Source organism: Pseudonocardia sp. DxW, assembly GCF_058448985.1.
Genome location: NZ_JBZFLK010000036.1, coordinates 1 through 44,515, shown reverse-complemented (window position 1 = coordinate 44,515; position 44,515 = coordinate 1). Strand labels below are relative to the sequence as shown.

General features: G+C 72.6%; 42 protein-coding genes and 1 pseudogene. 29 read left to right on the top strand and 14 right to left on the bottom strand.

Annotated features, from left to right (window positions below; translation table 11 throughout):
* The 6 genes from ACVJO7_RS31950 to ACVJO7_RS31925 all read right to left on the bottom strand — a co-directional run.
* The coding region (locus ACVJO7_RS31950) for an adenosylhomocysteinase (protein WP_491676042.1) at positions 1-170 on the bottom strand (170 nt) is incomplete at its 3' end.
* Positions 167-1,417 (bottom strand): methionine adenosyltransferase, encoded by a 1,251-nt coding sequence (gene metK / locus ACVJO7_RS31945; RefSeq protein ID WP_491676041.1) that lies wholly within the window; start codon positions 1,415-1,417, stop codon positions 167-169. The genes ACVJO7_RS31950 and metK, both read right to left, overlap by 4 nt.
* Positions 1,414-2,583, bottom strand: a complete 1,170-nt coding sequence (locus tag ACVJO7_RS31940) for a uroporphyrinogen decarboxylase/cobalamine-independent methonine synthase family protein (RefSeq protein ID WP_491676040.1) — start codon at positions 2,581-2,583, stop codon at positions 1,414-1,416. The genes metK and ACVJO7_RS31940 overlap by 4 nt, the downstream gene beginning before the upstream one ends.
* Entirely contained in the window at positions 2,583-4,094 is a 1,512-nt protein-coding gene (locus ACVJO7_RS31935) for a hypothetical protein (RefSeq protein WP_491676039.1), read from the bottom strand. Before ACVJO7_RS31935 ends, ACVJO7_RS31940 begins: the two co-directional genes overlap by 1 nt.
* Positions 4,091-5,038, bottom strand: coding sequence for a methylenetetrahydrofolate reductase (locus ACVJO7_RS31930; protein ID WP_491676038.1), 948 nt, complete (start codon positions 5,036-5,038; stop codon positions 4,091-4,093). Before ACVJO7_RS31930 ends, ACVJO7_RS31935 begins: the two co-directional genes overlap by 4 nt.
* Positions 5,035-5,553 carry a methylenetetrahydrofolate reductase C-terminal domain-containing protein gene (locus ACVJO7_RS31925; RefSeq protein WP_085915959.1) on the bottom strand — a complete coding sequence of 173 codons (519 nt, stop codon included), beginning with the start codon at positions 5,551-5,553 and terminating at the stop codon, positions 5,035-5,037. Before ACVJO7_RS31925 ends, ACVJO7_RS31930 begins: the two co-directional genes overlap by 4 nt.
* A 311-nt stretch (positions 5,554-5,864) precedes the next feature.
* On the opposite strand from ACVJO7_RS31925, the gene ACVJO7_RS31920 reads away from it, so the two are divergent.
* Positions 5,865-7,271 carry a PucR family transcriptional regulator gene (locus ACVJO7_RS31920; RefSeq protein WP_491676037.1) on the top strand — a complete coding sequence of 469 codons (1,407 nt, stop codon included), beginning with the start codon at positions 5,865-5,867 and terminating at the stop codon, positions 7,269-7,271.
* Positions 7,268-9,076 (top strand): bifunctional homocysteine S-methyltransferase/methylenetetrahydrofolate reductase, encoded by a 1,809-nt coding sequence (locus tag ACVJO7_RS31915; protein ID WP_491676036.1) that lies wholly within the window; start codon positions 7,268-7,270, stop codon positions 9,074-9,076. Before ACVJO7_RS31920 ends, ACVJO7_RS31915 begins: the two co-directional genes overlap by 4 nt.
* 40 nt (positions 9,077-9,116) lie before the next feature.
* On the opposite strand, the gene ACVJO7_RS31910 is transcribed toward ACVJO7_RS31915, so the two are convergent.
* The 6 genes from ACVJO7_RS31910 to ACVJO7_RS31885 are packed head-to-tail and all read right to left on the bottom strand — an operon-like array spanning position 9,117 to position 13,815.
* Positions 9,117-9,923 (bottom strand): amidohydrolase family protein, encoded by an 807-nt coding sequence (locus ACVJO7_RS31910; RefSeq protein ID WP_491676035.1) that lies wholly within the window; start codon positions 9,921-9,923, stop codon positions 9,117-9,119.
* Complete coding sequence (locus tag ACVJO7_RS31905; RefSeq protein ID WP_491676034.1) at positions 9,920-10,756, bottom strand: amidohydrolase family protein; 837 nt, start codon at positions 10,754-10,756, stop codon at positions 9,920-9,922. The genes ACVJO7_RS31910 and ACVJO7_RS31905 overlap by 4 nt, the downstream gene beginning before the upstream one ends.
* Before the next feature lie 24 nt (positions 10,757-10,780).
* Positions 10,781-11,200 carry a lipocalin-like domain-containing protein gene (locus tag ACVJO7_RS31900; protein WP_491676033.1) on the bottom strand — a complete coding sequence of 140 codons (420 nt, stop codon included), beginning with the start codon at positions 11,198-11,200 and terminating at the stop codon, positions 10,781-10,783.
* On the bottom strand, positions 11,197-11,976 hold the full coding sequence (locus ACVJO7_RS31895; RefSeq protein WP_491676032.1) for an HpcH/HpaI aldolase family protein: 780 nt from the start codon (positions 11,974-11,976) through the stop codon (positions 11,197-11,199). Before ACVJO7_RS31895 ends, ACVJO7_RS31900 begins: the two co-directional genes overlap by 4 nt.
* Positions 11,969-12,898, bottom strand: coding sequence for a cupin domain-containing protein (locus ACVJO7_RS31890; protein ID WP_491676031.1), 930 nt, complete (start codon positions 12,896-12,898; stop codon positions 11,969-11,971). Before ACVJO7_RS31890 ends, ACVJO7_RS31895 begins: the two co-directional genes overlap by 8 nt.
* Before the next feature lie 23 nt (positions 12,899-12,921).
* Positions 12,922-13,815, bottom strand: a complete 894-nt coding sequence (locus ACVJO7_RS31885) for a DUF6282 family protein (protein ID WP_491676030.1) — start codon at positions 13,813-13,815, stop codon at positions 12,922-12,924.
* 108 nt (positions 13,816-13,923) lie between these two features.
* On the opposite strand from ACVJO7_RS31885, the gene ACVJO7_RS31880 reads away from it, so the two are divergent.
* From ACVJO7_RS31880 to ACVJO7_RS31860, 5 genes are read left to right on the top strand one after another with little or no spacing between them, the layout of a single operon-like run.
* Positions 13,924-14,724 (top strand): CoA-transferase subunit beta, encoded by an 801-nt coding sequence (locus tag ACVJO7_RS31880; RefSeq protein WP_085915953.1) that lies wholly within the window; start codon positions 13,924-13,926, stop codon positions 14,722-14,724.
* Positions 14,721-15,560 carry an alpha/beta fold hydrolase gene (locus tag ACVJO7_RS31875; RefSeq protein WP_491676029.1) on the top strand — a complete coding sequence of 280 codons (840 nt, stop codon included), beginning with the start codon at positions 14,721-14,723 and terminating at the stop codon, positions 15,558-15,560. Before ACVJO7_RS31880 ends, ACVJO7_RS31875 begins: the two co-directional genes overlap by 4 nt.
* Positions 15,557-16,330, top strand: a complete 774-nt coding sequence (locus tag ACVJO7_RS31870) for an alpha/beta fold hydrolase (protein WP_491676028.1) — start codon at positions 15,557-15,559, stop codon at positions 16,328-16,330. The genes ACVJO7_RS31875 and ACVJO7_RS31870 overlap by 4 nt, the downstream gene beginning before the upstream one ends.
* A gap of 28 nt (positions 16,331-16,358) precedes the next feature.
* Positions 16,359-17,954, top strand: a complete 1,596-nt coding sequence (locus ACVJO7_RS31865) for a class I adenylate-forming enzyme family protein (RefSeq protein ID WP_491676027.1) — start codon at positions 16,359-16,361, stop codon at positions 17,952-17,954.
* A complete protein-coding gene (locus ACVJO7_RS31860) occupies positions 17,951-18,844 on the top strand; it encodes a CoA transferase subunit A (protein WP_085915950.1) in 894 nt (297 codons plus the stop codon). Before ACVJO7_RS31865 ends, ACVJO7_RS31860 begins: the two co-directional genes overlap by 4 nt.
* A gap of 47 nt (positions 18,845-18,891) precedes the next feature.
* Here the strand turns inward: ACVJO7_RS31860 and ACVJO7_RS31855 are convergent, their stop codons facing one another.
* Positions 18,892-19,893, bottom strand: a complete 1,002-nt coding sequence (locus tag ACVJO7_RS31855; RefSeq protein ID WP_491676026.1) for an aldo/keto reductase — start codon at positions 19,891-19,893, stop codon at positions 18,892-18,894.
* A 193-nt stretch (positions 19,894-20,086) separates the two neighbouring features.
* Between ACVJO7_RS31855 and ACVJO7_RS31850 the strand changes: the two genes are divergently transcribed.
* The 22 genes and pseudogenes from ACVJO7_RS31850 to ACVJO7_RS31745 all read left to right on the top strand — a co-directional run bounded on the left by ACVJO7_RS31850 (position 20,087) and on the right by ACVJO7_RS31745 (position 43,906).
* Positions 20,087-21,616 carry an aldehyde dehydrogenase family protein gene (locus ACVJO7_RS31850; RefSeq protein WP_491676025.1) on the top strand — a complete coding sequence of 510 codons (1,530 nt, stop codon included), beginning with the start codon at positions 20,087-20,089 and terminating at the stop codon, positions 21,614-21,616.
* Positions 21,613-22,713, top strand: coding sequence for a zinc-binding dehydrogenase (locus tag ACVJO7_RS31845; protein ID WP_491676024.1), 1,101 nt, complete (start codon positions 21,613-21,615; stop codon positions 22,711-22,713). The genes ACVJO7_RS31850 and ACVJO7_RS31845 overlap by 4 nt, the downstream gene beginning before the upstream one ends.
* A 196-nt stretch (positions 22,714-22,909) precedes the next feature.
* On the top strand, positions 22,910-23,419 hold the full coding sequence (locus tag ACVJO7_RS31840; protein ID WP_491676023.1) for a VOC family protein: 510 nt from the start codon (positions 22,910-22,912) through the stop codon (positions 23,417-23,419).
* Between the two features lie 10 nt (positions 23,420-23,429).
* Positions 23,430-24,557: an alpha/beta fold hydrolase gene (locus tag ACVJO7_RS31835; protein WP_491676022.1), complete on the top strand. Its 1,128-nt coding sequence runs from the start codon at positions 23,430-23,432 to the stop codon at positions 24,555-24,557.
* Entirely contained in the window at positions 24,557-25,831 is a 1,275-nt protein-coding gene (locus ACVJO7_RS31830) for an FAD-dependent oxidoreductase (protein WP_491676021.1), read from the top strand. Before ACVJO7_RS31835 ends, ACVJO7_RS31830 begins: the two co-directional genes overlap by 1 nt.
* Positions 25,832-25,838: 7 nt before the next feature.
* A complete protein-coding gene (locus ACVJO7_RS31825; RefSeq protein WP_491676020.1) occupies positions 25,839-26,999 on the top strand; it encodes an acyl-CoA dehydrogenase family protein in 1,161 nt (386 codons plus the stop codon).
* A 7-nt stretch (positions 27,000-27,006) separates the two neighbouring features.
* A complete protein-coding gene (locus ACVJO7_RS31820) occupies positions 27,007-28,620 on the top strand; it encodes an AMP-binding protein (protein ID WP_491676019.1) in 1,614 nt (537 codons plus the stop codon).
* On the top strand, positions 28,617-29,042 hold the full coding sequence (locus ACVJO7_RS31815) for an FAS1-like dehydratase domain-containing protein (protein ID WP_491676018.1): 426 nt from the start codon (positions 28,617-28,619) through the stop codon (positions 29,040-29,042). Before ACVJO7_RS31820 ends, ACVJO7_RS31815 begins: the two co-directional genes overlap by 4 nt.
* Complete coding sequence (locus ACVJO7_RS31810) at positions 29,039-29,470, top strand: MaoC/PaaZ C-terminal domain-containing protein (RefSeq protein ID WP_491676017.1); 432 nt, start codon at positions 29,039-29,041, stop codon at positions 29,468-29,470. Before ACVJO7_RS31815 ends, ACVJO7_RS31810 begins: the two co-directional genes overlap by 4 nt.
* Positions 29,467-30,363 carry an amidohydrolase family protein gene (locus ACVJO7_RS31805; RefSeq protein ID WP_491676016.1) on the top strand — a complete coding sequence of 299 codons (897 nt, stop codon included), beginning with the start codon at positions 29,467-29,469 and terminating at the stop codon, positions 30,361-30,363. The genes ACVJO7_RS31810 and ACVJO7_RS31805 overlap by 4 nt, the downstream gene beginning before the upstream one ends.
* A gap of 10 nt (positions 30,364-30,373) precedes the next feature.
* A pseudogene (locus ACVJO7_RS31800) lies at positions 30,374-31,018 on the top strand (FAD-binding protein); the annotation flags it as partial.
* Positions 31,019-31,079: 61 nt separating this feature from the next.
* Entirely contained in the window at positions 31,080-31,886 is an 807-nt protein-coding gene (locus ACVJO7_RS31795; protein ID WP_491676015.1) for an FAD-binding protein, read from the top strand.
* Positions 31,887-31,980: 94 nt separating this feature from the next.
* Positions 31,981-32,685, top strand: coding sequence for an IclR family transcriptional regulator (locus tag ACVJO7_RS31790; protein WP_125911641.1), 705 nt, complete (start codon positions 31,981-31,983; stop codon positions 32,683-32,685).
* A gap of 365 nt (positions 32,686-33,050) precedes the next feature.
* Positions 33,051-33,998, top strand: coding sequence for an ABC transporter permease (locus ACVJO7_RS31785; RefSeq protein ID WP_491676014.1), 948 nt, complete (start codon positions 33,051-33,053; stop codon positions 33,996-33,998).
* Positions 33,995-34,924, top strand: coding sequence for an ABC transporter permease (locus tag ACVJO7_RS31780; protein WP_491676013.1), 930 nt, complete (start codon positions 33,995-33,997; stop codon positions 34,922-34,924). Before ACVJO7_RS31785 ends, ACVJO7_RS31780 begins: the two co-directional genes overlap by 4 nt.
* Complete coding sequence (locus ACVJO7_RS31775) at positions 34,921-35,943, top strand: ABC transporter ATP-binding protein (protein WP_085915934.1); 1,023 nt, start codon at positions 34,921-34,923, stop codon at positions 35,941-35,943. The genes ACVJO7_RS31780 and ACVJO7_RS31775 overlap by 4 nt, the downstream gene beginning before the upstream one ends.
* Positions 35,936-36,988, top strand: coding sequence for an ABC transporter ATP-binding protein (locus ACVJO7_RS31770; RefSeq protein ID WP_491676012.1), 1,053 nt, complete (start codon positions 35,936-35,938; stop codon positions 36,986-36,988). Before ACVJO7_RS31775 ends, ACVJO7_RS31770 begins: the two co-directional genes overlap by 8 nt.
* A complete protein-coding gene (locus ACVJO7_RS31765; RefSeq protein ID WP_491676011.1) occupies positions 36,985-39,255 on the top strand; it encodes a CaiB/BaiF CoA-transferase family protein in 2,271 nt (756 codons plus the stop codon). The genes ACVJO7_RS31770 and ACVJO7_RS31765 overlap by 4 nt, the downstream gene beginning before the upstream one ends.
* Positions 39,256-39,277: 22 nt before the next feature.
* Positions 39,278-40,504: an amidohydrolase family protein gene (locus ACVJO7_RS31760; protein ID WP_491676010.1), complete on the top strand. Its 1,227-nt coding sequence runs from the start codon at positions 39,278-39,280 to the stop codon at positions 40,502-40,504.
* Positions 40,501-41,487 (top strand): peptidyl-alpha-hydroxyglycine alpha-amidating lyase family protein, encoded by a 987-nt coding sequence (locus ACVJO7_RS31755; RefSeq protein WP_491676009.1) that lies wholly within the window; start codon positions 40,501-40,503, stop codon positions 41,485-41,487. Before ACVJO7_RS31760 ends, ACVJO7_RS31755 begins: the two co-directional genes overlap by 4 nt.
* A complete protein-coding gene (locus ACVJO7_RS31750; RefSeq protein WP_491676008.1) occupies positions 41,484-42,689 on the top strand; it encodes a cobalamin-independent methionine synthase II family protein in 1,206 nt (401 codons plus the stop codon). The genes ACVJO7_RS31755 and ACVJO7_RS31750 overlap by 4 nt, the downstream gene beginning before the upstream one ends.
* 83 nt (positions 42,690-42,772) lie before the next feature.
* On the top strand, positions 42,773-43,906 hold the full coding sequence (locus tag ACVJO7_RS31745) for an ABC transporter substrate-binding protein (RefSeq protein WP_491676007.1): 1,134 nt from the start codon (positions 42,773-42,775) through the stop codon (positions 43,904-43,906).
* A gap of 27 nt (positions 43,907-43,933) precedes the next feature.
* On the opposite strand, the gene ACVJO7_RS31740 is transcribed toward ACVJO7_RS31745, so the two are convergent.
* Positions 43,934-44,515 (bottom strand): transposase (locus ACVJO7_RS31740; RefSeq protein WP_491676006.1); only part of this gene is annotated, 582 nt, incomplete at its 5' end.

Sequence of the window (44,515 nt, the reverse complement as noted above, 5' to 3'; positions counted from 1 at the left end):
ATCCGGGCGCCGTGCAGCGGCTTGGCCTCGGCGTACTCGCGGCGCAGGTCCATCAGGCCCGGCATCTCGTTCTCGGCCAGCCGGATGTCCTTGCGCCCGGCCTCGTGACCGCCGATGTCGGCGATCGCGAAGTCGAGGCCGTTCACGGTCTGCAGCTTCGAGTGGCTCATCGGACACCTCCGGCGAGCGCGGGGGTGGCGTCCGTGGCGCGGCCGGCGGCGGCGCGCAGCGACTCGGCCCGATCGGTGCGCTCCCACGGCAGGTCCACATCGGTCCGGCCGAAGTGGCCGTACGCCGAGGTCGCCGCATAGATCGGCCGGCGCAGGTCGAGGTAGTCGCGGAACGCCGCCGGGCGCAGGTCGAAGTGTTCGGCCACCAGCTCCTCGATCAGCTTCCGGTCGACCGTCTCCGAGCCGAAGGTCTCGACCAGCACCGACACCGGCCGGGCCACCCCGATCGCGTAGGCGACCTGGACCTCGGCTCGGCCCGCCAGGCCGGCCGCGACCAGGTTCTTCGCCACGTAGCGGGCCGCGTACGCCGCCGACCGGTCCACCTTGGACGGGTCCTTGCCGGAGAAGGCCCCGCCGCCGTGCCGGGCGAAGCCGCCGTAGGTGTCGACGATGATCTTGCGTCCGGTCAGTCCGGCGTCGCCGACCGGACCGCCGATCACGAACCGGCCGGTCGGGTTCACCAGCATCTCGGCGCGCAGCGTCGCGGCGTCGTAGAGCTCGGCGGGCAGCACCGGGACCACCACGTGCTCCCAGATGTCGGTGCGGATCTGCTCGGTCGTGACGTCCTCGGCGTGCTGGGTGGAGACCAGCACCCGCTCCACCGCGACCGGGCGACCGTCCCGGTAGCGGACCGACACCTGGGTCTTCCCGTCCGGCCGCAGATAGGGCAGCGTGCCGTCCTTGCGAACCTCGGAGAGCCTGCGCGACAAGCGATGTGCCAGGGCGATTGGGGTCGGCATGAGCTCCGGGGTCTCGTCGCAGGCGTAACCGAACATCATCCCCTGGTCGCCGGCGCCGGCCTGGTCCAGCTCGTCGTCGGAGGTCCGCCCACGGTGCTCGTGCGCCTCGTCGACCCCCTGGGCGATGTCCGGGGACTGCTTGTCCAGCGCGACCAGCACCGCACAGTTGTGCCCGTCGAAACCGAAGTCACCGCGGTCGTAGCCGATCCGGTTCACCGTGTCCCGGACGATGCCGGTGTAGTCCACGGTCGCCGTGGTCGTGATCTCCCCGGCCAGCACCACCATCCCGGTGGTGATCAGGGTTTCGCAGGCCACCCGGGCGTCCGGATTCTCGGCGAGGATCGCGTCCAGCACGGCGTCGGAGATCGCGTCGGCCATCTTGTCGGGATGGCCCTCGGTCACCGACTCGGAGGTGAACAGGAAGTCGTGGTCGTCGGACGAGGTCATCGTCTCAGGTCTCCTCGGTGCTCGGAGGGGGTGTCGTCGGAGGTCACGGCCGGTACCGGCACCGGCGGACCGTGATCGGGTTCGGGTTCGGGTTCGGGGTCGGGGCGCGTCGCCGGGAGGCCGGCGTCGTCGGGCGGGAGCGCCCGGGCGGGACCGGCGGTGCCGGTGAGCTCGTCGCGTACCAGCCGGGTCCCGGCGACCATCGCGTGCAGCTTCGCCCTGGCGATCGGGCCGGGAAGGTGCCGCAGCCCGCAGTCCGGATTGATCACCAGGCGCTCCGCGGGGAACAGCTCCAGCGCCCGGCGGATGCGGCCGGCGACGAGCTCGGGGCTCTCCACCCGCCGGCTCTTCACGTCGATCACGCCCAGACCGACGCCGCGGTCCCAGCCCTGCTCGGCGACGATCGGCAGGTCACCGAGGCCCTTGCGGCCGAACTCCAGCACCAGGTGGTCCACCGAGGCGTCCAGCACCGCGGGGAACAGGAAGTCGTAGTGCCCCTCCCAGGAGGGCCGGGCGTAGCGGTTGCCGTAACAGACGTGCAGCCCCCACTCGGCGGGCACACCCGCGGTGACGACGTTGATCGCCTCCACCGCGAGCCCCACCTCGTCCGGGTAGCCGGCCAGGAACGGCTCGTCGATCTGCAGGTGGGTGGCGCCCCGCGCGAGGAGCGCGTGCGCCTCGGCACCGAGCAGCCGGGCGATCGCCAGCACCAGCTCGCGGCGGTCCGGGTAGGCGTCGTTGCGGACGTGGCGGGCCAGCGAGAACGGGCCGGTGAAGGAGAACTTCACCGGGCGCTCGGTCTGCGCCGCGGTGAACCCGAAGTCGTCGGCCAGGCCGAGCGAGGTCGCCTCGGACGGAGCCGGCAGCGGCGTGCCGACGCGCACGTCGTAGTAGTCGAAGTAGAAGTCCTTCGTGGTCCGCGGGATCTCCATCCCGGAGATCCGGGCGAGCAGGTAGTCCAGGTCGTTGTCCCGGCGCAGCTCGCCGTCGGAGACGATGTCGATCCCGGCGAGCTCCTGGTCGCGCAGTGCGGCCTTGATCGCCGTCTCGTGCACGTCGAGCAGCTGGGCCCGGCTCATCCGGCCCCGGCAGTACTCGGTCTTCAGCCGCTCCATCCAGTCCGGGACCGGATAGGAGCCCACCACCGACGTCCGCAGCACGGCCATCAGTCCCTGGCCTGCGCGGTCATCGTCACGATGTTGCCGCCGCCCGCACGGTGCCGGAACCGTTCGTAGCGGACGTCGAACCCGCGTCGCCGGCCCACGTGCGCGAGCAACGGGCCGTTCACCCAGTTGACGACCGAACCGTCGTACTTCCCCGGGCCCCGGAAGTGCGTGCGGTACCCCTCGATCTCGGTGACGAACAGGTCGTGGCAGACCAGCCGCCCGTAGGGGTGCAGCAGCCGCAGGCTGTCCACGAAGCTCTGCAGCGCACCGTTGTTCACGTGCATCCGGACGTCGGCGCCGGACTCCAGCAGCGGCCGCAGCAGCTCACCACCCAGGTCGGTCCCGCCGCCCAGGTCGTAGGTGTCCAGCCCGGCCAGCGGGACGTAGCGCTCGTCCAGCCGCACCGCGGCCCAGGCCCGTCGCCAGAAGTCGACCGCTGCGCCGGTGTCCGGGAACCGGTCCGGCATCGCGTCGGCGAGCAGCGACGGCCCGAGCCGGAGCAGCCGGTGCACGACGTCGGGCAGCCGGTCGATCCCGATCCCGATCGACCCGGCCAGCTCGGCCGCGTCGGCGGCGCAGAGCTGCGCCCTGATCTCGACCTGGTAGGTACGCCCGCCCAGCTGAGCCACCTCGTCGGTGGGCAGGTTGTCGTAGACGTTCGACACGTAGACGAGGAAGATCTTGTACTTGAGGAAGCCGAGCGCGGTGCACGGCCGGGTCGCGTCCAGGGTGAACGAGCTGACCTGCTCGGCGTGCTCGGCCACCGCCTGCCTGGCCAGTTCCAGCACGTGCGCCGAGTAGTCGCACATCAGGTAGTGGAGCCGGCGGTAGTAGTCGCTCCCCCGTTCCTGGTCGAGCCGGGCGAACTCGTCCAGGAACACCTTCGCCTGACCGCCGTTGCCGACCCCGATCTCCAGCACGTACAGCTCGTCGGGCAGCGCCTGAGCGGTGGCGAGACGGTCCCACACCCCGAACAGCTCCAGGATGAGCTCGCGGGCGGCCTCGGTGTTGCGGGCGTCGCTCTCCCCGCCGGGCAGCGCCTGCTCGTACCCGCGGCCGGTGGACTTCTCCCAGAGCTCGAGGGCCGACCAGTAGAGCGCGTTGAAGTCCCACACGCAGCTGCGGCTGCCCGGCCCCCAGTCCTCCAGCGGCAGATCGTCGCCGGTGGCCGAGAGCGCCGCCGCGGTCAGCTCGTGCAGCTCCTCGGGGCGGACCGAGCCCGAGCGGCGCAGGTCCACGGCGATCTCCAGGTCGTCGTCGCGGACACCGAGCGGTTCCGGCGGCGGCAGGCCGCCGGTGTCCGGCGTGGCGTGACCGATCCGCCGGGACTGCACGACGCCGCGGAAGTTGTCCCGGTACTGCACCCAGTCGGCGACCACCCGTACCCGGCTGAGGTCGACGTCGCTGGCGGTCACCGCGTCGAGAACGGGGAGCACCGCGTCGTTCAGGTTCACCGCGCGGGCCCCGCGGAGCCTGCTGTGTGGTCGGACGTCCAGTAGCACGGCGCTCACCTTCCGGATACGACGACGGGTCGGTCGGGCTCGCACGGCACGGGCCCGAGCCCGGCGCGCTCGAGGATCTCCGGCACACCGCGTTCGAAGCCGAACGCCATCACGTGTGCTCCGGACACCCCCGGGATGTCGGGTAGCTGCTGCAGCGTCTCCACGCACAGCCGGATGCCCTCCTCGGCGACCCGGCCCGGCAGCACCCCGCGCAGGCGCTTCTCCACCGCGGGGGGCACCGAGATGCCGGGGACCCCGGTACGCAGGAACTCCAGCATCCGCAGCGACCGGATCGGGCCCACCCCGGGCAGCACCGCACACCGCGGCGGCACCCCGAGATCGACCAGCTCGGCCATCCACCGCCGCAGCGGCTCGACGTCGAACACGTACTGCGTCTGGACGAACTCGGCCCCCGCCGCGACCTTCTTCGCCAGCCGCCGGGCCCGGAATCCGGCCGGCGGCGCGAACGGGTTCTCCACCGCCCCGATCAGCCAGCCCGGGTTCGCCGAGAGCGGCTCCCCGGAGAGCAGCACGCCGTCGTCCCGCATCGCGCGGGCGATCCCGATCGCCTGCACCGCGTCGACGTCGAACACCGGCCTGCTCTCCGGGTGGTCGCCGAACCGGGGGTGGTCGCCGGTCAGCAGCAGTACCTGCGGCACGCCCAGCGCACCGGCGGCGAGCAGGTCGGACTGCAGGGCCATCCGGTTCCGGTCCCGGCAGGTCAGCTGCATGACGGGCGACAGGCCGGCCCGTCCGGCGATGACCGCGCCACCGAGGCTGGACATCCGGACCCGCGCGCCCTGGTTGTCGGTGATGTTGACGGCGTCCACCCAGCCGGACAGCAACCGGGCCCGGTGCAGGAAGTCCTCGGTGTCCGCGCCGCGGGGCGGTCCGAGCTCGGCCGTCAGGGCGAACCGCCCCGCGGCCAGCGCCGCACGCAGTCCGCCGCTCATCGCGGGGTCACACCGAGCTGACGGTGCAGCAGCGGACCCGGGTCCGCCGGGGGCGTCTCGTGCCCCTGCCAGTGGTTCACCCATGCGCTGCGGCCCCATTCCCGGTGGTCCGCCGGGTGGTGCAGCAGATCCAGGTCGCCGGTGTGCCCGTTGGCCTCCGCACGCTCGTAGGCCTGCACCCAGACGCACCGCAGGCTCGGATGCACCTCGCACATCCCGGTCGGTGACACCCCGCCGCACGGGCCGTTGCGCAGCTCCTTCGGGCAGGTCATCGGGCAGGTGTAGCCGGTCGTCGGCAGGGCGCACTGGCCACACATCCGGCAGCCGAACAGCTGCTCCTTCGTCACCCGCTCGGTCGCGGTGAACAGCCGGTACCCCCACGGCGTGCGTTCCAGGAGTGCGCCCAGCCGGGCCCATACGGCGTTGCGCCGCAGCAGCCGATTCGATCGGTAGCCACCCGAGCCGGGGATCCGCGGCCGGAAGGGCCTCGGCCAGGAAAACCGTTCGGTCTCCATATCGCACTCCCTTCGGACACCGTTGCTCGACGAGAACGCATCCGGTCTTCCACAGGAATTGCCGGAATGCGATGTGAAGTAGCCTGACACGTCATCCGGTCGTCGGTCATCGGGTCGATCGCCAGAACATCCGGGCCCGGGACTGTCGTCCTACACAACGTGCTCCGACCCCCTGGATCGAGGCAAGATCCGGCCGACATGTGGCACCGCACTACTCGACATCGGTACTTTTTGTGTCATATCACAGTCGATTTCAATGGACGGCGAAACGGTCGTTGCCTCCCGCCTCGGGATGGCCCTACTGTGCTGACATGGCAGCAGCGGACTCGACACCGAGCCGCACCGAGCACCCGTCTCCCGATGCCGCCGGTCGACCGGAAATCGCGGAGAAGCTGCTCCGGCTGCGCCGGTTCGTCGCGATGTGCAGCCACCTGTCGGCGGCCGCCGCCCAGCAGAACGATCTCGATGCGATCGTCGGCCTGCTCGCCTCGGCCACCGGCTCATCGGTCGCGGTGCTCGATCGCGGGCTGGAGGTACTCGCCGAGGCGGGCCCCTGCACCGCCACCGAGATCCTGGCGATCGCGCGGGACCACGCGGGAACGGCCGGGTTCAGCCGGATCCTCTCGGCGGCCGCGCGCAACCGGCGCGCGCTGCAGGTTCCGGGGCACCGGCAGGAGACACCGGTGGGCGTCGCACCCGTCTCGGTCGGCAAGGATCTGGCCGGTTACCTGCTGTCCACCGCGGAGCGGGACGGGCCGAACGACACCGGGCTCGGCGAGGACCTGATGCTGCTGGCCGGCGAGCACGCCGCGATGGTCTGCGGGGTGCTGCTGGGCCGGGACCTGGTGGTCACGGCCGCAGCCGGGCGGGCCCGCCGCGAACTGGTCGAGGGCCTGCTGCTGGCCCGCGACATCGACCGCGGCGAAGCGACGCAGTGGGCCCAGCACCTGGGTTACGACGAGGCGCTGCCGCATGCGGTCACCGTGGTACCGCTGCCCCGCGACTCCGATGCCCCGGCCACCGCGGCGATCGTCGAGCAGGTGCTCGGCGCGCTCGCCCCGGAGGCCATCCTCGCGGTCCGGGCCGACGAGGTGGTCGCGGTCCTGCCCGGTCCCGGCGCGAGCGCCACCGCCCGGCCCCCCGGCGCACCACCTCCGAGCGGCACGAAGCCGGACGGCGCGACCTCCGGGACCGCACTCCCGGCCGCGGTCGCCCGGGCACTGGAGCTGACCGAGGGGCTCGTCGAGGAACTCCACCGGCGCGGCGTGGTGGTTCCCGCGATCGGGATCGGCAACGAGTGCCGGGCGGCCGCGCAGGTCGCCCGCTCGTACTCGGAGGCCCGCCGGGCACTCACCGCGGGCCTGCGATCACCCGTCCCGGGCGCGGTGGTGCCGTTCGCCGAGCTGGGGGTGCACCGGCTGCTGTTGCAGTTCCCGGACCCGGCCGAGCTGCGCCGATTCGGCGACGAGGTGCTCGGGCAGCTCTTCGCGGACGGCTCCTCGACCGGCGCGGACCTGCTGACGACGCTGTCGGTGTACTTCGAGGAGAACAGCAGCCCGAGCCGCACCGCGCGCCGGCTGCACGTCCATCCGAACACCGTCGCCTACCGGCTGCGCCGGGTCGAGGAGATCACCGGTCTGCGCCTCGACCTGCACCGGGACCGGTTGATGGCCGAGATCGCGGTCGAGATCATCGAAGGGTCGAGGTACGGATCATGAGCCTGACGGTCTCCGAGTTCCGGGCGATGGTGAGCGACCGCGTGCTGGTCTGCGACGGCGCGATGGGCACCATGCTGCACGCCGCGGGCAACGCCCTCGACCAGTCACTGCCCGCACTGTCCTGCTCGGACCCGGATCTGGTCCGGGCGGTGCACGCCCGCTACGTCGACGCCGGGGTGGACATCGTCCAGTCCAACACCTTCGGTGCCAACCGGCTGCGGCTGCACGAGTTCGGCCTCGCCGACCGGCTCGGCGAGATCAACCGCGACGCGGTGCGGATCGCCAGGGAGGCCGCCGGCGCCCGGCCCGGGGTACTGGTGGCGGGATCGGTGTCCCCCGCGGTGAGCGTCCAGCAGCGCAGACGGGTCTCCGCGTCGGCCCGCACCGACGCGGTGACCGAGCAGCTGGGGCTGCTCGACGGGGCCGGAGTCGACCTGATCGTCCTGGAGACCTTCGGACACCTGGACGAGCTGCTCGAGGCCGCCCGGATCGCGGTCGAGGAGACCGACCTACCGGTGATCGCCCAGGCCACGTTCGGCCCGGACGGTCGCACGCTGAGCGGCCACCCGGCCCGCGACGTGGCGCACGCGCTCGGTGAGATCGAGGTCGCGGCGATCGGGACGAACTGCACGCTCGGCCCGCGGCACATGCTCGACGTGGTGCGGGAACTGTGCGAGCACACCGACCTGCCGGTGACCGGCCAGCCCAATGCCGGGTTGCCGCGCCGGACCGGCCCGGCCCGGTTCGAGTACGACATCGACGCCGAGTACCTCGTGCGCTACGTCGGGCAGCTGGTCGAGGTGGGGGCCCGGGTCGTCGGCGGATGCTGCGGGACCACACCGACCCAGCTCGCCGGTGTCGTCGAGCTCGTCCGGGAACGCCAGGCACGACGGCGGACGACGGTGACCGGCACCGTCCCCGCCGCACCGGCGCCGGCGCCCGCCGTCCGGGACCCGGGCCACACCGACCTGCTGGCGGTCGAGCTGACCCCGGACGACCGGGGAGGCACCGAACAGGCCGTCGACGCCGCGCGCCGGCTGCACGAGCACGGGGTGAACCTGATCTCGGTCGGCGCGGGAGGCGGGGTGCGCGCCCGGCTCAGCCCGGTCGACCTCGCGCTGCACCTGCACCAGCGGCTCGGGGTGGACACCGTGGCCACGGTGTCCACCTGGGACCGCACGATCATGGCCCTGCAGGCCGACCTGCTCGGGGCGCACGCGCTCGGCATGCACCGGATCGTCTGCGAGACCGGCAATCCACCGCTGGTCGGTGACTACCCGCACGTGGACGGCATCTGGGACGTCGACTCGATCGGCCTGATCGAACTGCTCACCGGGCTCAACGACGGCACCGACTTCTACGGGCTCCCGCTGCCGACCCGCACCACCTTCGAGATCGGCGCGCGGATCAACCCGGGCGGCCGGGACCTGGCCGCCGCGGCCGCCCGGGCCCGGGACAAGATCGCGGCCGGCGCCCAGTTCCTGATCACCCGGCCGGTCTACGCGGTGGAGGACCTGGAGCGGCTGCTGGAACAGATCGGTGAGCCGCTCCCCCCGGTGCTGGTCTCGATCCGCCCGCTGAGCGGGTTCGCCGAGGCCGAGTACCTGACCCACGAGGTACCCGACGTGCACGTCCCGCCCCGGGTGCTGGATCTGTTGGACCGGGCCGGGAGCGGTGGGCAGCGGGTCGGCCTGGAGCTGGCCACCGAGCTGGCGCAGCAGGTCCGTCCGCTGGCCGGCGGCCTGGTCGTGGTGCCCAACGGGGATCCGGTGGACACCGTCCTGGCGGTGGCCGGAGAGCGCTGATCCCGGCCCCCTCGAGCGGCCCGTCACGTCGAGCGGCCCGTCATCGGGCGGGGCCGAAGTAGTAGTCGTGCGCCGCGTGGTGGATCCGCTCGCGGACCGCCGGATCGGGCACGATCCGGGTGAACGACGCCAGCTCGGCCGCGTAGCCGGTGGGTTCGCGGGCCCCGACGAACGGGGCGTCGCTTCCCCAGAACACCCGGTCCGGCCCGGCCCGGGAGATCAGCTCCGCAGCAGTACCGACGAGCCGCTCAGCGGCCGGCCGGAAGCGGTACCCGGCGGACAGCTTGACCCGCACCCGTCCGGTGTCCAGCGCGCGCAGCAGTGCCTCGCCGCCCGGCGTCCGGTAGCCGAGTTCGGGATGCGGGTCGCCGAAGTGGTCCACGACGACCGGCACCCCGTGCCCGCACAGCCCGGCCAGCACCGGAGCCAGACGATCGCGTTCCACGTTCAGCTCGACGTGCATGCCCAAATCGGCGACCGTGTCCAGCACCCGCCGGTAGCCCGGATCGGCCGGGTCCGGGAGCTCGGCGCGCCTGCGCCACTGGAACCGGATCCCGGCGACGCCGGCGGCGGTGCACCGGGCACGCAGCTCCGCCGGATCCGTGCCGGGACCGGCCGTCACCGTGCCCCGCAGCCTCGGGTTCCGGCGGAGTGCGGCCACCGTGTAGGCGTCGTCGTCGAGCAGACTCATCGCGGAGACGACCCCGTGGGTCACCCCGTGCCGCTGCATCAGCGTCTCGAACTCCTCGACCGGCAGGGCGCGCTCGGGCACCGTCCACGCGTCCGCGGCCATCGGCAGCGCCCCGGTGAACAGGTGCACGTGCGTGTCGACGAGCACCGGGCTCATCCCGCCGTCGCCGGCCGGAGGCCGTAGAGCCGGGCCGCGGTGCCGCCGAGGACCGCGGTGGCGTCGGCCGCGGAGAGCCCGGCGACCGCGCGCCGCGCGGTCGCGACCATGCCGGCGTACTCGCCGCGGGTCTGGGTGACGTCCGAGCCCCACAGCACCCGGCTCGCACCGAACCCCGCGACCGACCAGTCCACCGGGCGGGCCGGGTCGTCGAACCGGGCCAGGTTCAACGTGGTGATCTTGACGTGCACCTGCTCGTGATCGGTCAGCGCGAGCAACGGTTCGGCCCCGGCCGGCGGCCCGGTCACGTCCACCGCGGCGATGTGGTCCAGCACGACCGGGACGCCGGGCACCGCGTCGAGCACGGCGGGCAGCCCGCGCAGCACCTCCGCGGAGTTCCACCGGTAGATGTGCAGGCACATCGACAATCCGGTGTCCGCCGCGGCGGCCCAGACCGCGCGGGCCTCGGGTCCCGCGAACCAGCCGGTCCCGGCCGGGCCGCCGTGCCGATCGCCGCCGGGGGCGGTGAGCCGGATCGCGACCGCACCGCGCTCGGCCAGCCGGTGCACGGTGCCTGCCGCGTCCGGGGCCTGCCCGTCGATCACGCACATCGCCCGCACCCGGTCCGGGTGCCGGGCGGCGGCATCGAGCACGTAGCTGTTGTCGAAGCCGTACACATGTGCCCGCTGTACCGCGATCGCGGCATCGGCTCCGTTGTCCCGCAACACTTCCAGTAGCCGTTCGACGGGCATCAGGGCGTTCGGCGACGCGCCGGGAAGGTGCGGGTAGCCCGGCTCGTCGGTGACCAGGTGGGCATGCGCATCGATGAGCACCTCGTCGATCCCCTCTCTCACGGGTCAGCTGCGGCGACGCCAGCGCAGCACCGGCGTCGGTGCCGGGCCGGGCTCCGCGGCCCGCAGCACCAGGTCGGTGCCGGTCAGCTCGACCCGCCGGACGAGCGTGGTGCCGATCCAGTTGGGGTGGATGCAGGCCTCGACGTGGTGGGATACCCGGTCGCCGTGCCAGGTGTAGCGGCCGGAGTAGCCGCCGTAGGCGCGAACCGCGGCGAGCTTCTCGGCATCGGTGGTGAACCGCCAGTTCGCGGTCGCGGGCGCGGGCCGGTCCCCGGCCATGTAGTGCACGGCCAGGTCACCGGCCGCGGTGTAGATCAGCCGCCCGAGCGGCTCCCGGCCGAGCGGGAAGCGCTCGCCCGGTTCGGCGTCCGGTACCTCGTAGCCGACCAGCTCCCAGGCTCCGACGAGCGGACAGCCGGTCACCGGGTCCCCCGCAATCCGGCACGCACTCCACCGACCAGCGCGTCGGCGGCCCTGGCGAGCAGGGTCGCGTCGTTGCCGATCACCACGAAGCCGTGTCCCAGCTCGGCGGCCCGCAGCGCACCGTCCACACCGGCGCTCGCCGCCCCGCACGGTTTCCCGGCGGCCGCGGCGGCGGCCCGGCCGGTGTCCAGCAGCGCGCGCACGGCAGGTTCGCCGGCGCCGAGCCCGAGCGACAACGCCAGGTCCCCAGCGCCGAGGAAGACCGCGTCCACCCCGTCCACCGCCAGGATCTCCGGCGCCGCCTCGATCGCCTCCGCGCTCTCCAGCTGCGGGATGCACAGCACCTGCTCGTTGCCGAACCGGGTGTACTCCGCCCGGGACAGCAGGCCCCAGCGCCCGGCCCGGCTGGTCCCGCCGGCGCCCCGCGCACCGTGCGGCGGGAACCGCATCGCGGACACCACCGCGCGGGCCTGCTCGGCGTCGTCCACGTGCGGGACCAGGATCCCGCAGGCACCGGAGTCGAGCACCCGGCCGATCGTGGCGGGTTCGTGGCCGGGCACCCGGACCAGCGGGGTCATCCCGTACGCGCGGGTCAGCACGATCATCCCGGCGGCGGTCTGCAGGTCGAGCGGGGCGTGTTCGAGGTCGATGACCACGAAGTCGATCCCGACCGCGGCCATGATCTCCACGCTCTCGGTGGTGGCCAGCTTGATCCAGGCCCCGAGCGCGGGGGCGCCCGGTTCCCGGCCGGTGAGCGCGCCGGGCGGGTCAGCCACCGGACACCCACTCCGGGGCCGGGTACTCGTCGGCGTTGCGGACCCATCCGGGCTTGGCCGAGAAGTCGGCCCGCGGCGGGCTGAAGATGTCGATCAGCTGGTGCTCTCCGTCGCCGATCGCCCGGCTGGTGTGCTCGGTCGGCGGCGGGATGATCGCCACGCCGGGGCTGCCGATCTCGGCGTGCACGTCCGGCCGCCACTGGGAGAGCTTCGCCGTCCACGGGGTCCGGACGTGATGCACGTAGTCCCCGGCCACGGTCAGCGAGCACTGCTCGAAGTCGTCGTGGTGGTGCGGGGAGAGCCGGTCCGGGTCGCGGGGCCCGTGCTTCGGGTCGCCGAAGTTCACCATGAACGCGCTGGACCGGAAGATCCGCCCGAACAGGTCCGGCGAGACCGGGTGGTCGGCGTTGCGGTACACCCGGATCCGTGGCCCACCGACCGGGTCCGGCCACGGCTCCGGCCGGGCCACCCTGGGGTGCGGCTCCCGGTAGCTCTCCGCGTTGTGGCAGCGCGGCAGCAGATCGGCGGCCCGGACGTCGAACAGCCGGACCAGATCGAGGTCGCCGGCCGCGGTGAGGTCGCTCCCCCCGGCCGGCACGATCGCGATCCCGCGGCCAGCCAGCTCGGCGGCGCCCGCGGTGTCGTGACCGATCCGGACGTTCCCTCCGTCGTGCGGGACGACGACCACGTACTCGTGCCGCTGCAGCTCGGCCGGCCGGGCCAGCGGGTCGCCGGCGACGGCCCGGGTGTAGGCCAGCGCGAAGTTCTGCCCGCGGACATACCAGGTGCGGCTGCCCGCCTCGCTCACCTCGGACGGCGCCAGGTCGTCCAGCGCGAACGCCTGGAACTCGGCGACCGGCTCGTCGGACCGGGTCGCGGTACCCCCGGGCAGCGTCGCCCGGGGGTCGGTGGGGCTGTACACGACGTTCCTCCGTCTCGTGGCGGTCAGCGGTCCAGGCCGAGCAGGTACGACGGGTTGTCCCGGACGATCATCCCCAGGTCCTTCTCCGGCAGCCCCAGGTCGAGCAGCGCCCCGCCCACCCGGATGAAGGAGTCGACCGGCATCGGACGACCGTGCTGGCCGAGGTCGGAGGCCAGCACGGTGTGCTCCGGCCCGATCGCCGAGATCCACTCCATCAGCTGTTCCGGCCCGCCCTTGGCCTGCGCCACCTCGGGGTCGTACATCGCGGTCTCGTGCTCGATGTAGGCGCCGAGCGCGGTGAACTCGCGGCACTGCTGCGGGTCCGAGCCGATCACGAAGTTGGGATGGCTGAGCACCATCCGGCGCACACCGAGCTCGGCGGCCGTGCCGAAGACCAGCCGGACGTCGTCCGGCGCGAGGTGCCCGGCGGAGAGCAGCGCATCGGCCTCGACGATCAGCTCGATCACCCGGCGGGCCTGCGGCAGCAGTGCGCCGGAGGCGTCCCGGACATCGGTCCGGCTACTGCTCAACGGGATCGTCGGCGTCGGGAAACCACCACCGGAGTTGTGGTGGTCGATGTGCGCCGAGGACGAGATCGTCGGGAACCAGACGCATCGCCCGCCCATCCGCAGGCTCAGCTCGACGGCGTACGGGTTGATGCCGCCGACAAACTGGTTCAGCGCGATCCCGCCGTAGACCTGCGTGGACAGCCCACTCAGCTGCTCGCGCACCGCCAGCAGGTCCATCACCGTGTTGTGGTGGTGCGACTTGGCCAGCAGCGCACGCATCCCGAGCCGGGCACCGTCCCGGGCCGCCTCGACGTGGTCGAACCGGCGGGGCAACGGATTGGGCCCGGAGTGGCAGTGCAGGTCGACGAGCCCGTGCAGGACCCGTTCGATCGCGGTGGCTCCGGTCATCGACACTCCCCATCCGCAGCGTGTTGTAACAACAATCGGACGTAGTGTACGTTAATCGTGAACTCACGGGTGTGCAAGGGTTGCCGCCGCAGGAGAGTGGGAGGCGCCGTGTCGGGCGAGACCTACAGCTGGGCCGAGATGATGGCCATCTCGATCGCCCACGAGATGAGCGACGGTGAGTTCGGCTCGGTGGGCGCCGCGTCGCACATCCCCGCAGCCGGCCTGCGGCTGGCCCAACTCACCCACGCCCCGAACCTCACCTTCTTCTGCGGTGGCAGCGGGGCGTCCAACCCGAAGATCCGGCGGCTCACCGAGTCCTCGGCCGACTACCGGAACCTGGTCACCAGCGAGTACCACTACAGCCTGGACGACGTCGTCGACTTCGAGACCGCCATCCGGTTCGACTTCGCCTTCCTCGGCGGCCTGCAGATCGACAAGTTCGGCAACCTGAACATGGCGATGATCGGCGACTGGGAGAACCCGAAGGTGCGCGGGCCCGGAACGATCGGGCTGGTCTTCTCCGGTGGTTTCAAGTCCAGCTTCATCTACACGGAGCACCACACCCCGCGGGTGTTCGTGGACCGGGTGGACTTCGTCAGCGGCGCCGGCTGGCTGGACGGCGGCGACTCGCGCAGCAAGGTGTTCCGGCCCGAGTCCTCCGGGCCGCGGCGGGTCTTCACCCCGCTCGGGGTGTTCGACTTCGAGCCGGAGTCCAAGCACATGCGCCTCGCGCGGCTGCACCCGTGGACGACCGTCGAGCAGGTGCAGGAGGCCACCGGGTTCGACCTGCCGGTAGCCGACGACCTGCAGGTCGTCGAGCCGCCGAGCGCCGAGGACCTGCACCTGCTGCGCACCGAGGTCGACACCGACGGCGTGCTCCGCCGGTACGGCGCGGTCGGTGGTCGATGACCCTGCACAGCCGCTACGTCGTCGCCGACGGGATCCGCACGCACTACCTCGAGGCGGGGGACGGGCCCGTCCTGCTCCTGCTGCACGGCGGGGAGTACGGCGCAGCCGCCGAGCTGACCTGGGCGGACTGCATCCCGCACTGGTCCGGCCGGTACCGCGTGCTGGCGCCGGATCTCGTCGGCTTCGGTCGCAGCAGCAAGATCCGCGACTTCGCGGGCGGGCAGCGCAGGCTGATGATCGCGCAGGTGTCGGCGCTGCTGCGCACCCTGGACGTGGACGCGGTGCACGCCGTCGGGACGTCGCTGAGCGCGCGGATGCTGCTGGACATGGCCGCCCGGGACCGGGCGGCGTGGCCGCTGCGCACCGTGGTCGCCGCAGGCATCGGGCTCGCACCGCCGGTCGCGGCGGGCCGGGAGGTCCTGGAGACCTTCGACGGGACCCTGGACGGGCTGCGCCCGTCGATGGCGGTGCTCTTCCACGATCCGGCCTACCGCGACGACGAGGACCTGCTCCGGCGCAGGCACGAGATCGCCGCCCTGCCCGGCGCCTGGGAGACCGGGGCCGCCACCGCACTGCGTTCCCCCGCCCGGTCCGGCACCGAAGGGCGCCCACAGGTCCGGGCGCCGCGCCGGGACTACGGTGCGATCACGCTGCCGGTGCAGCTCGTCCGCGGCGAGCACGACGCGCTCGTCCCGGACGACACCTGGCAGGAGCTGGCCGGTCGGATCCCGGAGGCCAGGGCGTGCACCGTCCCCGGTGCCGGGCACTATCCGCAGATCGAACGGCCCGCCGAGTTCGCCGCGGCCGTCACCGGATTCCTGGACGGCGCGACGTGACCGGCCCCCGCGTCCACCTGGAACGGACCGGTGGATCCGGGCCACGGATACTGCTGCTGCACGGCGCCGGCGCCACCGCCGCGGTCTGGGCGCCGACGCTCGCCGAGATCGCCCGGCGCCGCGCCCGCTGGGAGGTGCTGACCGTCGACCTGCCCGGCCACGGCCGGTCCGACCGGCTGCCGGACTACCACCACGCGCACTACGCCGCGGCGGTCGCGCGAGCGATACCCCCTGGCCGACGGATCGACCTGGTCGTCGGGCACTCGCTCGGCGGGCTGGTCGCGCTGAGCCTGGCCGACGGCACACACGGGATCGAGGTCGGCGCGGCCGCGGTGCTCGCCGTCCGGGTCGGCTGGGCGGAGGAGGAGCTCGCCGCCCGCGCCGGCCGGGCCGCCCGCGCACCCCGGGTCTTCCCCGCTCCGGAGCCGGCACGCAGCCGGTTCGCACTGGTCAGCGGCATCTCCGCGGATGCGGACACCGCATTGCTGGACACCGGCGTCCTGGCCTGCGACGGCGGCTACCAGCTCGCCGTCGACCGACGGACCGCCGCCGATCCGCCGGCCGACGCCGGCGAACTGGCCCGGGTCGCTGCACGGGTGACCGGGCCCGTCCGGCTCGCCTGCGGCGGTGCCGATCCGGGCGTCCGGCCGGACGAGATGAGCGCGACGCTCGGGCACCCGGTGCAGGTCGTGCCGGGAGCCGGGCACAACCTGCACGTCGAGCACCCGGCGTTCGTCGTCGACCTGATCGAGAACGCACTCCCCGCCTGAGCCCCCTCCTGACCGATCCGGAGCCGCCATGCGCATCGAGAACCTCCTGCGGCAGAACGCGGTACGCCGCCCCGACCGACCGGCCGTCATCACCGATGAGGCCGAGCTGACCTGGTCCGAACTGGACACCGCGACCGACCGGCTGGCGCACGCGTTGATCGACCGCGGCTGTCGCGAGCAGGAGCGGATCGCGCTCGTCCTGGCCAACGACCACCGGGTCGTCGTCGCCTACCACGGCCTGTGGAAGGCCAACCTGGTCACCGTCGGCGTCAACCCGAAGCTCACCACGACCGAGATGCGCCGCATCCTGGTGCACTCCGGCGCCTCCGTGGTCATCTGCGACTCGGCGACCGCGGTGGAGGCCGCCGCCGGTGCCCCGGCGGTCCGGCGGATCGTCACCGTCGGCCCGGTGGACGCCGGCGACACGGACGTACCCGTCGAGTCCTTCGACGAGCTGGTCGCCTCCGGTGCCGACGGGCCGGTCCCCGGCGAGTGCGGTGGGGTCAGCGTCTTCAGCGGCGCCGACCTGCGCTCGCTGCGCTACACCAGCGGCACCACCGGGGCGGCGAAGGGCTGCATGGCCACCCACGACCAGCAGCTGGCCAGCACCGCGAACTACCTGTGCGAGGTCGACGTCCCCCGTGGCGGGCCCACCTGGATCTCGATGCCGCTGAGCCTCGGGGTCGGTGCGTCGTTCGTGACCACCACCGCCTACCTGGGTGTCCCGTTGCTGCTGCGCAAGCGGTTCGACGCGGCGGCCTTCGTCGACGACGTCGAGCGGTACGGGGTGACACACGCGTTCCTGGTGCCGACGATGCTGGTCGACCTGGTCGCGGCGCTCCCGGGACTCGCCGCGGGCCGCGCCCGGACGCTCTCGCTGATCGGCTACGGCGGTGCGGCGACCTCGTGGAACCTGATCCGTTCCCTGGTCGAGGCGCTCGACGTGCGGCTGTACCACGCGTTCGGTGCCACCGAGGCCGGCGGTTTCGCCACCCTGCTCACCCCGGACGACCACGACCGGCTGCTCGCCGACCGGCCGACCTCGATCGTGCCGGTGGGCCGGCCCGCCGCGTTCGCCGAGGTACAGCTGGTCGACGCCGATGACCGGGTGGTCGCACCGCGCGAGGTCGGCGAGATGCGGATCCGAGCGGCGAGCGTGTTCTCCGGGTACTGGAGCCAGCCGGAGGCCACCCGGGCGGTGCTGCGGGACGGCTGGCTGCGCCTGGGCGACATGGCCTGGCGCGACGAGCACGGCTACATCTATCTCGCCGACCGGGCGCAGGGCGTGATCCGCTCCGGGGCGCAGAACGTCTACGCCGGTGAGGTGGAGGCGGTGCTGCAGAGCTGCCCCGGGGTGCACCGGGCCGCGGTGCTCGGGGTGCCGGACGAGCGGTACGGCGAGTCGGTGAAGGCCCTGGTGCAGCGCACCGAGGGCAGCGAGGTGACCGCACAGCAGGTGATCGAGCACTGTGCCGGTCAGCTGTCCGCCTACAAGCGTCCCCGGGAGGTCGAGTTCGTCGACTCCCTGCCGGTGGACGAGGGCGGCAAGATCAGAAGAGCTGAGCTGTCGAGCGGCACGGGCCTGGCCCTGCTCGGCACCGCGACGAAGGAGTCCGGACGGTGAGCGTGGACGCGAGCACGAGCAAGGTGACCACCCCCGAGGAGGCGGTCGCCGACATCGGGGACGGCGCCACCATCGCCCTCGGCGGGGTGCACTCGCACAACAGCCCGATGGCACTGGTGAACGCGCTGATCCGGCGCGGGGTGCGCGATCTCGAGCTGATCCCCACCCCCAGCGCCGGCGCACCGGTCGACATGCTGATCGCGGCCGGTTGCGTGCGGAAGCTGCACGTGTCCTACGTCGGGCTGGAGTTCCTCGGGCTGGCCCCGAACTTCCGCCGGGCCGCGCAGGAGAAGTCGATCGAGATCATCGAGGCGGACGAGGCCTGGGTCGTCTACGGCTTCCGGGCCGGGGCGAGCAAGCTGCCGTTCGTCGCGCTCCCCCCGCTCTACGAGGGCACCGACCTGCCCAAGGTCAACCCGATGATCCGGACCACCACCGACCCGTACACCGGGCGGACGGTCACCACGATCCCCGCGCTGCGCGCGGACTTCGGGCTGTTCCACGCGCAGGTCTCCGACCGCAAGGGCAACGTGCAGATCTTCGGTCAGCGCCGGTTCGAGGACGTGATGGCCAAGGCCAGCGACCACGTCATCGTCTCGACCGACGAGGTGCTCGACGAGTACGCGCCGTCCCCGGACCCGCGGATCGTGTCCATGCCCGGCGCGATCGTGGAGAAGGTGGCGCACGCGCCGTACGGGGCGCATCCGCTGTCCTCGCCGGGGCACTACGGCTACGACCGCGAACAGCTCGTCGAGTACCGGGATCGCGCGGTCGCCGGCGAGACCGCCGGCTACCTCGACACCTACGTGCACGGGGTACGGGACCACGCGGAGTACCTGGAGCAGCGCGGGGTCGGCAGGCTGCTCGGCCTGCGCCAGACCTTCCGCTGAGCCGGCACGGCCCCTTCCGGGATCCGGAGGGGGCCATGCCGCCGGGCTCACCAGGAGTAGGCCTCCGGGGCGGGGCCCGGCCCGGGGAAGATCGCGTCCAGCCGGGCCAGCACCTCGTCGCCGAGGTGCACGTCGAAGGCGCCGGTCGCCTCAACGAGCTGATCGACGGTGCGCGGGCCGATGATCGTCGCGGAGACCCCGGGGCGGGCCAGCAGCCAGGCCACGGCCACGTCGGCGGGCTTCGCGCCGAGCTCGTCGCAGAGATCCTCGTAGGCCTGCACCGCGTCGCGGTGCCGATCCAGCTTGGCCAGCCGCTTGCCCCGGTGGGTGGCGATCCGGGCGCCGGGCAGCGGCCCGCCCATGGTCTGCTCGCGTTCCTTCCGGAGGATCCCGCCGAGCAGCCCGGCATCCAGCGGCGACCAGGGCATCATGCCGACGCCGTAGTGCGCACAGGCGGGCAGCACCTCCAGCTCCGCGGTGCGTTCGAGCAGGTTGTAGATGGTCTGCTCGCTGACCAGGCCGGGCCTGCCCCGGCGGGCGGCGGCCTCCTGACCGGCGGCGATGTGCCATCCGGGGTGGTTGGAGGAGCCCACGTAGACGATCTTCCCCTGCGTCTTGAGCAGGTCCATCGCCTCCCAGATCTCCTCCCACGGCGTGGTCCGGTCGATGTGGTGCATCTGGTAGAGGTCGATGTGGTCCACGCCGAGCCTGCGCAGCGACGCCTCGCAGGCCCGCCGGATGTGCAGTGCGGAGAGGCCCGAGTTGTTCGGCCACTCGGCCATCTGGCCGTAGAGCTTGGTGGCCAGCACCGTCCGGTCCCGGCGCCCGGCACCGCCGGCAAGCCAGGTCCCGATGATCTGCTCGGTGTACCCCTCGCCGAAGCGCCAGCCGTACACGTCACCGGTGTCGATGACGTTGATCCCCAGGTCCAGCGCCCGGTCCATGATCGCCGCCGCGTCCTCCGGGGTGGTCTGGGTACCGAAGTTGTCGGTGCCCAGGACCAGGCGGCTGACGATCAGCCCGCTGCGGCCGAGATGGGTGTACTCCACGGGATCTCCTCAACAGCTGTCTCAACAACTGTGTCGACAACTCTGTCAACAACTATCGGACTTTACGTCCCATATCTAATGCATCGCATGGTAGCGTCGCAGCGCTTCCCACGTAAGAGCGCTCGCTCGTTCGCACCGGACCGCGCCGCCCCGCCAGGGCCGTCGGCGCCCGGCGCCGCCCAGAGGAGGTCCGATGACCGAGCACCCGGCCGTACCCGACCGGCACACCTACATAGACGGCCGGCTGCGCGACGGCGGCGGCCCGCCGATCCCCGATCTGCACCCGGGCGACGGCAGCGTGATCACCACGGTGCCGGGCACCGCCCCGGCGCTGCTCGACGACGCGATCGCCGGTGCGCTCGCCGCACAGCCCGGCTGGGCCCGGACCGGCCCGCACGAGCGGGCCCGCATCCTGCGCGACGCGGCGGGCCTGCTGGAGTCCGGTGCCGACCGGCTGGTCCGGCTGATCACCCTGGACAACGGCAAGACCCTCGCCGAGGCGCGCGGCGACGTGCTGGTCGCGGCCACCCACCTGCGCAGCGCCGCGAACTGGGCGACCGGCCTGGAGGGCTCCACCCTGCCCGCCGACGGCAGCACCCTGAAGCTGACCCTGCGCGATCCGGTCGGCCTGGTCGCCGCGATCATCCCGTTCAACGCGACCCTGATGTTCGCCGCGCAGAAGGCCGGCCCCGCGCTGGCCGCGGGCAACGCGATCGTACTCAAGGCCCCCGAGCAGAGCCCGCTGGCCGCACCGGCGCTGGCCGAGTTGCTCTCCGCCGCCGGCCTGCCGGACGGCCTGCTGCAGGTCGTGCAGGGAGCGGGCGACGTGGGCCGGGCACTGGTCACCCATCCCGCCGTCACCATGGTCTCCTTCACCGGCAGCACCGAGGTCGGCCGGCAGGTGATGCAGGACGCCGCCGACGGCATGAAGCGCACCCTGCTGGAGCTGGGCGGCAAGTCGGCCAACATCGTCTACGCCGACGCCGACCTGGACTCCGCGGTGCACGCCGCGGTCGGCGGGATCTTCCGCAACGCCGGGCAGCGCTGCTTCTCCGGCTCCCGGCTGCTGGTGCAGAGCTCCGTGGCCGACGAGGTGACCGAGCGGATCGCCCGGATCGCCGGCGCGATCCGGGTGGGCGACCCGTTCGACCCGGCCAGCGACCTGGGTTGCCTGATCTCCCGGCAGCAGGAGCAACGGGTGCAGCGGATGATCGACGACGCCGTCGCCGCGGGCGCCACGGCACGGGCAGGCGGCGGCAGACCCGCCGACGTGCACCCGGACGGTGCCTTCCTGGCGCCCACCGTGCTGGACTTCCGGGACTTCGATCCCCCGGCGGGCGCCGGGCCGTCGATCATCCGGGACGAGGCGTTCGGGCCGGTGCTCACCGTGCAGAGCTTCGACACCGTCGAACGCGCCGTCGAGCTGGCCAACGACTCACCGTTCGGCCTGGTCGGCGGGTGCTGGACCCGGGATCTCGAACGTGCGCTGCACACCGCGCGCGCGGTCCGCGCCGGATACTTCTGGATCAACTCCTACGGCGCGCTCGCCCCGGACGCCCCGATCGGCGGCGTCGGCCTGTCCGGCGTCGGCCGGGAGCTCGGCCGGATCGGCCACGAGGCCTACACCGAGCTCCGGACGGTCGTCGTGGACACCGCACCGCAGGCAGCACATCGCTGGTACGCCGAACCCGCCGCAGCCACCGCACCGGAGGAGCCGAGATGACAGACACCTATCGCGCCGCCGTCGTCCGCCGGGCGCACGAACCGATCGCGGTGGAGACCGTCCCGCTGCGCGATCCGGTGCGCGACGAGGTGGCGATCGAGGTGACCGCCTGCGGGCTGTGCCACAGCGACGTGCACTTCATGCACGGCACCTCGGGGACCGACTTCCCGTACGTGGTGGGCCACGAGGTCACCGGCCGGATCGCGGCACTCGGCCCACAGGCCGGGGACGGCATCGGGGCCGGCCTCGGGATCGGGGACACCGTCGTGGTCGCCCCGATGGTGGCCTGCGGCCGGTGCAGGCACTGCACGGCCGGGCATCCCACCCGGTGCGCGGCCCGGCTCCTGCGCCGCCCGCCGATCCCGCTCGCCGACGGCGTGTCGGGCACCCCGGTACTCGGTGTCGGCGGGTTGGCCGAGCGGACGATCGTGCCGGCGGCCAACGTGGTCCCGATCGACCCGCGGGTGCCGCCGGAGATCGCCGCGCTGCTGGGCTGCGGCGTGCCGAGCGGCTACGGCGCCGCGGTGCACACCGCCGAGGTCGGGCCGTCCGACGACGTGGTGGTGATCGGCTGCGGCGCGGTCGGCCTGGCCGCCGTCGCCGGGGCCTCCGCAGCGGGGGCCGAGCGGATCATCGCGCTCGACGTGCAGGCCGGGAAGCTGGAGCCGGCGACCGCGTTCGGGGCGACGCACACGGTGGACGCCGGGGCCGCCGACCCGGTGGAGGCGGTCCGCCGGATCACCGGGGGCCGCGGCGCCGACGTGGTGCTCGACGCGGTCGGCGGTCCGCGCACGCTCGACCTGGCACTGAAGGTCCGGGCGGTGGGCTCCCGGCTGGTGGTGGTGGGCGCACCGAAGGTCGGCGACACCGTCGAGCTGGGCCTGCGCGAGCTGTTCCTGACCGGCGGTTCGCTGCGGGTGTCGATCTGGGGCGACTGCGACGCGCACCGCGACCTGCCGATGCTCGCGCGCCGCTACCTGGACGGCGAGCTGCCGCTCGAGCGCTATCTCACCGGCAGCTACTCGCTGGCCGACGCCCAGAGCGGCTTCGACGAGCTGCTCGCCGGACGCGCCCTGCGCAGCGTCGTCACCCCGTGACCTGCTGACATCCGCCCGGCCCGGCGGGCAACGAGCGGCGCCACCGGACGACCTCCGGTGGCGCCGCCGACCCCTGCCCACAGAGGGCCGGCCGTTGTGTCGCCGCCCGCGGGTGATCGGTTGACAACACCCCTTTTCAGGCCGCACTATCCGTACGGATACCGGACTCACTGTCCAATAATCGAGAAGAGGCATCATGGCCGACACCGTCGCCTCGGAACTGCAGGCCCCGCGCTCGCTGAACCACATCGCGTACCCGACGTGGGACTCGCAACGGACGCACGACTTCTACACACGGGTACTGCGGTGCCCGCTGATCGCCGCGATCCGGCAGGAGGAGGTGCCCTCCAGCGGGGCGAAGACCCCGTTCCTGCACACCTTCTTCGGGCTCGGCGACGGCAGCGCGATCGCGTTCTTCGAGGTCGACGGCCTGCCCGCGTACGAACCGGACGCGGTGCCGTCCTGGATCCGGCACCTCGCGCTCAACATCGACTCGATGGAGGAGCTGCTGGCCTGGAAGACGCACTTCGAGACCGAGGGGGTCGAGGTCAACGGGATCGTCGATCACGACGGCGTCTGGGAGTCGCTCTACGTCTTCGATCCCAACGGCATCCGGATCGAGCTCACCCTGCAGACCCGCGAGCTCACCGAGCAGGACGCCCACGAGGGGGCTGCCAACCTGCACGCCTGGAACCAGCGCGGGTGAGGGGCCGCACGTGCTGATCCGCGAACTGCTCGGAATCCCGATGCCCGCCGGGCAACGTCTGGACATCAACTCCGGCGTGGCCAGGCTCAGCGGCAAGATCTGGGCCACCCTCTGGCGGGACGACCGCCGCACCCCGACCACCGCCGTGCTGATCGTGCACCCGGCGTCGAACTTCCTCGGCCACTACGCACTGTCCGATCTCGCCGAACGCGGCGTCGCCGCGGTCGGCCTGTGCACCCGTTACGTCGGGAACGACTCCGCACTGATCATGGAGAACTGCGTTCTGGACATCGGTGCCGCGATCGCGCACCTGCACCGGCTCGGGTACTCCGAGATCGTGCTGGTCGGCAACTCCGGTGGCGGCGGATTGGCCGCGCTGTACCAGGAGCAGGCCGAGAACCCGACGATCACCGAGACACCGGCCGGCGACCCGGTCGATCTCGCCGGCGCCGGGCTGATCCCGGCCGACCGGTTGGTCATGGCGATGGCCCACCCGGGGCGGGCGACCGTGTACACCGAGGGACTCGATCCCGCGATCGTCGAAGAACAGGACCCGTTCGGCCGGGACCCCGGGCTGGACATGTTCGACCCTCAGCACGGGCCGCCGTACCCGGCGGAGTTCGTGCAGCGCTACCGGGCCGCGCAGATCGCCCGCAACGAGCGGATCTCCGGGTGGGCGTTCGAGCGGCTCACCGAGCTCACGAAGCTGGACCGCCCGGGCCCGGACGACCTGCCGTTCGTCGTCCACGGGACGGCGGCCGACCTGCGGTTCACCGATCTCACGCTGGATCCGTCGGACCGCCGCGCCGGAACGTTGTGGGGCGATCCGTGGACCGCCAACACCCAGCCGGCATCGCTGGGGCACCTGACCAGCCTGCGGTCCTGGCTCAGCCAGTGGAGCCACACGCACAGCCGGGCGAACGCCTACCAGCGACTGCGCGGGGTGAGCGCACCCGTGATGGTGGTCTACGGCTCCGCCGACTGTGCCGCATTCCCCAGCCACGCCCGTGGGATGTACGACGCGGTCCGGCACGACCGGCGTGAGCTGGTCGAGATCGCCGGCGCGGACCACTACTTCCAGGGCACCCCCGAGCTGGCCGCACGCATGTGCGACCACATCGTCGAGTGGAGTACCTGATGAGCACCGCACGGGGGCGCGCGAGCGGCACCGGCAGCAGCACCGGCAGCGGCAGCGGCAGCGGCAGCGGCACGGATACCGACACCGAGGTGGCCGTCGTCGGTGCGGGGCCGGTCGGGCTGACCGCGGCGCTGGCGCTGGCCAGGGCCGGGATCGGGGTCACCGTCTTCGAGTCCGAGCCCGAGCTCAGCACCGAGTGGCGGGCGTCGACGTTCCACCCGCCGACCGTCGAGATCGCCCGGCACCTGGGCATCGCGGACGCGATGCTCGCCGCCGGACTGATCGCACCGCGCTACCAGGTCCGGGACCGGACGGACGGGTTGATCGCCGAGTTCGACTTCGGTGCGCTCGGCGACGAGACCGAGTACCCGTTCCGGCTGCAGCTCGAGCAGTACAAGTACACCCAGATCCTGCGGGACACACTCGCCGCCGAGCATCCCGATGTGACCATCCGGATGGGCCGCGGGATCAGCGACCTGCGCGACGCCGGCGACCACGTGGTGCTGCAGTCCGGGCCGCACCGGAGCACCGCTCGCTGGGCGCTGGCGACCGACGGGGCCCGCAGCACAGTCCGCAAGGTGCTCGACTGCCCGTTCGAGGGGCTCACCTACGAGCACCGCTATCTGGTGCTGTCCATCGACTACCCGATCGACACGCTGCTGCCGGGGATCTGTGACGTCAACTACATCTCCGACCCGGTGGAGCATCTGCTGGTGCTGCGGGTGCCGGACGTGTGGCGGGTGGTCGTCTCGGTGCCGCCGGAGGTGAGCAGCGAGGAGGCCGTCTCCGACTCCTACGTCGGGCAGCGGCTGCGGACGCTGCTCGGCGACCAGCCCGATCTGGTGCTGCTCGAACGCAAGACCTATGCGGTGCACCAGCGGGTGGTGGACAGCTTCCGGCACGGCCGGGTGCTGCTGCTCGGCGATGCGGCGCACATCAACAGCCCGATGGGCGGGATGGGCCTGAACAGCGGGATCCACGACGCGTTCGACCTGTCCGTGCAGCTCACCGGCCACCTCCGCGGCGAGCTCGACGAAAGCGTGCTGGACCTGTGGGCCACCCGGCGGCGCAAGGCTGCGGTGGAGACGGTCCAGGAGATCACCCACCGGACCACGACCGCGCTGGCCGAGTCGGACGAGCACCAGCGGCGCCGCTTCCAGCAGCAGATGTCCGACATCGCCGCGGATCCGCAGCGGGCGAAGGCCTGGATGATGGACGCGGCGATGATCTCCAACGCGCGGGCCTACGACCTGCCTGCCCGGAACGGGACCTGATCCTCCGATGGACTTCGCACTCACTGTCGAGGATCGCGACATCCGGGACACCGTCCGCCGGTTCGTGCAACGTGAGCTGTTGCCGCGCGAGCCGGAGTTCCTGCGGCGCGAGCGCTCCGGCGAGCCCGGCCTGCCGCACGACGAGCTGGCCGAGTTGCAGCGCAAGGCCCACGAGTTCGGGTTCTGGGGGCTCGCCACCCCTGCCGAGTGGGGCGGGATGGGCCTTCCGGCGATGCTGCAGTCGCTGGTCACCACGGAGCTGGCGACGACCTGCGTGCCGTTCCGGTTCGGCGGGGCCGCGGACAACATCCTGTTCGGCGCCACGCCCGCCCAGCAGGAGGCCTACCTGCGCCCCACCATCGAGGGCGTGCGGCGCGGCTGCTTCGCGCTGACCGAGCCGGGCGCGGGCTCCGACGCCCGGGCGATCAGCACCACCGCCCGCCGGGACGGCGCCGACTGGCTGATCAACGGCCAGAAGACCTTCATCACCGGTGGCCACGAGGCCGACTACGCCATCGTCTTCGCCGTCGCCGAACCGGGGATCACCGCGTTCCTGATCGACCGCGAGCAGGGATGGACCTCGAGCCCGATCCCCACGATGGGCAGCTGGCACGAGCCGGCGACGCTCTTCTTCGACGACGTCCGGGTGCCGGACTCAGCGGTCCTCGGCGAGGTCGGCACGGGCTTCGAGCTGGCGATGCGCTGGATCGGCAAGGGCAGGCACACGATCGCCGCGCAGTGCGTCGGGATCGCGACCCGATGCCTGCAGATGGCCGTGAGCTACGCGAACACCCGGGAGACCTTCGGCCGGACGATCGGCTCCAACCAGGGCATCGGCTGGATGCTCGCCGACTCCGAGACCGAGCTGGAAGCCGGCCGCTGGCTGGCACTGCGGGCGGCGTGGGACGCCGACCGGGGGGCCGACGCCCGGCACGCCGCGGCCCTCGCCAAGCTGTACTGCACCGGGATGGTGAGCCGGGTGGTGGATCGTGCACTCCAGATCCACGGCGGCCTGGGCTACACCAGGGAGCTCCCACTGGAGTGGTGGTACCGGTCGGTACGCGTGATGCGGATCTTCGAGGGCACCGACGAGATGCAACGAATGATCATCTCCCGCGACCTCCTTCGCGGGCACTCCCGGATCGGAGGCCACCTTGCCCACCCATGAGAGTCCGATGAGCGTGTCCGCGGCCCTACGGGCGGCGGGCGACGCCGCGGCCGACCGCATCGCCGTGTCCCACGGCGACGTGCGGATCAGTTACGCCGAGCTGCACGCCCGCGCCGACCGGGTCGCCGGGACGCTCGCCGCGCGCGGCGTCGGCCTCGGGGACACCGTGGCGATCGCCCTCTACAACGGGGTCGAGTACCTGGAGACGGTGCTCGCCGCCTTCCGGATCGGCGCGGTCCCGGTCAACATCAACTACCGGTACCGCGAACCCGAGCTGGCCTACGTGCTCGATCACGTGGAGGCCGTGGCGCTGGTGCACGACGAGAGCCTGACCGAGCGGGTCGGCGGGGTCGCCGGCTCGTTGCCGGGACTGACCGCGGTGCTGCGGACCGGCGCGTCGGCGGCAGGCACCGCGGCGTCCTACGCGGACGCCGCCGCGACCGGCGATCCGGCCACCGGCCGGGACGAGACCGGCTTCGAGCACGGGATCATCCTGCTCACCGGGGGCACCACCGGCCGTCCGAAGGGCGTGATCTGGGACCGCACGGGGCTGCTCGGCATCCTCGGCTCGGTCTTCCGCCAGCAGGGCATCGCCGCCCCGGCCGGCCCGGACGAGGTCCGGGCCGCGGTCGCCGGGCTGCGCGAGCGGGACGCCGTCCCGGTGGTGCTGCCGATGTCGCCGCTGATGCACGGGACCGGCTTTTTCCACGCGATGCGCACGCTGCTCGGCGGCGGCACCGTCTGCTTCTGCACCTCGCACTCGCTGGACGCACACGAGGTCTGGCAGGTGGTGGCCCGTGAGCGGGCCACCGAGATGGTGATCGTCGGCGACGCGTTCGGCAGGCCGCTGGTGGACGCGCTCGGCGAGCAACGCGCGACCGGCACCCCGTACGACATCTCCAGCATGCGCCGGATCACCAGCTCCGGAGTGGCCTGGAGCGTCGATGTCAAACGCTCCCTGCTCGCCGAGGGGTCGATGACGCTGGTGGACAACATCTCCGCGTCCGAGGGCGGTCCGTTCGGGGTCGCCGAGGCGAGCCGCGATGCCGACCTGGCAGACGGCCGGTTCGATCTGGCACCGGTGGCCAGGGTGCTCGACGAACAGGACCGCGACGTCGAGCCGGGCAGCGGCCGGGTGGGTGTGCTGGCCAGCGCCGGCCCGCAGCCGGTCGGTTACCTGCGTGATCCGGAGCGCACCGCGCGCACCTGGCGGGTGATCGACGGGGTGCGTTACGCGGTCCCCGGCGACCTGGCCTCACTCGACGCCGACGGCAAGCTGATCCTGCTCGGCCGTGGCGACGGCGTGATCAACACCGGTGGCGAGAAGGTCTTCCCGGAGGAGGTCGAGCAGGCGCTGGTCGCGCACCCTGCCGTCACCGACGCCGTCGTCATCGGCATGCCGGACCCGCGCTGGGGCCAGGAGGTCACCGCGCTGGTGGCCGGCGAGCTCAGCGGGCACTCCGACGAGGCACTGATCTCGCACCTGGACGCCCGGCTCGCCCGCTACAAGCATCCCCGCACGCTGATCCGTATCGACGCGGTGCCACGCACCCCGGCGGGCAAGGTCGACCGCACCCGGGCGAAGCAGCTCGCCACCCGGAACCAGGAGGAGAACAGATGACCCAGCGGAGCTTCCCGATCGAACGGGGGCACGTGCTGGCGTTCGCCAGGGCGCTCGGCGCCGAGCACGACGGCGGCGTGCCGCCGACCTTCCCGATCGCCTATGCCCACTTCGACCCGGACTGGCCCCTGCGGATGCGACCGGGACAGCCGTGGCAGGGCTCCGGCGCCGGGCCGGGCGGTGCCGGAGCCGGCGGTGGCGGGCTGCACGCCGAGCAGGAGTTCACCTACTACCGCCCGCTGCAGGTCGGCGAGACCCTGGTCCCGAGCAAGCGGGACGGGCGGACCTGGAGCAAGGAGGGCCGTTCCGGAGTGCTGGACTTCACCGAGCGGCACACCGACTTCCATGACGCCGACGGCGAGCTGGTCGCCCGCGCCACCGCGGTGACCGTCCGCACCCGTCCGGCGGAGGGCTCGGCATGAGCGCCGCGCCGGTCGCCGTGACCGTCGGCGAGGAGCGGACCGAGGTCGTCGTCGAGGACCTCCGGCGGACCCAGATCGTGATGTACGCCGGAGCCGGCGGGGACTTCAACCCGCTGCACACCGACGAGCCCTTCGCCACGCAGGTCGCGGGCCACCCGACGGTGATGTCGCACGGGATGCTGGTGATGGGGCTGGCCGGGCAGGTGCTCGTCGACTGGTTCGGCACCGCGCACGTGCGCCGCTACCGCGCCCGGTTCCAGGCCCCGACCTGGCCCGGCGACACCCTCACGGTGACCGCACGGATCGACGAGGTGCGGGCCGAGGGCGACGAGCAGCTCGCCGAGGTCACACTCACCACCACCAACCAGGACGGACGAGCCGTGCTCGGCGGCTCGGCCACCGTCGTCACGGCCGGGGAGGCGACATGACCCGCGGGATCGACCCCGATGCCGTCGACGCGATCGACGTGCACACCCACGTGCAGCTCTCGGTCGCCGAGGCGTCCGCGCCCGACCGGTCGGAGAGCTTCGACGCGATGGCGAAGTACTTCAAGACGGACAAGGTCACCCGGTTCACCGTGCCGATGCTGGCCGAGTACTACCGCGCCAGGCGGATGGCGGCGGTCGTGTTCACCGTGGACTCGGCTCACCAGACCGGCCGGGAGCCGAACCCGCCCAACGAGGAGATCGCCGACCTGGCCGCGGAGCACTCCGACGTGCTGATCCCGTTCGCCAGCATCGACCCGCACCGCGGCGCGGCAGGTGTCCGAGCGGCCCGCAGCCTGATCACCGAGCACGGGGTGCAGGGCTTCAAGTTCCACCCGACGTCACAGGGCTTCTTCCCGAACGACCGGATGGCCTATCCGCTCTACGAGGTGCTGCAGGAACACGGAATGGTCGCGTTGTTCCACACCGGGCACACCGGCGCAGGCGCCGGGCAGCGCGGTGGCGGCGGGCTGCGGCTCAAGTACTCGACCCCGATGGCCGTCGACGACGTCGCGGTGGACTTCCCGGACCTGAAGATCGTGCTGGCGCACCCGTCGTTCCCCTGGCAGGACGAAGCCCTGTCGGTCGCCATGCACAAGCCGAACGTCTACATCGACCTGTCCGGCTGGTCTCCGAAGTACTTCCCGCCGCAGCTGGTGCAGTACGCGAACACCCTGCTCAAGGACAAGATGCTGTTCGGATCGGACTTCCCGATGATCACTCCGGAGCGCTGGCTGGAGGACTTCGCCGCGGCCGGCTTCCGGGACGAGGTCCGGCCGAAGATCCTCAAGGAGAACGCGGTGCGACTGTTCGGCCTCGCCGCGGAGACCGGCTGAGGAGGTGCTGATGCCCGGGACAGGATTCGATCGCACGGTCGACGTCGTCGTGCTGGGGCTCGGTGACGCGGGCGCGGTCGCCGCGGTGACCGCGCACGACGCCGGCGCACAGGTGCTGGTGCTGGAGAAACAGGCCGCCGAGCGGCATCGGCCGAACAGCCGGTACGCGGCGGGCTTCTTCCTGGTGCCCAACGACATCGACGCCGCGTGCCGCTATCTGACGGCGTCCTATGCGGTGTCCGGGGAGGACGCGGTCGTCGAGCCGGAACTGATCCGGACGTGGGCGGTCGAGACCGCGGCGAACCCGGCCTGGCTGACCGCGCAGGGCGGCGAGTACAGCGTCCTGGACCTGCACGGCGAGCACGACGCGCTGCCCGACCACGGCTCGGTCACGGTGCACCGGGTGCTGCCCTCCGAGCGGGCGGCCCGCTGGCCGGGCTGCCCGCTGTTCGGTCTGCTCCGCTCGCTCGTCGACGAACGCGGGATCGAGGTCCGGTTCGGCGCCGCGGCGACCGGACTGATCACCGGCCCGGACGGCGACGTGCTCGGCGTCCGGGTCGACGACGGCGGGCGCGAGCAGCGGATCGGAGCCCGGCGCGGCGTGGTGCTGGCGGTCGGCGGGTTCGAGGGCGATCCGGCTCTGCAGCGCCAGTTCCTGCCGGTTCCCCGGGCCTGGTTCTACGGCAGCCAGGACAACACCGGCGACGGGATCCGGGATGGCCCAGCAGGTCGGCGCCGAACTGTGGCACATGAACGTCTGGCCGGGGCACTTCGTCGCCCGGTTCCCCGGCAACGGCTACACCGGGGGGACCGGGATCGACGTCTGGGGCACCGGACGGTTCGGGCCCGACCCGGACCGCGCGGTCAACCCGGGAGCGGTGTTCGTCGACGGCGCCGGGCAGCGGTTCCTGGCCGAGCCGGGCCGTCAGCACGCCGCGCACCTGGAGCTGCTCGGGATGGACGCGCAGCGGCTCTCGCATCCGCGGATCCCCACCTGGTGGATCTTCGACGAGCGGCGCTTCGACAAGGGCCCGCTGGTCCCCACCTACTCCGGCCCGGCCGGCCCGGTGCAGGACTACACCTGGAGCTGCGACAACGTCGCCGAGCTGGAGCGCGGCTGGATCCGGAGCGCCGCAACGCTGCACGAGCTGGCCGGTCTCTGCGGCATCGACGCGGAAGCGCTGACCGAGTCGGTGCGGCGCTACAACGCCTCCTGCGCCGCGGGCCGGGACGAGGAGTTCGGACGTGCACCCTCGACCCTGGTCCCCCTCGACGGACGGCGCTTCTTCGCGGTGCCCTTGTACCCGGGCGGTTCGCACACCGTCGGCGGACCACGCCGGGACGCGGGCGCCCGGGTGCGCGGCGTCGGCGGCGCCCCGGTCGGGAACCTGTACTCGGCAGGCGAGCTGGGCTCGATACACGGGCTGCTCTACCCGGCGGGCGGTGCCAGTCTCGCCGAGTGCATGGCGTTCGGCCGGATCGCCGGAGCGGCGGCCGCCGCCGACCGGACGTGCGCATCGTGAGCGGGCGGATGCCGAGCGATAGGGTGACGACCCTCCGTCACGCCCGGCGGACAGGAGCCGGTGGTCACAGCCTAGGTCGGGGAAGGTGTCGCAGATGAGCGCGGAGGTGCGGGACGGCGACGGGCCGGCACAGAGCGGTTCGCTGACCCTCGATCGTGGGCTGCGACTGCTGGAGCTGCTGGCGAACGAGGACCGCGAGATGACGGTCGCCGAGCTGGCGACCTCGCTCGGGGTGCACCGGCAGGCCGTCTACCGGCTGCTCACCACCTTGCGCGCGCACCGTCTGGTGGCCGAGGGCAGCTCCGGCCGGTACCGGCTGGGCCTGGGCGTGATGCAGCTGGCCCGGCAGGCCAATCCGGAGCTGCGCCGGGCGACGGCACCGCATCTGCGCCGGCTCGCGCAGGAGCTGGAGGTCACCGCGCAGTGTGTCGTCGCCGAGGGCGACGACGCGGTCGCGCTGTCCGTCTTCGAGCCACCCGCCTCGGTCTTCCACCTGTCCCAGCACAGCGGTGCCCGGCATCCGCTCGCCCAGGGCGCGAGCGGCCTGGCGATCCTGATGGCCCGCAAGCCGCGGACCTCGGATCCGGACGCCGTCCGGGACGCCAGGGAGGCCGGTTACGCGGTCTCCCGCGGGCGGCTCACCGCAGGAGCGGTGGGAATCGCGGTCCCTCTGTTCGACGGGGACGGGCACTCCCTCGACGCCGCCATCGGCGTCGTCTCGATGGGCGACGTGGACGTCGAGCACGTCGCCGGCCGGTTGCTGGACACCGCCCGGCTGATCGCCGACGGCGGCATCTGACCGCTCGGCCACATCTCGCCGCAGGCTCCCGGGAACGATGGCCGCCTGCGGCCCGCGGCGCCGTGCCCCGACGTGCACCGACGCCCTCCACCGCTGCCCCACCGATCCGCGTCCCGGCGAGTACGCCGCGGCCCGGCAGTGGGGCAGCGGCGTCTCCGCCCGGGGGCGCCCGATCGTTCCACGGCCGCACGGCATCCGCGCTGCGCAGCAGCGTTTGCTGCCGGTCCGCACCTTGACGTGGACCACACCACGGTGCACGATATGTGTCAGTAAACGAACAGAACGTCCAATAATCGGACGATCCCCGCGACCAGCATCCCCCTCTGCGGCTGCGTCACCACCGCCCAGCGTCGGACGGAGCGACGATGAACTCACGGATGGTCATCCACCGGATCGGTGGAGGCCTACTCGTTCTCTGGCTCGTCTCACTGCTGACCTTCCTGATGGTCCAGCTGATCCCCGGAGACCCGGCAGAGGTGATCGCGGGCGACAACGCCTCGGTCGCCGACGTCGACCGGATCCGCGCACAGCTGGGCCTGAACCGTCCGGTGTACGAGCAGTACCTGTCCTGGCTCGGCGGAGTCCTGCAAGGGGACCTCGGCAACTCGCTGTTCACCAACCAGCCCGTCACCCAGGCGATCCTCGACGTGGCACCGCCGACCCTGGCCCTCACGCTCACCGCGATCATCCTGGCCCTGCTGCTCGGTGTCGGCGCCGGCGTGATCGCCGGTCTGCGCCAGGGCAGCTGGATCGACCGCGCGGTCTCCACCCTGGCGACCCTCGGTATCGCGATGCCCAGCTTCTGGGTGGCGATGCTGCTGGTGTCGGTCTTCGCGCTGACCCTGCGATGGCTGCCCGCCACCACCTACGTCCCGCTCGACCGGGGCTTCGGCACCTGGCTCTCGCACATCCTGATCCCGGCGACCGCGCTCGGTCTGGCCACCGCCGCCGAGCTGGCCCGGCACACTCGCGGCTGCGTCGCGGACGTTCTCGCGCGGCCCTACATCCGCACCGCCCGGGCCCGCGGGGCCTCGACGCCGCACCTGATCGGCAGGCACGTCCTGCGCAACGCGGCGATCCCGGTGGTCACCGTGCTCGGCCTGCAGACCAGCCGGCTGATCGGCGGCACGATCGTGATCGAGGCCGTGGTCGGCATCTCCGGTCTCGGCTCGCTGGCGGTCAACTCGGTCCTGCAACGCGACTACCCGGTGATCCAGGGCTACGTGCTGTTCTGCGCGCTGGTCGTGGTGGTCGTCAACCTCGTCGTCGACCTGGCCTACGGCTGGATCAACCCGAAGGTGAGAGCCGCATGAATCCTCCCCCCGAGCCTCGGACGATGGAGCCGGCCGGGCAGCCGGCCGCCCGGGTGGATCCCGCTGCGACCCCGCCGCCGCGCAGCCCGAGGCGCCGGAACCGGGTGCTGCGCGCCGTGGTCGGGCGGCCGGCGAGCGCCGCCTCGGTCGGCGTCGTCGCGCTGCTCGTCGCACTCGCGATCATCGGGCCGCTCGTCGCCCCGCACGACCCGGACGCCCAGAACCTGGCCAACCGGTTCGCCGACCCGAGCTGGACCCACCTGTTCGGAACCGACGACTTCGGCCGCGACGTGCTCAGCCGGATCATCACCGCGTCCCGGATCACCATCATCGCCCCGCTGATCTCGGTCGGGATCGCGGTCGCGATCGGGCTGCCGCTGGGCCTGCTGGCGGCGATCCGCGGTGGCTGGGTGGACGCCGTCACCGGGCGGCTCGCCGACACCGTGCTGGCGCTGCCCGCACTGGTGGGTGCGCTGGCGATCGTCGCGGTGCTCGGGCCGGGCCTGGTCAACACCATGATCGCGGTCGGGATCATCTTCACCCCGACGATGTTCCGGATCGTCCGCGGCGCCGCACTCGCGGTGACCGAGGAGACCTTCGTGCAGTCGGCGACGGCGATCGGATCCTCGCAACGCCGGATCCTGGCCGTCCACGTGCTGCCGAACATCGCGGCGCCGGTCATGGTCCAGGTGACCATCCTGATGGGGGTGGCACTGCTCGTCGAGGCGAGCCTGAGCTTCCTCGGGCTCGGCGTACAGCCCCCGGACGCGAGCTGGGGATCGATGCTCAAGGCGGCCTACGCCAGCCAGTTCGACGCGCCCTACGCGGTCATCCCGCCCGGCGTGGCGATGGTGCTGACCGTGCTGTCGTTCAACACGATCGGCGACGCGATCCGCGACGCCGTCGGGATCCGGAGGCGGATGTGACCGCACCATCGCGCCCGGCCGGGGAACCACTGCTCTCGGTCCGCGGCCTGACCATCGACCTGCCCGGCGAGCCCGGCCAGCGCGGACTCGTCGAGGACGTCACGTTCGACGTGCACCGGGGACGGTCGCTGGCCCTGATCGGCGAGTCGGGGTGCGGCAAGAGCCTGACCTCGATGGCCGTGCTGCGGCTGCTGCCGCCCGGGCTGCCGGTCCGGTCCGGCTCGGTCCACTTCGACGGCGTCGACCTGCTGCGGTGCCGCGAGCGCGAGCTGCGCTCGGTGCGCGGCGGGCCGGTCGGCATCGTCTTCCAGGAACCGATGAGCAGCCTCAACCCGACCATGACGGTCGGTGACCAGATCGCCGAGGCCCGCCGGCTGCACCTGGGCGAGAGCAGGCGGACCGCGCACCTGCGCGCGGCGGAGCTGCTGGACCGGGTCGGCATCCCGAACGCCGCGCAGCGGGTCCGCTCCTACCCGCACGAGCTCAGTGGCGGGATGCAGCAGCGGGTGATGATCGCCGGCGCGATCGCCTGCGACCCGAGGCTGGTGATCGCCGACGAGCCGACCACCGCACTGGACGTGACGATCCAGGCGGAGATCCTGCAGCTGCTGCGCGACCTGCAGCGGGACATGGACCTGGCGGTGCTGCTGGTCACCCACGATCTCGGTGTCGTCGCCGACTTCTGCGACGACGTCGTCGTGATGTACGCCGGCCACGTCGTCGAACGGACCTCGATCGACGGGCTGTTCTACGACCCGCAGCATCCGTACTCGAGCGCGTTGCTGGCGGCCGTCCCGCAGTCCGGCAGCCCGCGCACCCGGCTGAACGTGATTCCCGGCCGGGTCCCGCCGGCGGGCCGGTTCCCGGACGGCTGCCGGTTCCGCCCGCGCTGCGGGCACGGTCTGCCCGAGCAGTGCGCGCTGCCGCAGGTCGACACCGAGCTGGAGCACGGTCACCGCACCCGGTGCGGGCGGGTCTCGGGTGGCGAACTGACTCTGGAAGGGGTGGCCCGTGTCTGATCCGACGAGCCCGGATCCGGCGGTGGTCGTCCGGGCCTCCGGCCTGGTGAAGAGCTTCCCGCTGACCCGGACCCTGTTCGGCCGGCCGTTGCGGTCGGTGCACGCGGTGGACGGCGTCGATCTCACGGTGCGGGCCGGGACGACCCTCGGCCTGGTCGGTGAGTCGGGCTCCGGCAAGACGACGGTCGGCAGATTGATCGCCCGGCTCGCCGAACCGGACACCGGCACCGTGGAGGTCTGCGGCCGCGACGTCACCCGGGTACGTGGCGCGGAGCTGAAGGAGCTCCGTTCCCGGCTCCAGTTCATCTTCCAGGACCCGTACGGCGCGCTGGACCCGACGAAGACCGTCGGGCACGCGGTCACCGAACCCCTGGTGGTGCACGGCCGGATCAGCGGCTCCGAGGCCCTCGACGCCGCGGGCCCGCTGCTGGAACGGGTCACCCTGGATCCCGAGTTCGCCCACCGGCGCCCGGACGAGCTCTCCGGCGGGCAGCGCCAGCGGGTGTGCATCGCCCGCGCGCTGGCGCTGGGTCCCGAGGTGCTGGTCGCCGACGAGCCGACCTCCGCACTCGACCTGTCCACCCGGTCGGAGATCCTCAATCTGCTGCTCGACATCCAGCAGCACAGCGGCCAGGCGGTGCTGCTGGTCTCGCACGACTTCGCCACCGTCCGGCACCTCGCCCACCGGATCGCAGTGATGTACTTCGGCCGGATCGTCGAGGAGGGCACCGCCCAGGAGATCGCCGAGGACCCCCGGCACCCGTACACCAGGGCGCTGCTCTCGGCCGTGCCGGTGCCGAACCCGCAGCTGCAGCGGTCCCGGCGGCGCACCGTGCTGCAGGGCGACCTGCCGGACCCGGCGTCGCCGCCGTCCGGGTGCCGCTTCCGCAGCCGGTGCCCGGTCGCGATGGACGCGTGTGCGGCCGACGATCCTCCGCTGCTGGAGCTGTCGCCGACCCGGCGCGTCGCCTGCCTGCGGCACCAGCCGTCGAGCCCCGCCCCGGCCGGCATCGACGCCGCCGGGCCGGTGGAGAACCTCCGATGAGCGCACCGCTGGCGGGCGTCCGGGTGCTCGACCTGGGCCACCACGTCGCGGGCCCGCTGACGGCGCTGCTGCTGGCGGACCAGGGTGCCGATGTCGTGTGTGTGGCCCGGCCCGGCGCCGCAGCGGCCGATCCGTTCCTGGACCGCGGCAAGCGCCGCGTCGAGCTCGACCTGAAGGCCCCGGACGGTCTCGCCGCGGCCCGTGCGCTGGCGGCCGAGGCCGACGTGCTGGTGGAGAACTTCCGGCCGGGCGTCACCGACCGGCTCGGACTGGGCTGGGCGCAGCTGCGGGCGGCCAATCGCGGGCTCGTGTACTGCGCGATCCCCGGCTTCGGCGCGGCCGATCCGCGGGCGGGCGTGCAGGGCTGGGAGGGTGTGATCGCCGCCGCGACCGGGAACTGCCGCCCACGGGCCGGCAACGCCCCGCCGGGCTGGGACCCGGACCGGCCCATCTACACCGCCGTCCCGGTCGCGTCGAACTTCGCCGCCTTCTGCAGTGCGGTCGCGATCGTGGCCGCGCTCACCGAGCGGCACCGGACCGGCCTCGGGGACCGGCTCGAGATCTCGCTCTACGCGGCCATGTTCGAGGCGATCGGCGGCTCCGGCGCGTATCCGGTCGCCACCGGGCTGCCACCGGAGCGGGCCATCTCGACTCTCGGCAGCGGCTGCTACCGCTGCGCCGACGGCCGCTACGTCCAGTTCAACCCGATCGGAGCGACCAACCGCTTCCTGCGCTGGTTCCTCGACGCCGCGGGCGCCGGGCACTGGATCGGCGAGGGGCTGGCCGACCGGGCCCGCAGCGCCGCCGATCCCGGCCCGCTGCGTGCGCGGCTGACCGGCCTGTTCGCCTCCCGGCCCGCCGCCGAGTGGGAGGAGCTGGCGGCCACCGCCGGAACACCCCTGGCGGCGGTCCGGACCACCGCCGAGTGGATGGGATCCGAGCAGGCGGTGGCCGACCGGCAGGCCGTCTCGGTGATCGACCCGATCCGTGGTCCGCTCACCGTGCCCGGTGCCGCCGTCGTGCTCGACGGCACCCCGGATCCGACCGGCCGGGCGGCCCCCGCCGCGGCCGCCGATCCCGGCGAGGTGCTGGCCGGGTGGCGGCGGCCCATCGGCGAGCAGGTCCGGGCCGGCACCCCCGCGCCGCCCGCCGCCGACACCACCGACGGCCCCTACGCCGGGCTGCGGGTGCTGGATCTGACCCAGATCCTCGCCGGTCCCAGCGCCGGACGGGTGCTCGCCGAGTTCGGCGCCGACGTCACCAAGATCAACGTCCCGCAACGCCGGATCGGCGCGCACGGCGTGGTCAACCGGGGCAAGCGGACCATGCTGCTGGACGTCACGTCCGAGGCGGGCGAGCAGGTGCTCTGGCAGCTGATCGAGCAGTCCGACGTGGTCACCCACAACCTGCCGGCCGGGACGGCACAGCGCTACGGACTCGGCCACGAGCAGCTCACCTCCCGCCGCCCGGAGCTGGTGCACGTGTCGGTGAGCTGTTACGGCGGCAGCGGCCCCTGGGCGGGCCGGCGCGGCTACGAGACCCAGGGCCAGGCGGCCACCGGTCTCGCCGAGCGCACCGGCGGTACCCACGGTCCCGCGGTGCTCGGGCCCTACAACGTGCTCGACTACGGCACCGGCATGCTCGCCGCGTTCGCGGTCGCGCTCGGGGTGTACCGCCGGGCCGGCACCGGCCGCGGTGGCGCGGGGCACGTCTCGCTGACCCGGACCGGGGTCTACCACCAGGCCCGCTACGCCGTGTCCACCGCACCGGGCGACGAACCGCGCGGCCCGGAGGCACTCGGGCTGCGCCCCGGGCACCGGTTCCACCGGGCGTCGGACCGCTGGTTGTTCGTCGCCGCCACGCCCGGCCACGAGGACCGGCTCACCGCGCTGCTCGGCACCGGCCCGGACGGCTGGCCGGGCACGTTCGGCGGCCGGACCGCGACCGACTGGGTGCGGCTGCTCGGCGAGTCCGGTGTCGCCGCGCACGAGGTGGTCGGTCTGGCCGAGCTGATGACCGATCCACGGGCCAGGGGCCAGGGCCTGTCGATCACCCAGATCTCCGAGGAGGTCGGCGAGGTGGTCATGCCGGGCCCGGTCGTCCGTGCGGAACGGATCCCGGTCGGCCCCGGGCCCGCTGCCCGCCGGCCGGGGGCCGACGGCCGGGACGTCCTCACCGCGGCCGGCCTGGCCGACCGGATTTCCGAGCTCGAACGTTCCTGGGTGGTGCAGCTCGACGCCCTGCCCACCGGCTGGGCGCATTTCTAGCCCGGCCCCCGAAAGGAGACACATGCACGTCGAACTGATGATCAAGGGCGGCCACGTCCTCGACCCCGGACGCTCGATCGACCGGCGCACCGACATCGCGATCGCCGACGGCCGGATCGCGGCGATCGGCGACGACCTCCCGACCGACGGCGTCGCCCGGGTCGTCGAGGCGCGGGCCCCCGGGCAGTACGTGGTTCCCGGCCTGCTCGACATCCACACCCACGTCGCCCACGGTGCGATCACCCCCGGCGTCGGCATGGAGGGCTGCGATCCCGACACCATCGGGGTCCGGTCCGGGGTGACCACCGTGCTCGACGCCGGCTCCGTCGGCGTGGCCAACATCGGCGTCTTCTCGGCGTACATCCAGCCGCGGGCCCGGACCAGGGTGATCCCGTACCTCAACATCGGCAGCTACGCCCACACCATGCCGACCATGGTGGACGTCAACGCGCTCACCGAGATCGATCCGGACGCGATCGGCCGCTGCGTCACGGCCAACCCCGGCCTGGTGCAGGGCATCAAGGTCCGGCTGGTCGGGCCGCTGATGGCCGAGCACGGCAAGGAGATCCTGGGCCGCAGCAGGCAGGTGGCCCAGGAGCACGGGGTCCCGCTGATGGTGCACATCGGCGACCTGTCCGCCCGTCGCCGCCCGGATCCGCACCTGCTCACCCCGGTGACCCGGTACGCGATCGAACAGCTCGCCCCGGGGGACGTGCTGACCCACCTGTGCACGCCCAACCACGGCGGCGTGCTCGGTGCCGACGACCTGATGCTGCCGCTGCTGACCGAGGCCCGCGAGCGCGGCGTGGTGCTGGACGCCGCGCTGGGCCGTGGGAACTTCGGGTTCGACGTGGCCCGCAGGCAGCGCGACGCCGGGCTGGCGCCGGACACCGTGTCCAGCGACCTGACCGCGATGGGCGAGTCGTTCCAGAGCCTGATGGAGTGCATGGCGAAGTTCATGGCCGTCGGCTACTCGCTGGCCGAGGTCGTCCGGATGACCACCACGGACGCGGCGGCGGCGATCGGCAAGTCCGACGAGCTCGGCGCGATCGAGGTCGGCCGGGAGGCCGACCTCACGATCCTGGAGGTCGTCGACGGCGACTTCGAGTTCGTGGACACCGCAGGCGACACCTTCCCCGGCGCGCACGGCCTGCGGCCGGTGCAGACCGTGCGCGCCGGCGAGCTGATCGCGCCCCACTGGGGACCGCACCCGTGGGGCTGGCTGCCGGCCGAAGCGGAGCGGTCGTGATCGCCGGCTGGCGCGCGGACCCGCGCTGGGCGGGGCGGCCTGCGGGGCAGGCCTACACCGACGTCACCGACACCGACACCGATGCCGACGACCACGTCTACCTGCTGACCCGCTCCGACGGGCAGGTCATCGTGCGCGATCCGGAGGGCGGGTTCGTCCGCAGCTGGGGCCGGGGCACGTTCACCACCCCGCACGGATTGACCGTCGGCCCGGACGGCTCGGTGTACTGCGTGGACGCCGGCGACCACACCGTCCGCCGGTTCACCCCGACCGGCGAGCTGCTGGCGGTCATCGGCACCGCGGGCACCCCGTCCGACACCGGGTACGCGAGCGACCGGCCGGTCCGGGTGCACAGCGTCGAGCGGGTCCGGTATCCGGGCGACCCGTTCAACCGGTGCACCGCGCTCGCCGTGGCACCGAACGGGGAGCTCTACGTCGCCGACGGCTACGGCAACTGCCGGGTGCATCGTTTCACCGCGGACGGTGAGCTGATCGGGTCCTGGGGCTCGGTCGGCACCGGTCCCGGCGAGTTCCACCTGCCGCACGGGATCGACATCGGTCCGGACGCGCGGGTGTACGTCGCGGACCGGGAGAACGACCGGATCCAGATCTTCTCCCCCGACGGCGAGTTCCTCGAGCAGTGGACGGATCTGCAGCGGCCGTGCGACCTGGTGGTCGGCCGGGACGGCACGGTGTCCGTCGTCGAGCTGTGGCGACCCGCGGGTACCCGCTCGTTCGTGCACGGGGAGGTGACCGAGGACCTCCCGTCCCGGTTGTCCGTGCTCGACGCGCAGGGCAGGCCGCAGACGCGCGGGCACGGCTCGTTCGTCGCCCCGCACGGCATCGCCCGCGACTCCACCGGCGCGCTCTACGTCGCCGAGGTGACCCACAGCTTCGCGATCGCCACCGGGCGGGTCGGCCCCGAGTACGCCGACCAGCTCTTCACCCGACTCATCCCGACCTTCGACGAGGAGACCCCATGAGGCGCGAACCCGGCCGGATTCTCACCACCCACGGCGGGAACCTGCCCCGCCCCGCCGACCTGGACGAGCTGATCGGCGACGGCGAGCCGTCGCGGGAACGGCTGCAGGAGCGGCTCCCCGGGGCCGTCGCCGAGGTCGTCGCCCAGCAGATCGACTGCGGGCTGGACGTGATCAACGACGGGGAGTACGTCAAGGCCGCGAACATGGCGGGCTACAGCGGCTACATCCACGCCAGGGTGACCGGCTGGGAGGTGCTGGACATCGACCCGGCGATCGGGCCGAAGCGAGCCTTCGTCGCCGCCCGGGACCAGGCCGACTTCCCCGGTACCTACGAGTCCGGGCTGTGGCTGACCGGCTCCGGCGGGCCGGTCCGGCCCGGTTTCGCAACGCCCGGCGCCGCGCCGCGCCTGCCGACCACCGAGCGCGTCTGCACCGGCCCGATCCGCTACACCGGCCACGACGCGATCGCCGCCGACGTGGCGGCGCTGACGTCGGCGGTCGAGGGCAAGCCGGTGGACGGTTTCATCGCCGCGCTCGGCCCGCTCAGCCTCAGTGCCGGCGCGCGCAACGCGCACTACGCCGACGAGCAGGAGTACATGTTCGCCGTCGCCGAGGCGCTCCGCGAGGAGTACAAGGCCGTCACCGACGCCGGCCTCGTCCTGCAGATCGACGAGCCGGAGTTCGCGACGACCTGGCAGTTCCATCCGGAGTGGACGGTCGAGGAGCTCCGCCGGTACCTGGAGTTCGCGGTGGAGGTGCTGAACCACGCGATCGCGGGGCTGCCGTCCGAGCAGATCCGGATGCACTCCTGCTGGGGCAGCGGGCACCGGCCGCACACCCAGGACATCGGGCTGGTGCACATCGCCGACCTGCTGGTGAAGGTGAACGCGGGCGCGTACGCGATCGAGTCGGGCAACGTCCGGCACGCGCACGAGTGGCGGGTCTGGCAGGACGTGAAGCTGCCGGAGGGCAAGATCCTCGCCCCCGGCGTCGTCAGCCACGCGACCGACCTGGTGGAGCACCCCGAGCTGGTGGCCGAGCGGTTGGTCAACTTCGCGAGCGTGGTCGGTGCGGAGAACCTGCAGGCCGGAACCGACTGCGGCATCGGTTCGCGGGTCGGCCACCCCGAGATCGCCTGGGCGAAGCTCCGCTCGCTCGCCGAGGGCGCCCAGCTCGCCGCCAAGCGTCTCCACTCGGCCTGACCCGTGGTCAGGCCCCGATCCCCCGAACACCTGCACTGGCCAATGGAGGTCACGTGAGAGAGCACCGAAACCACCCACGTCCGATGTCCGGCCGACGCGGCACCATCGGCCGCGCGCTCGGCCTGCTCACCGTGTCCGCGCTGATCCTCGCGGGCTGCGGTGGCGGGGACGGCGCCGGGACCGACGGCGGCGAACACGACCCAGCGGCCGTCTTCAAGTACGCGGTCCCCGGAATGCCCACCTCGTTCGATCCCCGGCAGGCCGCGCCGCTGGATCCGGTCTTCCTGGACGTGGTCTACGAGAGCCTGATCGGCCGCACCCCCGCGGGCTACATCGAGCCGGGCCTGGCCACCGAATGGGAGCTGTCCGACGACAACCGGGTCCTCGATCTCACCCTGCGCGAGGGGGTCACCTTCACCGACGGCGCGCCGTTCGACTCGGCCGCGGTGGTCACCTCGCTCGAGGCGTTCCGCGAGTCGGGTGCGCAGAAGACCGTGCTCGCACCGCTGCAGACGGTGGAGGCGACCGGGCCGAACTCGGTCCGGCTGACCTTCGACGCCCCGTCCGGCTACATGGTCAACGCCCTGGCGGGCGAGGCGGGCATCGTCGTGTCGCCGCAGGCGATCGACGATCCGGACCTCGGCACGAAGCCGGTCGGCACCGGCCCGTTCGCCCTCACCGGGCTGCAGCAGGGCAAGGTCACGTTCAGCAAGAACGAGGACTACTGGAACGCCGCCGAGACCTCGATCGCCGGCATCGAGATGCTGGTGTTCTCCGACGAGCCGACCCGGCTCCGCTCGGTCGTCTCCGGGGAGACCGACGGCACGACGATCTCGGCCGGCCAGATCCGGGAGGCCGAGGCGAACGGGCTCAGCGTGGTCAAGGGCCCGAACAGCACGCTGAACGGGATCCTGCTCAACACCGGACAGCCGGAGTTCGCCGATCCCAAGGTCCGCGAGGCGCTGGTCTACGCCATCGATCGTGAGGCGGTCAACGACAGCCTGTTCGCGGGCGAGTGCACCCCGAGCGTGCAGCCGTTCGGCCCGGGCTTCTGGGCGAACGTGCCCGAGCTGAACGACATCTCCAGGTTCCACGATCCGGCCCGGTCGAAGGCCCTGCTGGCCGAGGCCGGTTACCCGGACGGGGTCGCCATCGAGCTCGCACACGGTCCGAACACGACCTACCAGAACCTGTCCCAGGCGTTGCAGGCCCAGTGAGGTTCCCCCGGTTTCCCGGAGTCCGGGTCATCTGTGATCGTCGCGCTGGGATCGATGGTAGGCGTCCTCGTACTCGTCGGGTGAGAGCCCGCCGAGCCCGGCCTGGATCCGGCGGGGGTTGTACCAGCCGTCGATGTAGCGCAGCAGGGCGTGCTCGGCCTCGGCACGAGTGGCGAAGGTGGTGCCCGGCCAGTACACGAGCTCGATCTTGAGCGTGGACCACAGGTTCTCAGCCAAAGCGTTGTCGTAACTGTCGCCTGTGGACCCTGTCGAGGGCGCGACACCCGCGTCGACCAGGCGCTGGGTGAATCGCAGCGCCGTGTACTGGGCGCCCTTGTCGCTGTGGAAGATCAACTCTCCGGAGCGCACCTGACGCGAGCGCAGCGCATGATCCAGGGCGGTGAGCACCAACGCAGTGGTCGCCCGCTCACCGGTGGCCCAACCGACGACCCGGTTGGCGAACGCATCCCGCACGCTGGCCAGCCACAGCACACCCTCCCCGGTGACCAGCCGCGTGTAGGGGTCGGACCCCGGCGCCCTGCCGGTCTTTCGGCCGGTGGGTTTCCGGGGCCCGCCCTCCGAACCGGACGTGCGCGTCTCCGCGCATCC

What these genes read in the sequence shown, in the direction of transcription:
- metK (WP_491676041.1), bottom strand. Translation starts at nt 1,417, where the DNA reads ATGACCTCGTCCGACGACCACGACTTCCTGTTCACCTCCGAGTCGGTG.
- ACVJO7_RS31940 (WP_491676040.1), bottom strand. Translation starts at nt 2,583, where the DNA reads ATGGCCGTGCTGCGGACGTCGGTGGTGGGCTCCTATCCGGTCCCGGAC.
- ACVJO7_RS31930 (WP_491676038.1), bottom strand. Translation starts at nt 5,038, where the DNA reads ATGAGCGGCGGACTGCGTGCGGCGCTGGCCGCGGGGCGGTTCGCCCTG.
- ACVJO7_RS31925 (WP_085915959.1), bottom strand. Translation starts at nt 5,553, where the DNA reads ATGGAGACCGAACGGTTTTCCTGGCCGAGGCCCTTCCGGCCGCGGATC.
- ACVJO7_RS31920 (WP_491676037.1), top strand. Translation starts at nt 5,865, where the DNA reads ATGGCAGCAGCGGACTCGACACCGAGCCGCACCGAGCACCCGTCTCCC.
- ACVJO7_RS31915 (WP_491676036.1), top strand. Translation starts at nt 7,268, where the DNA reads ATGAGCCTGACGGTCTCCGAGTTCCGGGCGATGGTGAGCGACCGCGTG.
- ACVJO7_RS31910 (WP_491676035.1), bottom strand. Translation starts at nt 9,923, where the DNA reads ATGAGCCCGGTGCTCGTCGACACGCACGTGCACCTGTTCACCGGGGCG.
- ACVJO7_RS31885 (WP_491676030.1), bottom strand. Translation starts at nt 13,815, where the DNA reads ATGACCGGAGCCACCGCGATCGAACGGGTCCTGCACGGGCTCGTCGAC.
- ACVJO7_RS31875 (WP_491676029.1), top strand. Translation starts at nt 14,721, where the DNA reads ATGACCCTGCACAGCCGCTACGTCGTCGCCGACGGGATCCGCACGCAC.
- ACVJO7_RS31865 (WP_491676027.1), top strand. Translation starts at nt 16,359, where the DNA reads ATGCGCATCGAGAACCTCCTGCGGCAGAACGCGGTACGCCGCCCCGAC.
- ACVJO7_RS31850 (WP_491676025.1), top strand. Translation starts at nt 20,087, where the DNA reads ATGACCGAGCACCCGGCCGTACCCGACCGGCACACCTACATAGACGGC.
- ACVJO7_RS31845 (WP_491676024.1), top strand. Translation starts at nt 21,613, where the DNA reads ATGACAGACACCTATCGCGCCGCCGTCGTCCGCCGGGCGCACGAACCG.
- ACVJO7_RS31840 (WP_491676023.1), top strand. Translation starts at nt 22,910, where the DNA reads ATGGCCGACACCGTCGCCTCGGAACTGCAGGCCCCGCGCTCGCTGAAC.
- ACVJO7_RS31830 (WP_491676021.1), top strand. Translation starts at nt 24,557, where the DNA reads ATGAGCACCGCACGGGGGCGCGCGAGCGGCACCGGCAGCAGCACCGGC.
- ACVJO7_RS31825 (WP_491676020.1), top strand. Translation starts at nt 25,839, where the DNA reads ATGGACTTCGCACTCACTGTCGAGGATCGCGACATCCGGGACACCGTC.
- ACVJO7_RS31820 (WP_491676019.1), top strand. Translation starts at nt 27,007, where the DNA reads ATGAGCGTGTCCGCGGCCCTACGGGCGGCGGGCGACGCCGCGGCCGAC.
- ACVJO7_RS31815 (WP_491676018.1), top strand. Translation starts at nt 28,617, where the DNA reads ATGACCCAGCGGAGCTTCCCGATCGAACGGGGGCACGTGCTGGCGTTC.
- ACVJO7_RS31810 (WP_491676017.1), top strand. Translation starts at nt 29,039, where the DNA reads ATGAGCGCCGCGCCGGTCGCCGTGACCGTCGGCGAGGAGCGGACCGAG.
- ACVJO7_RS31805 (WP_491676016.1), top strand. Translation starts at nt 29,467, where the DNA reads ATGACCCGCGGGATCGACCCCGATGCCGTCGACGCGATCGACGTGCAC.
- ACVJO7_RS31795 (WP_491676015.1), top strand. Translation starts at nt 31,080, where the DNA reads ATGGCCCAGCAGGTCGGCGCCGAACTGTGGCACATGAACGTCTGGCCG.
- ACVJO7_RS31790 (WP_125911641.1), top strand. Translation starts at nt 31,981, where the DNA reads ATGAGCGCGGAGGTGCGGGACGGCGACGGGCCGGCACAGAGCGGTTCG.
- ACVJO7_RS31785 (WP_491676014.1), top strand. Translation starts at nt 33,051, where the DNA reads ATGAACTCACGGATGGTCATCCACCGGATCGGTGGAGGCCTACTCGTT.
- ACVJO7_RS31780 (WP_491676013.1), top strand. Translation starts at nt 33,995, where the DNA reads ATGAATCCTCCCCCCGAGCCTCGGACGATGGAGCCGGCCGGGCAGCCG.
- ACVJO7_RS31765 (WP_491676011.1), top strand. Translation starts at nt 36,985, where the DNA reads ATGAGCGCACCGCTGGCGGGCGTCCGGGTGCTCGACCTGGGCCACCAC.
- ACVJO7_RS31760 (WP_491676010.1), top strand. Translation starts at nt 39,278, where the DNA reads ATGCACGTCGAACTGATGATCAAGGGCGGCCACGTCCTCGACCCCGGA.
- ACVJO7_RS31750 (WP_491676008.1), top strand. Translation starts at nt 41,484, where the DNA reads ATGAGGCGCGAACCCGGCCGGATTCTCACCACCCACGGCGGGAACCTG.
- ACVJO7_RS31745 (WP_491676007.1), top strand. Translation starts at nt 42,773, where the DNA reads ATGTCCGGCCGACGCGGCACCATCGGCCGCGCGCTCGGCCTGCTCACC.